The following is a 57,130-nucleotide window of genomic DNA, read 5'->3' on the forward strand; positions in this document are numbered from 1 at the left end:
CGAATATGCTACGCGTCCACTGTGCAACTCTGAACAAACACCAAACAACCCCCCACAGTGTGGGTGTGTGTGTTGTTTGATATGTTCATAGTGTTACGGCGGTCATGGCGGAGGGGAAACGCCCGGTCACATTCCGAACCCGGAAGCTAAGCCCTCCAGCGCCGATGGTACTGCACTCGGGAGGGTGTGGGAGAGTAGGACACCGCCGGACAACCTTTCAGTTGAGGCCAACCCCTAACAGGGGTTGGCCTCAACTGCATTCCACACCAACTCCCCCCAGAACTGCCTCCGCTATCCGTGAGAAAGGCCACCACCGGCACGGAAAACCCCGCCTCCGGAACCTCCCCTTCCGGGACCTCTCGCCTCAGGCTGAGAGCCCCGGGGTTGGGGCTGGTGGGTAGAAGAAGCGCCTATCCCGACACGGGATACCCCTACATCCGCGACGTCGGCGATAGGCAGCCGGACGGAGAGCGGCCCGGCCACCGCCCGCTCCGCCCTTCGCGGACCAGCAGCAGCCCGGCGACGTCGCGGCAACCCCACCCCGCCCCGCGCCGGGGACAGGCGGGCGACGTTCGGTGAATCGGCCCGTACGACGCCCGTGACCTCGTACCGTCGATGCGGGACTGACTCCCGGGGCCCCGCGCCGGGGTCCGTGACGACGTGACGTGGTGCACGCCTCGTCCACGATCGGAGCGGACCTGTCGGGGTACCTGCTGACCGTACGACCGGAACTGACCGTCGGGACCGGCGGAGGCAGGAGTGGCCATGAAGATCGGAATCATTGGGTCGGGGCACATCGGCGGGACCCTCACGCGGCGGCTGGGCGCCCTCGGGCACGACGTGACAGTCGCCAACTCGCGGGGGCCGGAGAGCCTCACCGAGCTGGCGCAGGAGAGCGGCGCGACCGCCGGCACCGTGGAGCAGGCCGTCCAGGACGCCGAGCTGGTCGTGGTGGCGATCCCGCTCTTCGCGGTACCCGCGCTGCCGGTGCAGCCGTTCGACGGCAAGATCGTGGTCGACGCCAACAACTACTACCCGCAGCGCGACGGCGACATCGCCGAGCTGCTCGACCGTAGCCTCAGCTCCAGCCGGTGGACCGCCGACCACCTCAAGGGCGCCCGGGTGGTGAAGACGTTCAACAACATCCAGGCGGCGCACCTGATGGACCACGGCAAGCCGGCCGACGCCGGTGACCGGATCGCGCTGCCGGTGGCCGGTGACGACGCCGACGCCAAGCAGCTCGTGATGCAGCTCGTCGACGCGCTCGGCTTCGACCCGGTCGACGCGGGCACCCTCGACGAGAGCTGGCGGCAGCAGCCCGACACCCCCGTGTACGGCACCGACCGGGACGCCGAGGGCGTCCGGCAGGGCCTCGCCGAAGCCCGCCCCTGACCTTGCCACGTCGGTGTGCCGCGGCCGGGTGGCACCACCGCCGCCACCCACCACCGCAGCGACCCCATGTGCCGGGAGCACCAGGTGCCCGAGCCGGCCCGGATGTCCGGCAGTCACCGCGTACCCGGGAGACAGCGAACCCCGCCGGCTGATCAGCCGGCGGGGCTCGGTCGTGTCCGGGGTTGGTGTCCCCGACCCGCTCGGGTGGGGCGTGGGGTCAGGGCTTGGGGCCGCAGACGAAGTTGGGCTCGGGGTCGTACGTCCAGCTGAACTTCTCCCGCTTGACGACCTTGCCGTCCTTCTTGATCACGCGGAAGGCGTCCTGGGTGAAGCCGGTGCTGCCGGCGGCGGCGATGCAACTCGGGCCGGGCTCCAGGTGGACCGTCTTCGGCGAGGTGATGTTGCGGCGCGGGCCGTACTCGGTCTTCACGCTGTCGTAGATCTTGGTGCTCCACATCGACACGGTGATCGTGTTCGAGGTGTACGTGGTGTCGATCAGGACCCCGTACGGCGTGTTGTTGCGGAACTTGAAGTCCAGGTCCGGCCAGAAGATCGTCGACTCGATCACCGCCGGGTAGCGGCTGAAGTAGAACGAGTGCGGCTTGTGCTCGACGTCCTGGAGTCCGGCGTAGTAACTGGCGTTGAAGAGCGTGGTGGTGAACTGGGAGACGCCGCCACCCACCCCGGGCACCAGCTTGCCGCCGAGGATCACCGGAGCGTCCTTGTAGCCCTGGGCGTAGCCGCGCTCGCCGGTGTGCCCGTTGAGCGAGAACGTCTCCCCGGGCTTGACGATGGTGCCGTCCACGTCCTTCGCCGCCTGGATGATGTTCTGGCTACGCGGCGAGGAGAGCCCACCGGGGAACTTCGTGGAGAAGGTGGAGACCCGCTCCTTGATGCCCAACTCGGCGAGCTTCGCCTCGGTCAGCTCCGGCTCGGCATCCGTGAGCTGCCCGGTGACCGTCCGGCCGTCCGGCTTCGGCAGCACCGCCAGCAGGTCCCGGCTCAGCGCCGCCGAGTCGAGCTGCTGGCCGGCCCGGCCCGGCACCACCTTCGGCTTACCGCCCGAGATGGTCAGCCCGGCGTCCTTGGGCGTCGACTCGATCGCGGCCAGCTTGCTGCCCAGCGCCGACCGGAGCCGCTTCACGTCGACCTTCGGCGTCAGCTTCCCCTCGTCGTCGGCCGAGAAGCGCAACGCGCGGGCGATCGCCGTGGGCGGGACGCTCACCGACCCCTTGCTGGAGGTGATCGTCACCGGTGCGGCGACGGCCGGCTTCGCCAGCTCGGCGATCATCCGGTCCACCTCCTCCCGGGTGGTCACCGGGTTCTTCTCCACCACCGGCACCGTCACCGGCTGCCCGGCCAGCCAACCCGCGCGGACCACCCGGGCGGACTGCTCCGGGTCCAGGGTCAGGCTCGGCTTCGGGTAGACGGGCTTCGGCGTGGTGCCGGTGAAGATGATCGCCGGCAGGGTCATGTCCCGGCCTTGTTCGCCGAGGATCTGCCGCAGCGCCGCGTCCAGCTTGGCGGCGTCGACAGTCACCACCGGGTCGACCGACCGGGAACCGAACAGCCGGTCCACCGGGTGCGCCTGCGCGTCGGTGGCGGCGGCGACGGTGGCGTCCACGTCCACCGCCAGGCCGACGTCAGCGGGCTTGATCTCCGCCCGGTTCTCGCCCACCACCACGGTCAGCGGCGCGTCGAGCGTCGCGGCCCGCTTCTCCAACTCGGCCCGCAGCTCCCTGGCCGCGTCGGACCGGCTGCGGCCACCCAGCTCGGTGCCGAGCACGTTGGTGCCGCGCGGCACGTCCCCGGCGTACGCCCAGGCGCCCGCGCCGACCACCCCGGCCAGCACCGCGGCGGTCACCCCGCCGGCGAGCAGCACCCGGCCGCGCCGCCACCACGGCCCCGGCCCGGCACCGGGACCTGCGGCCCCACCGGCCGGTGGGGGTTCGTCCTCGGACGGCCAGCTCACCGCGGTGACCTGCACCGTGGGGCGGTCGTCGGAGACCGGTTTGTCGCCGTACAGGGTCACAGCCACCTCGATCGGACGTACCACGTGGGGGGTTGCGGGCCCCCAGGGACACCTACGGTAGCCAACCGGACGGCCAGCCGACAGCGTGCGTCCGGCCATCCTCACCGCCGCGTGTCGCGGCCGGTCACACGGTGTATGGGCGTTCGTGGCACGGTGTCCGGATGACCACCCGGTGGCTGTGGTCGGCGGCACAGGGCCGTGGGCGACCGACGGTGGTCAGCGGATGCGGACGCCGACCGCCGGGGTCGGCGGGCCGTCGTCGCGTCCGTCGGTCACGGCGACCCGGAACTGGTAGTCGTGCCCCCGGGTCAGCAGCACCGCCGTGTGCCGGGCGTCCCGCACCGGGTACGGGTCGGCGCGCCACCGCTGTCCGGCGGTGGCGTCGCGCCACTGCACCCGGTAGACGAACCCCGGCCCGGCCGGTCGCCAGGTCAGGCGGGCCTCACCGGTGCCGACGGCGGTCACGACGAGCCCGGTGGGGGTGGGCAACTGCGGGGTGGCCCGTACCGGCACGCTGCGTGGGCCCGGGCCGGCCTGGTTCGTCGCGGCCACCGTGAACTCGTACTCGTGCCCGTTGCGTAGCCCCGGCACGACGGCCCGGGTGCCCCGGGTGGGGATCTCCTCGGTGGTGAAGTCGCGTTCCCCGGCGGTGACGTCGCGCCGGTGGACCCGGTGCCAGCCGTCCGGCACCGGCGAGAGCCAGGTCAGCTCGACGCTGCCGACACCGGCCTTGGCGCGCAGCTCCCGTGGGGCGTCGGCGGGTGCGGTGAACCGGGCGCGGGCCCGCACCGGCGTGGACCGGGTCCCCTCGCCGCCGCCGTTCACCGCGCTGGCCGTGAACTCGTACTCGTGGCCGTGTTCCAGGTGCCCGGCGAGATGCCCGGCGGTGGCCTCCACGGCGGGTGGGCCGTACTCCCGGTTGCCGGTGGTCAGGTCGCGCCGGTACACCCGGTAGGAGACGCCCGGCCCGAGGGTGCGCCAAGCCAGCCGGACGGTGCCGTCGGGCTGCCCGGCGGCGACCAGGCCCGACGGTGGCGCGGGTGGGGTGACCAGGGCGGTGACCCGGACCGGGGCCGAGGGTGGGCTGTCGCCGCCACCGCCGACCGCGACCACGGTGAACTCGTAACGGTGCGCGTGCCGCAGGAACGCGACGGTGGCGGTGGTGCCGGTGAAGGTGCCGACCGTGCCGCGTTCCCCGGTGCCCAGGTCGTGCCGGTACACCCGGTAGAGCTGGACGAAGGGCACCGGTTGCCAGCTCAGCGCGACGTCACCGGCGCGGCCCGGAACCGCCCGCAGGCCGCCCGGCAGTGGTGGGGGCGGCACCGTGGCGGTGACCCGGCCGGCCGGTGAGGGCGGGCCCTCGCCGCGCCGGCCCACGGTGCTCACCCGGAACTCGTAGTCGTGCCCGTTGACCATGAAATCGGCAGTGAAGCGGGGCTCGTCGACCGGTTCGCCGATCCGGACGAAGTGCGTCTGGCCGGCGGTGACGTCCCGCCGGTGCACCTGGTAGCGCAGCTCGTCGTCGGCGCGTGCCGGCGGCCAGTCCAGCTCGGCGGTGCCGACGCCGCCCGGACGGGCGGTCACCGCCACCGGCGGCGGGGGCAGCTCGGCCGGGTCGGGGCGGCGGCGAGGCCACGGCACCTCGACGAAACGCGGCCGGTAGAGGCCCGCGTCGGCGTAGGTGACCGCGTCGTCGACGTCGTTGACGTTGTAGGAGAACAGCAGCCGGTCGGGACGGGCCAGCTCCGGGTGCAGGTCGACGTCGTAGACCAGGTGGCCGGCTGCCGTCTCGGGGGCCCGGTGCAGGTAGTCGGGGCCGGTGAACGGGCCGGTCGGGGCATCGGCCGAGTAGGCCACCAGGTCGCCGCTGAACACCAGGTTGTTCTCCTGGGTGACCAACACGTACCGGCCGTCGACCCGCTGCACGCCGTAGGCGGTGCCGACGCCGCTGAGCAGCCGGGCCGAGGTGCGGTCGTCGGGGGACCAGTCGTCGCCGGTCCAGAACTCCCACCGGCCGGTCAGGTCGTCGCCGGCCACCCGGGCCAGGTGGGCGAACTTCGCCTCACCGGCGGCCTCGGTGCCGTACACGTAGGTGTGGTCGCCGTCGCGGAGCAGCTCGGAGCCCCAGGAGACCCGGGGGCCCAGGGGCAGCGGACGGACCCCGGTGGGGGTGAGCGCGGGCAGCGCGAAGGTGGCCAGGGCGGTGCCGAGCAGGGCGTGGTCCAGCGGGCTGACGCCGGTACGCCGGTAGCGGTGGACCAGTACCTGGAGGGTGTCGCCGGCGACGGTGGCGTCGCCGATCCAGGAGAACTCGCCGGGTGTCGTCGTGGGGATCAGGTCGCGTGGGTCGTCGGCGGTGCCGCCGTGCAGCGTGGTGGTGAGCTGGTCGCCCTGCTGCACCACTGCCGAGTTGTGCACGAACGGCGCGCTGCGGGGGCGGGAGCCGTCGGGGTGCACCGGGCCGAGGAAGGTGTCGGAGAACAGCCAGAGCAGCCGGCCGTCGGGCAGCCGTACCGAGGCCGTCCGGTCGGCGCCGTTCCACCGGCCGGAGATGTCGCCGTAGTCGTCGAAGGCGGCGGTCAGCCGGGCGGCGGTCGTCCCGCCGTCGGGTCGGGACGGCTGCGGCGTCGCGGTGGGTACGGCGGCGAGCAGCCCGACCAGCCAGACGACGAGCAGCCAACGGGCCGGCCGGCGTCCGCCGGCCGGCTCCCGGCCCGGGTCGACCTCCGCCACCAGAACCCCCGTCTACTGGTCACCGACCCGTAGGGTGTCACGATCAACGGCGGGGGCGGTAGCCGTCGGCCGGGTGGGCGTGGCCGGTGCGTCCGGTCCGCGACGGACCGTCAGCGCGCCGGTGACGAGGGCGGTGACCGCCGCCGTGGCCAGGGCGGCACCGGCGATACCGGCGACGGTGTGCGGCACCACCGTGGCGGTCGCGGCCAGGAAACCCGCCGTGGAGATCCACAGTGGTGCCGAGGGCCATCGCGCGGCCGCCGCGACGCGCGCGTTGATCAGCACGAAGACCAGCGCGTACAGCGCCCCGGTGGCGGCGAACAGCGGGGCGAGACCGCCGTGGCGGGTGTACTCCGGGCCGCCGGCCAACCCGAAGGCCAGGCCACCGGCCAGCGTCGCGGCGAGCACCAGCGCCGCGCCGGCCGCCCCGACCAGCAGCAGCGCGGCCCGCAGGGTGCCCCGGTCACCCCGGGCCAGCCGGGGCAGCGCGATCACCGTCACCACCTGGGGGGCCCACAACGCGCCCTTGGTGAGCACCGTGCCGACCGCGTACGTGCCGGAGGCGTCCGGGGGCAGGAACCGGCGGGCCAGCAGCAGGTCGGCGTACGACACGACGAGCATCGCCAGGGTCGCCCCGCTGGCGGTGAGCACCGTCCGGGTGGCCAGGGTCGGGGCGACCGGGTCGAGGCCCGCCCCCCGGTTGAGCCGGACCAGCAGCGCCAGCACCAGCACGGAGGTGACCGCCCCGGCCAGCAGCGCGCCGGTCAACCCGCCACCGAGCGCCAGCCCGGCGATCATGCCGCCGTACCGGCCGGCGGCGAGCAACGCCATCCCGCCGGCCAGCCGCAGGAAACGCTGGTCGCCCTGGAGTTCACCGAGCCACCGGCCGGCGGCCACCACGGCCACGGTCAGCACCCCGAGCAGCAGCACCGCCGGGCCGGTCAGCCGCAGCCCGACGGCGGCGACCGGCAACGTCACGGCCAGCAGCGCGGCGGTCACCGTCACGGTCAGCAGGGTGGGGCGGGTGGTGCCGGCCCGACCGTGCCGGGCCCGGTGCACGGCCACCGCGATCTGCAGGCCGGTGCCGGCCACGCCGCCGATCGCGCCGAGCGCCAGCAGGGTGGCCAGCGCGCTCAGCTCGGCCGGCGCGAGGTGCCGGGCACCGAGGACCGGCACCACGTACGCGAGCCCGTTGACGAAGACCCCGGCCAGGGTGACGGCCACCCCGGCGACGCCGATGCCGGCCGTCCGGCCCGGCCTGTCGACGACCCCGGGTCGCTTGTCGTGCGCGCCGTCCGATGCTGTGCCCATCACCGCTCCGTGTCGCCGGCCCCGCCGGTGCTCCGCTGCCCTGCCCGTGATCGTCCCGGGTCGTCGGCTCCGCCCGTCGCCAGCAGCGCAAGTACAGTGTCGCCACGCCGGCGCCGATCGCCGGGTCAGCCTAGTGAGGAGGTCAACCCCTGCGGGAGAGGCCGATCCTCGTCGCCACCGGGCTGGCCGTCACCGCGCTGGTGCTGGCCCCGCTGGCCGCGCCCGGGTACGTGCTCAGTTACGACATGGTCTTCGTGCCCCGGCAGCCGTGGCGGGCCGAACTGGTCGCCCCGGTCGACTCGCTGCCCCGGGCGGTGCCGCTGGACGCCCTGGTCTCGCTGGCCAGCCAGGCGGTGCCGGGGTGGCTGCTGCAACGGCTGGTGCTGGCCGGGGTGCTGCTGCTCGCCGCGATCGGGGCCGGTCGGCTGGTGCCCGCCCGGCGGCCGGTGGTCCGGGTGGTCGCCGCGGTCGGGTACGCGTGGACGCCGTACCTGGCGGAGCGGCTGCTGATCGGGCACTGGGGACTGCTGCTGGCGTACGGGGCGCTGCCCTGGCTGGTCGACGCCGCGATCCGGGTGCACCGGCCGGGTGGGCTACGCCGGTTGGTGCTGGTCGCACTGCCGGCCGTGGTCACCCCGACGGGTGGCCTGGTCGCCCTGGTCACGGTCGCCGTGCTGGTCGCCCGACGGGGTGCCGCCCGGACGACCGCGCTGGCCGTCGGCGCGTTGCTGCTGCTGAACCTGCCGTGGCTGGTGGTCGCCGGGTTCAGCGCGGCGGACGCCCGGACCGACCCGGCCGGGGTGGCCGCGTTCACGGCGCGGGCGGAGAACTGGAGCGGGGTGGTCGGCGCGTTGGCCGGCACCGGTGGGATCTGGAACGGGCAGACCGTCCCGGCGAGCCGCGCGTCGCCGTTGACGCCGGTGGCGACGGTGGTCCTGCTGGTGCTGGCGGGGTACGGCCTGCGGGAGTTGCGTGGCCGGTGGCCGGCCGGGGCGGCGTACCGGCTCGTCGGGTTGGCCGGGGCCGGTTTCCTGGCCGCCCTGGCCGGGGCCCTGCCGGGCGGGTCGGCCGGGCTGGGTTGGCTGGTGTCGACGGTGCCCGGGGCCGGGGTGCTGCGCGACGGGCAGAAGCTCCTGGTCCCGTACGCGCTGCTGCTGGCGCTGGCCGCCGCGCTGGGGGCGGAGCGGCTGGCCGACCGGGTCGCCGCCCGGGGTGCGCCGGGTGGGGCCGGTGCGGTGCTCGCCGCCGTGCTGCTGCTGCCCGTGGTGGTGCTGCCCGACCTGGCGTTCGGTGCGGCGGGCCGGCTGCGTCCGGTGGCGTACCCGGCGGACTGGGACGCGGTGGCCCGGCGGCTGGACGGCCGGTCGGGGGAGGTGCTGTCGCTGCCGTTCGGGGCCTACCGGGCGTACCCGTGGAACGACGGTCGGACGGTGCTGGACCCGTTGCCCCGCTACGTCGACGCCGACGTGCTGGTGGACGACACGCTGTGGGTGGGGGCGACGGCGGTGCGGGGGGAGAACCCGCGGGCCGCCGAGGTGGGCCGGGTGCTCGCCACCGGTGGCCCGGTCGCCGCGACCGGGGTGCGGTGGGTGGTGGTGCAGCGGACCGTCGGTGGCCGGCGGGTGGACCCGGCGACGCTGGCCGGGTTGCGCGAGGTGTACGCCGGGCCCGACCTGACCCTGTACGAGAATCCGGCCGGCCGGTGACCGGGCGGTCGCCGGCTGTCTCCGCTGCCTGCCGGGCCCGTCGTTGATCGTCCGCGCGGCTCTCCCGGCATTGGCTACTTGGTGGTAACGTCCCGCGCACGCAGCTCACGAGGAGGAATACAGCACCATGCGCAGTGCTCTCTCGTTGGTTCTGGTCGCGGTGGCCGCGATCGCTCTGGGTGCCTTCGGCACGGTGGCGTTGGCCACCAGCCTGACCGGCACGTCGGCGGCCGAGGCGGCGAAGGCCGAGCAGGCCGCCCGCACCGAGTCCGGCGGCGGCAACGGTGGTGCCAACCAGCCGCTGGTCTACGGCACCAGGTAGGACTGTTCCACCTGCCCGGCCGGTGATCCCGTCGGCACTGTCGACCCTGACTGTTCTGCCTGCTCCGACCGTTGCGCCGGTGTGTCCGCCGGCCCCGACCGCTCGACCGGCGTGCCCGCCGGACCGTTCGCGGCCCTCGTCACGAGGGCCGCGAATTTTTCGCCCGAGACCGGCCAGGTGAACCGGGCGGCGTGGGCGCGGGCCGCCGCGCCCATGGTGGCCCGGTGGTCGTCGTCGGTCAGCAGCCGCCGCACCTTGGCCACGAAGTCGTCGACGTCCTCGGCGAGCAGGCCGGTCTCGCCGTCGACCAGGGATTCCTCGACCCCGCCCGCGCCCCGGAAGGCGACCGTCGGGGTGCCGACCGCGCCGGCCTCGACGATGGTGAGCCCCCAACCCTCCTTGAGCGACGGGGTGAGCGCCACCCAGGCCGAGGCGAGCAGGTGGCGCTTGTCGGCGTCGGAGACGAAGCCGGTGAACCGGACCCGGTCGGTGAGGCCCAGTTCGGCGGTGGTGTGCCGCAGTTGCGCCTCCCACCAGCCCTGCCCGGCCACGGTCAGGGTGAGGCCGGGTAGTTCGTCGGCGAGCGCGGCGAGGGTGGCCAGCGCCACCTCGACCTGCTTGTGCGGGACCAGCCGGCCGAGGACCACCAGCGACGGTTCCGCCGAGCGGGGCACCGGGCCGACGGTCATGTCCGGGGTGCCGTTGTGCACGATGTCGACCCGGGCCGGGTCGATGCCGAGGGTGGCCAGCTCGTCGCGGGTGGCGGTGGAGACGGTGACGTACCGGCAGCGGCGGTAGACCCGGGGGGCGAGCCAGGACTCCACCCACCAGCCGAACCGGGCCAGGCCCGGGCCGAGCACCACCGGCCACTGCTCCCGGTGCACGTGGTGCACCAGCGCGATGACCGGCCGGCGGGCGTAGAGGGCGGAGAGGAAGGGCAGCCCGTTGCCGACGTCGACGATCAGGTCGGGTCGACCGCCCCGGCGGCGGCTCAGCGGGCCGAAGCCGAGCGCTCCGGCCAGGTACGCAAGCGCCGCCCGGAGGTAGACGGTGTGCCGGCCGCCGCGCCGCAGCACGCGTACGCCGTCGGGGGTGGTCTCCTCGGCGGTGCCGGCGGGATGGGTGGCGCAGAACAGGGTGGCCCGGTGGCCGCGGCGGACCAGTTCGCCGGCGATCCGCTCGACGTAGACCTCCGAGCCACCGCCCTCCGGATTGCGGGTGTCCCGCCAGTTGAGGAACAGAACGTGCCTGGTGGCGGCGGCAGCGGGTGCGTCCAACACTCAACTCCTACTGCCGAGTAGTCTTCGCGGTCGCGTCACACTATGGGCTGCGTCACGCACGTCGCAATGCCCGATCGGAGGCGAGATGCAGCAGTCGCCAAGCCGTCCGGGGGCGGCCGAGGGGCCGGACGACACATCGAGCACGGTGTGGCGTGTGCGCTTGGTGGCGGTGTGTCTGGCTTTGTCGGCACTGGCGTTCCTCCAGGACCCCGGGCTGATCGCCATCGACACCAAGGTCGACCTGGCGATCGATCCGGCCGGATGGCTGACCCGGGCCCTGCACGTCTGGGACCCGGACGGCACCTTCGGGCAGTTGCAGAATCAGGCGTACGGCTACCTCTGGCCGATGGGGCCGTTCTTCCTGCTCGGCAAGCTGCTCGCCGTACCGGCGTGGGTGGTGCAGCGGCTGTGGTGGGCGCTGCTGCTGACCGTGGCCTGCGTCGGCGTGGTCCGGCTCGCCGAGCGGCTGCACGTCGGCACCCCGTGGGCCCGGCTGCTCGCCGGGGCCGCCTTCGCGCTCTCCCCCCGGCTGCTCACCGAACTCGGCCCGATCTCGGTGGAGGCATGGCCCAGCGCGCTCGCCCCGTGGGTGCTCGTCCCGCTGGTCGGGCTGGTCGACGGGGTGCCGGTGCGGCGGGCGGTCACCCGGTCGGCCCTCGTGGTGGCCTGCGCCGGTGGGGTCAACGCGACAGCCGTGCTGGCCGTGGTGCCGCTGGCCGCGCTCTGGCTGCTCGGCCTGCACCCGTTCCGGCTCCGCATCAAGGCCCTCGCCGCCTGGGGGCTGGCGGTGGGCGCGGCGACCGCCTGGTGGCTGGTGCCGCTGCTGCTGCTCGGCCGGTACAGCCCGCCCTTCCTCGACTACATCGAGACCGCGCCGGTGACCACCACCCCCACCGACACCACCACCGTGCTGCGCGGCGCCTCGCACTGGCACGCCTACCTCACCGGCGCGTACGGGCCGCCGTGGACGGCGGGCTGGCGGCTCGCCACCGAACGTCCCCTGGTGGTCGCCACCCTGGTGGTGGCCGGGCTGGGCATCGCCGGGTTGGCCCGCCGGGGCATGCCGCACCGGCGGTTCCTGGTCACCGGCCTGCTGGTCGGGCTGGCCCTGGTCGGGCTGGGCCACCTCGGTCAGCTCGACGGCTTCGGTGCGCAGACCCAGCGCACCTTCCTCGACGCGGCCGGCGCGCCGCTGCGCAACGTGCACAAGTTCGACGTGGTGCTCCGGCTGCCCCTCATCCTCGGCCTGGCACACCTGGTCGGGCTGGTGCTGCGGGCCGCCCGCACCGGCGACCGGCCCGAACTGGCCGCCGTGCTGCCCCGGGCGTTGCAACCGGTCCGGCTGCGTGCCGGCCTGGTCACCGGCACCGCCCTGGTCGCGGTCGCCGCGGTGGCCACACCCGCGCTCGGCGGTGGGCTGGCCGCCCAGGGCAGCTTCACCGGGGTGCCCGGCTACTGGCGGGAGGCGTCGGACTGGCTGGACCGGGCCGTCGGCGACGACCGGGTGCTGGTGGTGCCCGCCGCCCGGTTCCCCCGCTACCTGTGGGGCAGCCCCAGCGACGAGATCACCCAGCCGTTGTCCGACCGGCCGTGGGCGGTGCGCAGCTCGGTGCCGCTCACCCCGCCCGGCACCATCCGGCTGCTGGACACCGTCGAGTCGGCGCTGGCCGACGGGGAGGGTTCCGCCGGCCTCGCCGACCTGCTCGCCCGCTCCGGGGTGAAGTACCTGCTGCTGCGCTCCGACCTGGACTACGGCCACAGCGGGGCCGTCCGGCCGGTGGTGGTCCGGCAGGCGCTGCTGCGTTCCCCCGGCATCGAGCCGGTGCGCGGGTTCGGCCCCGAGGTCGGCGGGGGCCGGCTGCCCGGCAACGTCGTCGACCGGGGACTGGACGTCGGGGTCCGGGCCCTGGAGGTGTACGAGGTCCGCCGCGACGTCGACCGGGTCGTCGCGTACGACGCCGCCGACCTGACCACTGTCGTCGGCGGCCCCGAGTCGCTGCTGCCGCTGGCCGCCGCCGGCCGGCTCTCCGCCGCGCCGACCGTGCTCGCCGGGGACCGCCCGGCCGGGCTGGACGCGTCGTCGGTGACGCTCACCGACGGGTTGCGCCGCCGGGAGGTGGCCTTCGGGCAGCAGCACGACAACGCCTCGGCCACCATGACCGCCCGGGACCGTCCCCAGCTCGACGCACCGGCCCGGGACTACCTGCCGCCGTGGGCCGACGGGCAGTCCACGGTGGTGCGCTACCTCGGCATCGGCGGGGTGTCCGCGTCCAGCTCGTGGTCGCAGGCGCAGCCGCTGGGCGGGGGACGCCCCGAACACCAGCCGTACGCGGCGGTCGACGGCGACCTGAGCACGTCCTGGCGGTCCGCGCCGGGGACCCGCGCGCCGGGGCAGTGGTTCGAGGTGGAGCTGGACCGGCCGCAGGTCGTCCGGCAACTGCGGATCACCTTCGACACCGGGGCCGACTCCCTGCCCACCAGGATCACCGTGACCGCCGGCCGGCAGCAGAGCACCGTGCAGACCGCCGGGCAGACCGTCGAGGTGACCCTGCCCGACGGCTACCCCACCCGGTTCGTCCGGGTCACCGTCGAGGAGGTCTTCGACGTGCGGGCCGGCTTCGGCGGGGTGGGCATCGCCGAACTCGTCATCCCCGGTGTCGAGGCCGCCCGGACCCTGGTGGTGCCGGACCCACCGGCCACCGACCGGCCGGCCGCGATGGTGTTCACCGCCGCCCCGGCCGCCCCGGCGTGCGTCTTCGACGAGGGCCGGCCGATCTGCGCCGGGGCGATGGCCCGCGCCTCCGAGGACAGCGACCGGATCGACCGCACCGTACGGTTGCCGGCCGGCGCGGACCACCGGGTCGCGCTGTGGGCCCGGCCCCGGCCCGGCGGAGCGCTCAACGCGCTGCTCGACCCCGGTGGGGCGGCGACGGTCACCACCGGGGTCACCCCGACCGTGGCCGCCTCGACCGTCGGCGTGTCCCACCCGAGCGCCCGTCCCGGCGCGGTGGCCGACGGGAACCCCGCGACCGTCTGGTACGCCGCCGACGCCGACCGGCAACCGTGGCTGCGGTTGACCTGGCCGAAGGCGCGCACCGTCACCGGCCTGCGGATCACCCTGCCGCCCGGTGCGGCGGCGGCCCGCCCCTGGCGGGTCACCGTGCTCGGTGACGAGGGGATGCGCGGCGGAGTGCTCGACGAGGGCGGCACGCTGCTGTTCGACAGGCCGATGCGCAGCGACGACCTGACCGTGCTGATCGCCGACGTGGTGCCGGTGGCGTCGTACGACCCGTACCGGCGGGTGACGCAGGACCTGCCGGTGGGGGTGGGTGAGCTGACCGTGCTGCCGGACGGCCCGGCCACCCCGGCGGACCCCGCGAAGCGGGTCACCCTGCCCTGCGGCACCGGCCCCACGGTGACCGTGGCCGGTGGTGGGCAGCGCCGGACCGCGCTGGTCGCCAGCCGGCGGGACCTGGTGGAACTGCGCGAGGTGCCGGCGGTGCTCTGTGGTCCGGCCGCGAAGACGCCGCTGCGGCTGGCCGCCGGGGAGAACCGGGTGGTGGCGGCGGGGACCCGGCTGACCGTACCGAGCCGGCTCGCGCTCACCCCGACCGGCGGGGCGTCGGCCCCGTCGGCCCCGGCCGGCGGCACCGGTACGAGCGGCACGGCCGGCACCGGGGCCGGCGACGCGACCGTCGGACCCCGGCAACCCGGGGCGACCCGGACGGTGCTGCGGGTCGACGGGTGGTCGGCCACCCACCGGGTGCTGCGGCTGGACAGCTACCCCGGCCAGCGGGTGCTGGCGTTGCGGGAGAACGCCAACGCCGGCTGGGTCGCCACCGCAGGCGGCCGGACGCTCACCCCGTTCGTGGTGGACGGCTGGCAGCAGGGCTGGCTCGTCCCGGCCGACGTCGCCGGTACGGTGACGCTGCGGTTCGCCCCCGACCGGGGGTACGTGCTGGCGCTCGGGGCCGGGGCGGTACTGCTGGCCGGGGTCGCCCTGCTGGCGGTGCTGCCGTCGCGGCGTACCCCGGGGGCGGTGGTGCTGCGGCGGCGGCGCGGGCGGGTGCTCGCCGCGCTCGTCGGCGGCGCGGCGTTGCTACTGTTCGGCGGGCCGGCGGCGGTCGGGGTGGCGCTGGCGGTGGTGGCCGTGGTGCTGGCCGGGCGGGCGTTGGAACCGCACCTGCACCCGCCGGACCGGCGGGGCATGCACCGGCTGCGCCGGGCCACCGTGCGCTGGCTGCCGGTGGCGTGTTTCGCGGTGGCCGGCTGGTGGGCGGCGACCCGGGGCGGGCACGCCGCCTGGCCGCCTCAGTTGGCCGCGGTCGCCACCGCCACCCTGCTCTGGCTCTCGCTGGTGCTGCGCCGACGCGGCCACCGGCCACCCCAGCGTTGGAAGGGGCGCTCCACCGCGTAGTAGCTGACCGCCGCGAGGACCAGCCCACCGGCGACGGTGAGGAGGAACGTACCGAGCGGGTCACCGGTGAACTCCGGCCGGCCGTCGAGCAGGTAGATCCCCTCCAGTACGAACGGGTGCCAGAGGAACAGCCCGTACGACACCCGGCCCAGCCACCGGCCGACGATGCTGTCGAAGACGCCCTTGGTGCGGGTCTGCGGCCCGAACGCCACCGGCACGATCAGCAGCACCGCGACCACCAGGTAGAGCACCAGCTTGGTGGCGAACTGGCCGGCGGTCGGCTCGGCCAGGTCCCGGGGACCGGTGACCGGGGTGGTGGCGACGGCCAACGCGCCCAGGGCGACCGTCCAGCAGGCCAGCGGGGCCCGGCCCAGGTCGTCCAGGAAGCGCCAGCGCCCGCCCCGGCCGGTGCGCAGCGCGACCTGCGCGCCGGCCAGGGCCATCCCGGCCCCGAACCAGCCGGCGTACGAGGGCAGCCACATGGTGTGCAGGCCGAGGCTGAGCACGCCCGCCCCCATCAACGCCACCCAGCCCCCGGTCACCACCGTCGCGGCCAGCGCGATCCGCAGCACCCCGTCCGGGTGGGCCGACGTCGGCGGGCCCGGTGTCGGCCGCCGGCCGGGCAGGAGGATCGCCAGCACCGGCAGCAGCAGGTAGAACGTGACCTCGGTGGCCAGGCTCCAGGTCTGGCTGAGCCCGTGCCGGAGCTGACCGTGCTGGTAGATCTGGGTCAGCGTGAGGTGCCGCAGCCAGTCGCCCGTCGACGCCGGCCGGTTCTGCGGCAGCACCAGCAGGCAGACCACCACCGCCACCCAGTAGGCGGGCAGGATCCGGGTCGCCCGTCGCCACAGGTAGCGGCCGGTGCCCGGGGGTCGCTGGCCCGTCGCCCGCGCGTGCGCGTACGGCCGGAACAGCAGGAACCCGGAGAGCACGAAGAAGACCGCGACGCCCACGTCCAGTCGGGACAGCCAGGCCCCGACGGCGGTGTCGCCGGTGTTACGCCCGGTGGCGAAGCCGACATGGTGCCCCACCACGGCAAGTGCCCCGATCACCCGGACGGCGTCGAGGGCGGGCAGCCGCCGCAGGACCTGATCGGGAATCGGGGCAGACATCAACCGTCCAGAGGGTCGCGGGGCTATGTGACTCGGGAGTAACGTGCGGCCAAGTTTTACATCCTCGATCTTCCGCCGGTAACCGGCTGACCGTCTTTGTTAGGGGAGGACCAGTGAAGACTCGCCTGGGTGCCGCGTTGTTCGGCATCGGCGTGCTGTCGCTCGCGGTCGCCGCGGGAACGGCGTACTACGTGGCGCCGTCGGTGACGAAGTTGCCGTACGACCTGACGTTCTGCAACGCGGACGGCAAGCCGGACGGCTGCCTGCGGGCGAGCGTCGCGGTCGCCGACAACGCCACCTTCATGCAGGTGCTCGACGGGAAGCCGACGATCCAGACCGGTCAGCTCAAGGCGACCACCGAGGTGGTGCCGCAGGCGTCGACGACCGAGAAGGAGATGACCGGCGACCTCAAGGGCGACGCGGTCGTCTGGGACGTCTACGGCACCGTCGTGCGGACCGACAACGGCTCCGACGTCAGCAAGTACGCGGCCGAGTTCGCCCTGGACCGGGTCACTGCCGCCGCCCGGGATTGGGACAAGCAGTACCTGGACACCGACGGTCCGGGCGGCACCGACGACTCGGTGACCTTCGCCGGGCAGACCTACAAGTTTCCGTTCCGTGCCGAGCGGCGGGACCACACCTTCTTCGACCGGGACCTGCGCCGGGGGCTGCCGATCGCGTTCGACGGCACCGAGCAGATCAACGGCACCGAGGCGTACCGGTACGTGCAGCAGATCCCGGAGACCGACCTGGTCACCCCGGAAGGCTCGCTGACCGCGTTGGCCGGCGCGCTGGCACCGGGGGCGACCACCGGCAAGGTCACCTACAGCAACACCCGGACGATCTGGATCGAGCCGGTCAGCGGCAACTTCGTCAAGGTACGTGAGCAGCAGCGGAAGAACTTCGTGCCCAATCAGGGCAGCCCGGTGACCCTGCTGGACGCGGACTTCGTCTACGACGAGGCGACCATCGCCAACAGTGTGAAGTCGGCCGGGGTGACCCGGGACAAGCTCCAGTTGATCGGCCGTACCCTGCCGATCGGGCTGGCCGTCCTCGGTGGCCTGCTGTTGCTGGTGGGCCTCTGGCTGGTCGTCGCCGGGCGGCGGCGCGCGACGCCGGCCGGCGGGCCGAAGGGGGCCGGTGTCGCCCCGGCGGCCGACGCCCCGACCCGCGACGGGAAGGCCGAGCCGGCGACCGTCGGGCGGTCGGGCGGCCCGCTCACCGACGAGATCCCACCCGCGTCGACGAACTGGCGGGGCGGGGGCGAGCCCGGCTCGCGCTGACCGCGCACGTCGGCACACCAGGGCGGGTCGGGTCTCCCGGCCCGCCCTCCGCGTCTCCGTGGTGACCGTACGCGTCCGTTACGGAATCGTAACTTGTCAATGGTTTACCAACTCGCAGTGAGGGATGACGTCGGATTTGACGGCATCTATCCGGTCGACTACCGGGGATCGGTTGCACCCAGCGTGAGTACGGCGACCGGCTCGGATGATCGACGGTTACCGGTCGGTAGGTGGGGTCTTGTGAGCCGCGCCTCAGTGGGTGCACCATCAGGCACGCATTCGTTACCCGTCGGTAACAGATCTTCCGGCCCGGTCGCGGCCCGACCGGCTCCCACGACCGGCACCAGCCTGAGGAGGAATCCGTGCAGAATCGGACCGACGAGCCGGGGCGTACCCGGTGGCGGCGTTTCGCCGCGATGATGGTGCCCGCGACGGCCGCCGTGGGCGCCATCCTGTTCGGCATGCAGAGCGGGGCCATCGCCTCCGACATCACCGTCTCCGGGCAGACCTTCAAGATCGGGGCCGAACGTCTGGAGGGCGACGGCTTCACCCAGTACGGCGGCATCGTCAAGGAGAAGAACGGCAAGGTCCACCCGGTCGCCCTCTCCGAGATCAGCAGCGCCCAGCTCTACAAGCTCTGCCAGTCCGTCCGCGCCGACCTGCCCGGCCTGCCGGTGGTGCTGACCATCAACGCCGGTGACGACAAGCCGGCCACCGCCAAGAACATGATGATCGCGATGGACAGCCTGGGCGGCAACGCCACCTTCACCAACATCCGCATCGGCCGGGACGCCACCGACCTCAACGCGTCGGCGCAGGCCGGTTCGTTCGGCCAGGACGCCCAGCACGTCACCATCACCGACCTGCGGCAGGTCTCCCGCTACACCACCGCGGCCACCTTCAACCTGACCGGCCTGCGACTCAAGGTGAACGTCGGGGAGGCCGCGAAGGGCAAGGAGTGCTTCGCGGACGACTGATCCGCACCGGGCCGGGACCCCTCCCGTCACCCCCCGCCGGACGGCAGGGGCCCGGCCCGCCCGACCCCGTACCCATCCGCCCAGGAGGAGCACGTGACACGCGCGCAACCGCCGTACGCCCCGACCGGCCCCGGTCGCGGGTGGCGGAGCTTCCGCCGGTGGCGACGCAGCCGGCCGTTCTGGGGCGGCCTGCTCACCGTGCTCGCCGGGGTGGAGATGTTCGCCTCCACCAGGATGACCCTCAACGGGCTGAGCTTCTCCTCCGGCGCGACCGGGCTCTACTCGCTGCTCATCCCGATCATCCTGGTCACCTGCGGGCTGCTGCTCTGGTTCAGCCCCGGTCAGCGGCTGTTCTACTCGATCGTCGCGGCGGTCACCACGGTCTACTCGCTGATGGGCCTCAACCTCGGCGGCTTCTTCCTCGGCCTGCTGCTCGGCCTGGTCGGCAGCGCCCTCGGCTTCGCCTGGACCCCGATCCGCCCCGCCGCGCCGGCCGCCGCCGACACCGCCGCGCCGCCCACCGCCGGACCGACCGCCGCCGGAGCCCACCCGGACGCCGACCCCGACGCCGACGACGGGTTCGACGCCGACGGCCGGCTCGGCTTCTTCGGCGGCCCCGGGGCGGACACCGCCGCACCGCGCGACCCGGCGCAGGACCCCGCCGGCAGGCGGGACCCACGCCACCTCGCGGTCGCGCTGCTGGTCCTCGGCCTCGCCGCCGGTGCACTGGTGGCCGCCGCGCCGAAGCCGGTACGGGCCGCGGCGCCGGGGCCGGTACGGGCCGCCGCGCCGCAGCCGGCACCGACGGCCTGCCCGCGACCGGCACCCACCGGGACCGCCGCCCCGCGCCCCACGGCGAGCCGGACCGCGACCCCGTCGGCCACCCCCGGCACGGCCAGCCCGTCGCCATCACCCTCGCCGGACGGCAACCTGCTCACCGACCTGCTGCACGGTCTCGGTGACCTGTTCACCGGGGGTGGAAAGACCGAGCCGGCCGCCAGCCCGTCGCCGGACGGCACCCCGTCGCCGGGCGCCGGGGCGACCCCGAAGGCCACCCCCACCGCCCGGCCGAAACCCACCGCCACCGGCTCCGGAACCCGCTGTGCCCCAGGCAGGCCCGCCCGCCCCGGCACCGTACGGCCGGGACGGCCGCTGCCGAGGATCGCCCCCGAGCCGGGGCAGCCCAGGGTGGCCCGGCAGCCGTCCAAGCTGACCGGCACCCGGGTCACCATGACCGGGCTGCGGTTCGAGGGCATCGTCGACCTGCCCACCTCCGACGGCACGTTGAAGGCGTTGAAGTTCAGCATGAGCCGGGCGGTCACCGCCGACTTCAGCCTGGTTGCGGACGGTCCGGCGGGGCGCCACCAGCGGTACGTCACCGACGAGCTGACGGTGCGGGGCGACGTCGCGTTCTACGCCACCCGGTTCGTCGGCAAGCTGCTCGGCATCACCGTCACGCTGACCCCGGACCTGCCGTTCCCCGACGGCATCCCGGTCACCTCGCCGATCCCGATCACCTTCACCGACCCGGCGATCGACCTGGCGTTCGTCGACTCCGACACGCTGACCGCCCGACCGGCACTGGCGTTGAGCCTCTCCTGACCCTGCTCCCACCCCCACGGTGTGTCGGGGGGCGGGCATCCGCCCGCCCCCCGACCACCCGTCACGCCCGCCGACCGGCGGTGCGGATCAGAGCCGGGCCAGGGCCCGGCGCAGCGGGTCGAGCCCGAGCGCACCCAGGTCGAGCGCCTGCCGGTGGAACTCCTTCAGGTCGAAGTCGGCGCCCTTGCGGGCCATCGCCTCCTCCCGGGCCTGCAGCCAGATCCGCTCGCCCACCTTGTACGACGGCGCCTGCCCCGGCCAGCCCAGATAGCGGTTCAGCTCGAAGCGCAGGTTCTCGTCCGGCACCCGGCAGTGCGCCCGCATGAACTCCCAGCCCAGCTCCGGCGTCCACCGCTCACCCGGGTGGAAGCCGAACGGGTTGTCCCGGGGGATCTCCAGCTCCAGGTGCATGCCGATGTCGAGGATCACCCGGGCCGCCCGGAACGCCTGCCCGTCGAGCATGCCGAGCTTGTCGCCCGGGTCCTCCAGGTAGCCCAGCTCGTCCATCAGCCGCTCGGAGTAGAGCGCCCAGCCCTCGCCGTGGCCGGAGACCCAGCACAGCAGCCGCTGCCAGCGGTTGAGCAGCTCCGCCCGGACGGCGGTCTGCGCGACCTGGAGGTGGTGGCCGGGGACGCCCTCGTGGTAGACGGTGGTCACCTCGCGCCAGGTGGAGAAGTCGGTGACGCCCTGGGGCACCGCCCACCACATCCGCCCCGGGCGGGAGAAGTCCTCGCTCGGCCCGGTGTAGTAGATCGCCCCGTCGCTGGTCGGGGCGAGGCAGCACTCGATCCGCCGGACCTGCTCGGGGATGTCGAAGTGGGTGCCGTGCAGCTCGTTGATCGCCTTGTCGGCCAGCGCCTGCATCCAGTCCCGGAACGCCTCCTTGCCCTGGATGGTGCGCGCCGGGTCGGCGTCGAGCACGGCCACCGCCTCGTCGATGGTGGCACCCGGGCCGGCGATCCGGCCCGACACCATCCGCATCTCGGCCTCCAACCGGGCCAGCTCCGCGAACCCCCAGGCGTACGTCTCGTCGAGGTCGACCTTCGCGCCGAGGAAGTACTGCGAGGCCAGCTCGTACCGTTCCCGGCCGACGGCCTGCTTGTCCCGCCCCAGCGGAACCAGTTCGGTACGCAGGAACTGGCCGAACTCGGCGGTCGCCGCGGTCGCCGCCGCCGCGCCCCGGCGCAGCTCGGCACCGAGCGTGCCGTCGGCGTCCAGCCGCTGCACCAGCCCGTGGAAGAAGTTGTCGCCGTGCGGGTCCGTCCAGGTGTCGCACTGCTTGGCCACCTCGGTCAGCTGCACCTTGGAGCTGACCCGGCCGGCGGCGGCGGCCTCACGCAGCGTGGTCTTGTAGCCCTCCAGGGTGGCGGCGAACCGGTTGAGCCGGGCGGCGACGGCGGCCCGGCCCTGCTCACCCTCGGTGGGCATCAGGTCGAAGACCATCCGGATCTCGTGCAGGCCGCTGGCGATGACGTTCACCTCGCTGGTGATCTCGCCCGCGTCGTGCCGGGCCAGCTCCAGCCCCAGGCGCTCCTGCATCGCCTCCTTGGCGGTCCGTTCCGCCTCGGACTCCGGCTCGGTTACGTCCAGGTCGGTGAGGGTGCGCCGGGTCAGTTCGGCCCGTGCCTCGTAACCGGCGGGCGAGAGGTCGTCGAGCTGGTCGTCGTAGCCGGCGATGCCGACGTAGGTGGCGCCGGTCGGGCTCAGCTGCGCCCAGTCGGCCACGTACCGGTTCGCGAGGTCATCGATTCGTCCCACGCTGCGACCCTACGTGACCGTCGGGGCCGGTTGTCGAGTGTGTTTGCCGGGCCCGGGGTGAACGGCACGCCGGAGCCGATGTTGCGGTATCCCCTGGGTTCGGATACCGCAACATCGCCCCAGAAGAGTTGATCATCCCGAGGCGCGGGCGCGGGTCCAGTCGAGCAGGCGGTCCGCCGGCCAGGTGTTGACCACCCGGTCGGCGGGGACGCCGCACAACGCGGCCCGCACGCAGCCGAACCGCTGCCAGTCGAGCTGCCCGGGGGCGTGCGCGTCGGTGTCGATGGCGAACCGGCAGCCGGCCTCCAGGGCCCGACGGATCAGCCGCTTCGGCGGGTCCTGCCGCTCCGGCCGGGAGTTGATCTCCACGGCCACGTCGTGTTCGGCGCAGGCGGCGAAGACCGCGTCCGCGTCGAAGTCGCTCTCGGCGCGGGTCCGCGCCCGGTGCCCCTTGTCACCCGGGCCGGTCACCCCGGCGGGCCGGGACGACACCATCCGCCCGGTGCAGTGGCCGAGGATGTCCAGGTGCGGGTTGGCGATCGCGGTGAGCATCCGGCGGGTCATCCGGGCCCGCTCGTCGCGCAGGCCGCTGTGCACCGAACCGACCACCACGTCGAGCCGGGCCAGCAGCTCCTCGTCCTGGTCGAGGGTGCCGTCGGCGAGGATGTCCACCTCGATCCCGGTGAGGATGCGGAACCCCTCGGGCAGCGCCGCGTTCACCGCCGCCACGTGGTCGAGTTGCCGGCGCAGCCGGTCGGCGGTGAGGCCACGGGCCACCGTCAGCCGGGGCGAGTGGTCGGTCAGCACCACGTACTCGTGGCCGAGTTCGACCGCGGCGAGCGCCATCTCCTCGATCGGTGACCCGCCGTCCGACCAGTCCGAGTGGGTGTGGCAGTCGCCGCGCAGCGCGGCCCGCAGCGCGCCGGCCGCCTCGTCCAGGTCGACGCCCTCGGTGGCGACCAGCCGGCGCAGGTAGACCGGTTCCTCGCCGGCCAACGACTCGGTGACGCAGCGGGCGGTCACATCGCCCACCCCGGGCAGGTCGGTGAGCGTGCCGGCCCGGGTCCGCTCGGCCACTTCCGCCGCCGGCAGCGCGGCCAGGGCGGTCGCCGCCGAGCGGAACGCGCGTACCCGGTAGGTGGCCTCGTTGGCCCGCTCCAGCAGGAACGCGATCCGGCGCAGGTCGGCGACGGGGTCTCTGGCGCTCATGGATGGCAACCTACGCGCCCGCGCCGCCGGTCGGGGGACGACCGGCGGCGCGGGGGTGTACGCGGGGGAGGCGGATCAGGAGTACGGCAGCTTCACCACCGACTGGTTGCCGGTGCCGAGGGTGGACGGGTTGACGCCGATCGCCGACCACACCTCCACCTTCACCGTGCCGCCGGACAGGTTGCCCAGCGTGCCGGTGGCCGACTGCAGGCCGGCGTTCTGCGTGTAGTGCTCGTAGCCGGGCACCGGGTCGGTGGCGAAGTACCGGTACGTCTCCACCCGGTCGAACGTGCCGTCCCCGGTCAGGTCGTAGGAGACCCGGGCCTGCACCCCGTTGCCGACCGACTGGCCGGCGTCGAGGAACAGGTCGAACCCGGTCTGGCCCCCGGTGTAGGCGAGGTTGAGCCGGGTCGCGGTGAACACCACCGGGTTGCTGGGGGTGCCGTCGTGGTTCGCGCCCCCGGAGCCGGGGACGGTGGTCGTCGCCGCGCTGCCGGCGGAACCGAGCCCGCCACCGGGCAGCAGGAACCGGGTCGGCGAGCCGGCCGGCGGGGTGGTCGGCGGCGGGGTCGGGCTGGTCGGGGTCGGCGACGGCCCGGTCGGGGTCGGGGTGGGGGTGGGCGACGTCGTCGGGGACGCGGTCGGCGTCGGGCTCGGGTTGGTGCCGCCGGCCGCGTTGCCGCCGCTCCAGGTGTACGCCCCGGTCGTGGCGGTCTTCCCGGCGGCCACGGTGAGGCTGGTGCCGTCGGAGAACCGCACGGTCAGCGGCGCGGCGGTGATGTTGCTGGCCACGTAGGTGCGTGCGCCGTTGCGGCTGAACACGGCGGCCAGCGGGTGGCTGGCGGTGACCGTGGTGTCGACCTGGCCGAGTGCGGCGAGGTTGCGGATCCAGTGGAAGGCGTGTGCCCGGCTCTCGCCCTCCTCCGGGGTGTAACCGGGGTTGGCGCGCAGCTTGGCCAGCGCCGCGTCCGGGTCACCGAGGGCGAGGAACTGCCAGAGGATGTCCTGCCACACGGTGGGTTCGCCGCCGTTGTTGCGGACCAGTTCGGCGTAGTTCGCCTTGTTGTACGCCGGCTGGTAGCCGAGGTAGAGGTGGCCGCCGGTGACGGGGAGCATGTTGATGCCCTGGATCATCTCCGGCTCGGCGCTGAACCAGGTCGCGTACGCTCCACCGTCGCCCCAGACCATGCCGACGGTGGAGTGCCCGAACGCCGCCGGGTAGTTCTCGTCGTCGACGTCGAACCAGTACTCACCGATGGCGGCGGCCTGGGTGGTGTAGATGAACACGCCCGCGTCGCGGACGGCGGTGTTGCCGGTGGCCTGACCCCACTGGATCAGGGCGTTGGCGAAGTTCATCCCCTCCGACGAGGACTCCTGGTTGTTGCCGGCGTTGAACGAGCCGTGCCCGGAGGCCCAGTCGTGCCCGGCGTAGATGTCGAAGTCCCGCAGGTAGGGGAAACGGGTGTCGGAGCGCTGGTAGTTGTTGGCGTCCCGGATGAGCAGGTCGACCATGCCGCCGTACTGGCTCTGGGCGGCCCATGCCGGGTCGAACTTGGCAAGCGTCGCCGCCGCCGCGATGAAGTACCCGTAGTGGAAGTGGTGGTCGTTGAGTTCCTGGTCGGACCCGTACGACGCCGGGTAGCCGATCAGGGTGCCCCAGTTGCGGTCGTAGTAGAAGACCTTCGCGGCCTTGCCCGGGGTGGCGGTGAACCAGTCGGTCAGGGTGCTGCGGATGGCGGCCAGCGCCGCGTTGCGGGTCTCGGTGTCACCGACCTGGTCGGCGATCTCGGCGATCCGGGCGGCCCGACCGAGGCCCTTGCCGGTCCAGTAGGTGTCCCCGCCGCGCTGGTCCATCGGGTTGCCCCGGACGGCGGCGAGCTGCTCCTTGAGCTGGGCCAGGTCGGTGCCGGAGCCGGTGGCCACGGCGGGGACCTCGGGCAGCACCCCGTGGAACTTCATCGCGGTGCGGAAGGAGGCCACCCCGGTGAGCACCTTCATCCGGCCGCGCGCCGACGGGTAGGTCTGGGTGAGCGGGGTGCTGCCGGCGAGCGCCTTCCACTGGTGCGGGTAGAGGCTCACCACCGTCTGCGTGGCGGTGCCCTCCCGGGCGGTGGTGGTGAACGAGTACGTGGTGGTCACCGCGCTGGTCGCCGGGTCGTAGGTGTAGCCGACCCGGGTGCCGGTGACGTGTGCGTGGGCGTACCGGCCGTAGCTCGTGGCGAGTGAGGCGCGGGCGGTGGCGTCGGCGGTGGGCGGCAGCAGGGCGATCGAGAAGTAGCCCTTGCCGGCCAGGCCGGAGGTGATCCGTCCGTTGGTGACGGTCCAGGTGGCGCCGGTCGGGGCGTACCCGACGTAGTCGTGGCCCCGGACGGTGAAGCCGATGGTGGCGCCGCTGTTGGACCAGACGGTGGCCGCGCCGCCGGTCGGGTTGATCTGGGCGTCGCCGCCGCTGGCCTGGAAGTAGGCGAACGGCAGCCCGTGACCGATGGTGGCGCGCAGGGTCCGGGCCCCGTCACTCCAGTACGGGGTGACCGTCCAGTCCGTCCAGTCGTCGACCTTCACCACGGGTGCGCCGAGCGCGGCCACGCCGACCCGGATGTCCTCGGTGTAGGTGTACTTGAACTCGCCCACCCCGGTCGCGGTGCCGCTGACGGTGGCGGCCGACGGTGCCGAGAAGCCGAGCCCGTCGGTGAACGTCTGGTAGGACACCGGGTGGGCGTGCAGCGGTTCGCTGTAGGAGCAGTTCGTCTTCTTCCACAGCAGCGACGACCACCAGTCGTTGGTGGGTACCGGCCCGGCGGGGGCGTTCGCGGTGGCGTACTGGCGGGGGTTGGTGGACATGGCGCCGCAGCCGGCGGGCAGCGGGCCGACCGGGTCGGTGGTGTAGCTGCCGGCGCCGACGGTGGCGGCCTCGGCGGGGGAGTCGGCGGTGGTGAGGGTGAGGCCGCCGACGAGGACGGTCAGGGCGGTGGTGGCGGCGAGCACCCAGGGGGCGCGGCGGCGGGGGACGGGAGGTGTCATCGTGCCTCCTCCGCGCGGGGCGGGTGGGCCAACTGCGCGCGGTTCGTCGGAATTGGAGGGTTTCATGGGTTGAGAGAGCGCTCTCTCCGCATCGGACGTTAACCGACGAGTAATACCTACGTCAATGCGTACGGCCGATGACGCCGCCGCCGACCCCCGGTCAGCCTGCCCCGGAGGAGCCGCGCGGCGCGCGCGGGCAGCCGTGCTCACGCTCCCAGGCGGTCACCGCCGCCACCGGCGACCGGTTGCCCTTGCCCCGCCAGGAGTCCAGGTACTTCGCCGGCCACACCACGCCCCGCCGGATCCACCAGTCGTCGTGCCCGGTGCACTTCGGCGACAACCCGAAGTGCAGGTGACAGACGTTGTTCGCGTTCCCGGTCCGGCCCACCTCGCCGAGCTGCTGCCCGGAACGCACCCGGACCCCGGCCTCGACCCCCGGGCTGACCACGCTCAGGTGCGACCCGTAGTACCGCACCCCGTCGTCACCCAGCAACGACACCGACAGGCCGCCGTTGTACGGCCCCAACGGCCCCTTCTTACGGAACCGGTCCACCCGGCTCACCTCCAGGACCGTCCCGTCGGTGACCGCCACCACCGGCTCACCACAGTCGGCGAAGATGTCGGTGCCCGGATACCCCGAGTGCGTCGGATGGTAGGCGACGTTGCCCGCCCGCACCGGAAAGACCCGGCGCAGGGCCGCCGCATCCGGCGTGGCCGACGGCGTCACGCTCGGAGCCGGGCTGCCCGACGGGCTGCCGGCCGGGGCCGTCGGGGTCGCCGGCTGGTCGCCCGTCGCCACCGCCGACGGGCCGTCCCAGACCGGGCCCGCGACCGGCTCGTCCGTGCCGCACCCCGCCAGCACCGCCGCCACGAGCAGCAGCACGGGGTACGCCGGACGGGTGCGCCGTGGGTCGGGACGCAGCAGGGACATTCGGACATCCTGACAGACGGCTACCGTGGAGGTCGCACCGCCGGCGGCATCCGGCCGACGACGGCCCCCGGAACGGCCCGCCGACCCGATCCCGGCCGACGACGGTGCGACGGGTTCCGGCCGGCCGGAGGGGGAGCAGTGACCATGACCGACCACCAGCCCGGACGCGTCCCGTACGCCGCCTCGGGGCTCTTCCCCGCCGGTCCGCCCCGCCGGCCGACCTGGCGGGAACCACACCCCGTCACCGGCGCGGCGGTGGCCGCAGGTGGTGCCCTCGCCGCCGCCTGGCTGGTGCTCTTCGGGCTGCTCGGCCACGACGTCGGCAGCTACGCCTGGTGGACGGTGATCGCCGGCGCGCTCGCCTGGCTCGTCGCGTTCGCCCTGGTTCGCTTCGGCGACCGGGGGGCCGGTGCGGGTGTGGCCATCGTCACCGCCGGTGGCTGGAGCATCGCATTCGCGGTGGTCGTGGTGCGGTGGGCGGTCAGCGCGGACTGGCCGATGTGGTGACGCTGCGTCGTCGTGCGGCTTCGTTTGCTGCACCATCTTGACGTACCCGCTGTGACTGAGGACGCTCTTCGGTATGGCCTGGAACACCCCGCGGCTCGACTCCGAGCGGAGCCGTCGCCGCCTCCAGATTCTCGCCGAGCTGGCGGGCGCCCGCTCGGTACGCCAGCGGGAACGGCCGCAGCGGGAACGCACCGAACGGCTGCGTCAGCTCATCGCGACCCGTCGCCGCGTCGCCGGCTGACGAACTTTCCCCGGATTGCCGGCCCTTCGGGGCGTTGAGCGGTCGGCTGCCGACCCGACCGGTTAACGTGCACGCGTAACGAGTCGGCTGTGCCGAGGCTTTTTGGGGGAACCATGTCGTACTTCGCTGCCGCCGTGGTGCGCGACGAGGGCGGCTGGAACGCCGCCGAGGTGAACCTGCGCGGGGCCACCGACATCGACGAGGTCGCCGACCGGCTGCGCGATGTCGAACCCGACGCCGACGTGTCGCTGCTCTTCGTCGAGGCCGACGACGCGTACCTGGTGGTGCTGCGCCTCGACGAGGGGGAGGACCTGCGGGTCTTCGGCTCCGACTCGGCGTACGCCGAGGAGTCCCGGCTGGGCGCGCTGCTCGTCGGCGACCTCAAGACGTCGGTCACCGGCCTCGACGACGTCGACGAGCCGCCGTCGGCCACCGCCGGTGGCGGCGACGAGGACAGCGAGCAGCCGGTCGTCGACCCGGAGGCCGACCCGGTCGGCGACGCCGACCTCCTCGCCGACCTGGGCATCTCCGCCCAGCGCCTGCTCAAGCTCTGCGCCCACGAGGGCATGCTCCCGGCCGACGTGACCGCCGAGGTGTGCCAGGTGCTCGGCTGCGCCGACGAGGTCGAAGAGCTGCGTGAGGTCTGACCCTCCGCACGTCGGCGACGCCACGGCGGGGTCGCCCGGTGCCGGCGGTGGCCCGGCGTCGCCAGGTGCCGCCGGGCCGGTCGACGCCACCGATCCCGCCCTGGACACCGTACGGCCGGGGCAGCCGACGCCCGGCGCGGCCGGGCGGGTCGGTCCCGGGGCGACCGAGGGACTGGCCGCACCGGATTCCGCCGGTCGCCGGCAGCGGCACGAACGGTGGATGCGGCGCGCGTTGGAGATCGCCGTCACCGGCCCCGACCTGCCCCCCGCCGACGCTTCCGCCGGGCCCGACGGGGTGGTGGGGGACGTGCCGGTGGGGGCGGTGGTCTACGGCCCGGACGGCACCGAACTGGCCGTCGGACGCAACGAACGGGAACTGACCGGGGACCCGACCGCACACGCCGAGGTGCTCGCGCTGCGCCGGGCCGCCGCGCGGACGGGCCGGTGGCGGCTGGACGACTGCACCCTGGTGGTCACCCTGGAGCCGTGCACGATGTGCGCGGGCGCGCTGGTGCTGGCCCGGATCTCGACCGTCGTCTTCGGTGCCTGGGAGCCCAAGACCGGGGCGGCCGGCTCGCTCTGGGACGTCCTGCGCGACCGCCGGCTCAACCACCGCCCCGAGGTGTATGCCGGGGTCCTGGAGACCGAGAACGCCGCCGTCCTGCGCGCCTTCTTCCGCTGACCCTGGGGCCGGGCCGACGGGCCGGGGGCGACGGGGCCGGGTCGGGTCGGGTCGGGGGCGACGGGGCCGATGTTGCGGTGTCCCGGGGCGTGGAGAGCGCAACATCGGCCCCCTTGCGAGCCGTCGGGTGACGGGTCAGGAGGTGGCGACGGTGTCCAAGGCGATCTCGACCATCTGGCCGAAGGTCTGCTCACGCTCCTGCGCGGTGGTCTTCGCGCCGGTCTTGATGTGGTCGCTGACCGTCAGCAGGGTCAGGGCGCGGGCCTTGAACCGGGCGGCGATCGTGTAGAGCGCGGCCGACTCCATCTCCACCGCCAGCACGCCGTAGTCGGCGAGGGTGTCGTACAGGTCGGGCCGGTCGGTGTAGAAGGCGTCGGCGGCGAGGATCGGGCCGACGTGCATGGTGATGCCGCGCCGCTCGGCCACCTCGACCGAGGTACGCAGCAACCCGAAGTCGGCCACCGGGGCGTAGTCGATCAGCCCGTCGAAGCGCATCCGGTTCATGTTCGAGTCGGTCGACGACCCGATCGCCGCGATCACGTCGCGGAGATGCAGGTCCTCGGTGAGCGCGCCGCAGGAACCGACCCGGACCAGCGTCTTCACGCCGTACTCGTTGATCAGCTCGTGGGCGTAGATGGACGCGGACGGCATGCCCATGCCGGAGCCCTGGACGGAGACGTCCACGCCGTTCCACCGCCCGGTGAAGCCCAGCATGCCCCGCACCGTCGAGTAGCAGGTGGCACCCTCGAGGTAGGTCTCCGCGATCCACTTGGCCCGCAGCGGGTCGCCCGGCATCAGGACCCGCTCGGCGATCTCGCCCGGCTTCGCGCCGATGTGCGTACTCATGGCAAAGATCCTGCCAGGCCGGCCCGGGGGATACCGGTGCGGCATCCGAACCGGTGTTCCTGTACCCTCGTCGGCGGTGGCGTGTCCGAGTGGCCTAAGGAGCACGCCTCGAAAGCGTGTGAGGGTTTACGCCCTCCGCGGGTTCAAATCCCGCCGCCACCGCCAGCAAGCAGGCGAAACGCCCGGCAACTCTCCGTGAGTCGCCGGGCGTTTCTCCGTCGTGGTCTCAGTTCTGGTCTCAGTTGCCCTCACGACGCCTTGCTGAGTACCCCTGCCGCGCCGTCGTCCGGGTCGTCGTCGGCCTTCGGCGCGGGCTGCCAGAGCAGACCACCGACCCGCTTGGCAACGTCGCGGCGGACCTGCCCCGTGAGGTGCTGGTATCGCCGGGCCATGCCGGAGTCCGACCACCCCATGATGCCCATCACGGCACGCTCGGCCACGCCGAGAATCAGCAGCACGGTTGCCGCCGTGTGTCTGGCATCGTGCAGCCGCCCGTCGCGCAGCCCGGCGCGCGTCAGCAGCCGCTTCCATTCGGTGTAGTCGGTGCGCGGATTCACCGGGCCGCCTATCGGCGTGGTGAACAGGTAGCCGGTATCCGTCCAGATCTGCGCGGCGGTTTCGCGCTCGGCCTCCTGTTCTTTCCGGTGCTGGCGTAGCAGGGCAATCAGGGGATCGGGAAGTCCGATACTGCGCCGTCCGGCCCGTGATTTCGTATCGGCGGTTTCCGCGCGCAGCGGTTGCCGGTCCGGGCAGTGACCGCCGAACTTCCGGCCGCACGGCTTCGTGCAACCGTGCTTCCATTTGGGGCGCTGCCGGGCGCGGCGAACCGTGAGCGTCCCACCGTCGAGGTCCAAGTCACCCCATCTCAGGCCCAGCACCTCACCCTGCCGCAGTCCGAGTGCCAGCGCGATTGCCCACCGCGCGCTGTTTCTCCGCTCGCTCGCGGCGAGCAACAGCCGCTGCACTTCCTCCACCGAATACGGTTCGACCTCTTCGTCTTCGAGACGGGGCGGTTTCGCCAGGCTGGCGGGATTGCGCACCAAGTGTTGCCGGCGCACCGCCTCGTTCAGCGCGGTTCGTAGGGTGCGGTGCGCCTGGTGGGCGGTGGCGGCGGCGCTGCCGGCGGACTGCATCTTGCGGGTCAGCTTCTCCACGTGCTCGGGTTGCAGCTTCTCTAGGCGGTGCGCGCCAAGCCCGGGAATCAGGTGCCGGTACACGGCGACCCGGTAGCCGGCGATCGTGTTGTCACGAACGGCCGGCGCGGCGATGTTCTCCACCCAGTGGGTGAGCCAGGTCTTGACCGTCCACGACTGCCCCGCCTTGCGGACGGTGCCCTTGTCGCGGTCGCGTTCCAGCTCGCGCACCTTGCGGATGACGATGGCCTCGGTCTTGCCGCGAACGTGGCGGCGGTCGGAACTGCCGTCGTCCTTGATCCCGACGGTCACACGTCCGTGCCAGTAGCCATCGCTGCCCTGGTAGATGCTCGATGCGCCGTTGGGCTTGCGTTTTCCCATCAGTTCCCCGTTCTTTCAGGCAGCGTTTTCCAGCGAGGTCTCGTCGGCGAGCAGGTTCTGTACGTACTCGTCGAGGCAGAAGGCAGGCACGCGCCGGAGGCGGCCGATCGTGACTGTGCGGATCTGGCCGGTCTTGACGAGCGCGTACATCGTGGTGCGGCCGATGCCGAGACGGCGCGCGGCCTCTTCGATGGTCAGAACAATGCGGGTGTCGGAGGTCGTCACTTTGCTCCCTCGGGTGGCATCGAGGTGGGCTGGTCGATCTGGCGTTGCGACAGGAAGGCGGAGGGCGACCCGCTGAGAGCGCTGTAGAGGCAATATCTCGGGCGGGTTGGTGTGGGGCACGGGGTCGGGCTGTCTGTGTGGTTCTCAGGTGGTATGTCTGGGTGGAAGGTTGTGGGTACGTGGTGGGTCGGTAAGGATCGATGCATGGTTTGGCCTGAGCCGCGTCCGCAGGATGTGCTTGACGTTGCTGCTGCTCGGTTTCGGCCGTTGGCTGGCGAGCCGAGTCCGTTCGGTGAGCATCCGCGTGGAGATGCCTACAACGCGGAGCTTTCGTTGGATCGGTTTGGGTCAGAGCGGGAGTTGGCCGATCGGGTGTTGGAGCGGCTTGCCCCGTGGTTCGAGATTCGTCGTGAGGTGACGGGGCGGCATTGCTCGGGTAGGTCGTTGCGGATTGACGCGATGTTGCGGCCTCGTGATGCCGGCTCGTGGCGTGATCCGGATGTGGCGTTTGGTGTGGAGTTCAAGTTGCCTGGTGGCGATTCCGGTGTCGGTCCCTACACGGGTTGGGTGGCTCAGGCGGTGAGTTACACCCACACGGATTGGGTGGGGTATGGGCGGCGGCTGGTGCTGGTGTGTCCTGGGGCGGCGTCGTGGCTGGACAGCGCGTCAGGGCGAGACCCGGACCGTGGTGAGGTGATGATCGCGAAGCGGTTGTGTGGGCAGTTGGGGGTTGGTGAGTTGGTGCTGCGGTGGGCGACCGGGTTGACGATTCTGGTGAACAACGGGTTGGTGTGGTCGGAGCGGCGGGGGTTGGGGGTGGGTCGCAACTGGCGGTTGGCGGTGCCGTCCGGGCATCGCTGAGTGGTGCTCAGGGGCCGTGGGTCGGTGGCGGAGCGCGTTGGTTGCGGGGAGGGCTAAACCATCCCTGCATCGCGGCATCTCGGCAGACGTGGCGTTGAGCTGGGGAAACGGTTGCCGAGATGACTTCGGGAGGCTCTGAGTCATCTCGGCAACCGGTGTGGTTCTCGGCATCTGGTTGCCGAGTTGCCGAGATTGAAGTGCCTTGCTGTCTTGTTTCTCGGCAGGGTGTTTTCGCAGGTGGGCTGCTGGTGGTGCCGGGATGCCGAGTTGCCGAGACGCAGGGATGGTTTAGCCAGGGTTAGTTGTCGCGGCGTTCGACCCAGTAGACGCCTCGGTTGCCGCGTTCGTGGGTGCCGGTGCGGATGACGTGGTTGCCGCGCCAGCGTCCGGCTTGGCCGGTGAGCATTCGACCGAGTTGTAAAGGGTTGGGGAGGCGTCCGGTGGGGGTGGTGATGAACTGGCCGTCCCAGGGGTCGTGTTCGTCGCTGCCGAGGTGCATGGGTTCGGCGTCGCGGCGGAGGTCGGCGGCGGTGAAGGGCTTGTCGTGGTGGCGGTCGTGCCAGCAGGCGAGGAACGTGCCCCAGCGTTGTTCGTCTTCGTCGATGCCTCGGACGTCGGCGGCGTTGGTGAGGAACCCGTCGATGTCGTGGTGGGCGAGGAATCCGCCGAGGTGTTGCGCCCAGGGGGTGAACTGCCGCATGGCGAGGCCGGCGGCCCGGGGTGCTCCTTGGCGGGTCCAGTCGAGCACGAGCACGAGCAGGTGCCACAGGACGGTGAGTTGGTTGGCGGGGTCGGTGATCCACTGGTCGAGGTGGGGAATGCCGAATCCGGCTTGGTCGCGGAGTTCGGGGCGGGGCATGTCGGGGTCGAGGTGAACGCGGACGGTGCGGCTCGCCATGTCGCCGCCGACTTGCAGGTTGTTGCCGGTGGCCATCCAGAGCCGGTCGTTGACGCTGGCGAGGTTGCGGGATGCGCCCAACTGCCGGTCGGACCACGTTCCGGCGGTGACGAGTAGGGCGAGTGTGGGCGAGTCGATGACGGTTCCTTCGGCGAGGTTGTCCCAGATGACCACGCCGACCTGTTCGGCGAACACGGCGGTGATGGACTTGCGGAGTTCTTCTTCGGCGTAGGCCCAGGGCATGACGCGTTGGCCGTAGAGCATGCCGGGGCCGGCGGTGAGGATGCTTTTACCCGATGAGGGCATGGTCGCGTCGATGAGCGCGAATGGGGTCAGGGATCGGGTGAAGTGCCGCAGGATCGGGGTGGCCAGCAGGGCGATGTAGTTGGCGCGGTCGGCGGCGGTGGCCCAGGGGAAGTCGCGTAGGAATCGGCCGAGCAGGAACCGACGCGCGGCGGTGACCTGCTCCGTGGTGGGCTGGTCGGGCACGGGCGGTAGGGCGACCTTGGAGGCGAGGTAGAACCCGGTCGCGGGGTCGTAACCGGGGGTTTGCAACAGGGTGCCGTCACGGCGTAGCACCGGGGCACCGATGATCCCGCGCAACGCGGGCACCCGGGGCCAGGTCTTCCCGGCCAGCACGGACGACAGGATGTCGCGGGGCGGGGTGGTCTCTTCCTCGTAGGTTTGCGGGTTGCCCTGCTCGTCCTTGCGGGACTTGACCCGGTAGACGTAGGCGTGCTCGGCGAGCAGCCCGGCCAGGCCAGCGGGGTTGATCGTGCTCGCTGACACCGGGAGCGGGGAGTCTTCGTCGGTGGCGGCGGCGACTCCACCGGAGACGGCTTCCATATGAACTAGGGACCCGCCGGAGACGTAGGTGTCGGGCAACAGCCCGTCGACCAGGGCGGCTTTGAGCACGCGGATAGTTTCGGGGCCGGTGCCGATTTGCAACCGTTCGGTCATGCCGCCGCCTTTCCTGCGGTGTTCAGTGGTCGGGGTTCCCGTGCCCCGATGCGCAGCCCGGATGCGATCGTGCGCGCTATCTCCCTGGCTGACAGCCCGGCCGACAGGGCTGCGGGTTCGAGGACGGCGTACACGTCGGCGTCGGTGAGCGCGCCCCCGGCGGCGAGCTGGCCGAGTGCTACGGCGGATGCGAACAGCACGTGGTTGCGCTGCCCGTCGGGTGCGGCGGTGATGTGGGCGACTTGGTTGCGGATCGCGGCGGCGACGTACCGGCCGTGCCGGTCCGGCGGCAACGCCACCGGGGCAGGCCGGTACGCCGACCGCGCGGTGGGTGCCAACAGGTCGGCCAGCCATGCGGGCAGCGGGGCGGGGTCGACATCGAGGGTGATCGTGTAGGGGCGGCCGTTGACGGTGGACCCGGCGGCCACCACGTACCCGCCGTGCGACTTCGTGTCGACCTTCCAGCCGAGCCCACCACGCTCCCCGACGGTGTTGCCGAGTCTCTGGCCGGTGGTGGGGTGGCGGTAGAACAGGTGGCTTCCGCCCCGGCCGGTGCGCTGCGTGTACGTCGGGTCGACGGTGCCGTAGTGCCGTTCGGCCAGGGTGATGAGAACGTCCGCCCCGTCACGTGCCCCGGCCCATTCGGCGGGTGGGGTGTCGGCGGGGTGCTTGGGCACGTCCAGGTCGACCACCACCAGACCGGACGGCCCGCACGCGATACCGATGCCGTAGGGCTGGCGCGTCCAGGCACGGCGGACGCGGTCCGGGTCGGTAGTGGCCCGTTCTTCCCACCCGACGTGACGGCCGGCGGCCCGGCAGCGCGGGTCGGTGCGGTCGCACCGGTCGGCGGTGCACCGGTTCGGGAACGCGGGCCGCTTCGCGTGGTCATCGTCAGGCCGGGTGTCGGGGCGTAGCGGGAAGACGTGCCAGCCACGCGCCGCACAGGCGAGCGCAGCGGCCAGCAGCACCGCAGAGTCGAGCATGAGAAGTTCCTTCCGGGCAGAGGCGGTCCGGTGGCCAGCACCACGCGGGCACTGGCCACCGGGCGGTGAGGGCGCGAAGCGCGCCGGTCAGGCCGTTGGGGTTAGGTGAAGCACGCGCCGTTGTCGCAGAGCGCGTCGTCAGCGGGGTCGAAGCCGGGAAGCATGTCCTGCGCAGCGGTCACGGCCAGCGCAAGAGGCCGGTTGAATCGGGTCAGCCACACGGGGTCTTTGCCGAGCGCGGTCCGCCGGGCGTTGAGCAGGTTTTCCAGGTCGCACGCCCGGCGGAACAGCTCCGGTCGGTCCCGGCGCGTCTCGGCCCACGTTGCGGGCCGCCGGAACGGGCAGAACCAGCAGGCGCTTTTCGGGGGTACCGGGAGGCCGGCGGCGGTGATGATGCGGGCGCAGTCGTGCCGCCGCAGCGGCGGCGCGTGGTCAAGCAGCGGGTAGACGGTGCGTTCGTAGGGTTCCGAGCGGCGGTTGTTGACCCGTTCGATCTCGTCCAGACTGATGCCCACCCCGACCGTCGCCGGTTTGTCGGCACTCGCGCCGTGGGCTTTGAGCCAGCGACCGATGACCTTGATTTTGAAGTCGGCTGTACACGAGCGAGTGCCGGGCGCTCCGTTGGACATCCGCACGGGGATCGGCAGCGACCGCGATCCCTCACGGGTCAGCCGGCCGTACAGGGTTTCGGTGGTGCCGTCACGGCGGACCCGGTCGAGTTCGTCAAGTTGGATGCCGTGCAGCGCCGCGTAGGGCTTGGCGTACTGCTCCAGGTAGACCAGGGTCGCGGGGTCTTCGGAATCGTTACCGACGTTGGCGAACAGGAACACCGGGAAGTCAATCCGCCCGGTAGCGGCCAGCACCAGCGCGGCGGTCGACTGCACCCCACCGCCGTAGGAGAACACCCTCACGCCGCACCCCCGGAGATTCGGTCGGGAAACCGCAGCACGGTCGCGCCGTCGTCGCTCGTGGGCCGTGCTGGCGGGATCGTGCGGCGGGTGGGGATGATGTTCAGGCGTAGGTAGAGCTGGGCGCGGCCCGCGTCGGCACCGGTCAGCATCCGGCGCTGGCCCTGGTAGGCGAGGTGGCCGGCGGCGGTCAGAGCGCGGGTGGCGGCGTCGAGTTCGGCCGGAGTGCCGGCCAACCAGATTTCTAGGCCGGTCAGGGATGGGTCGTGTCGGGACGGGCGGTCCGCCCACCGCCCACCGCCGGTCACGCTGCCCCCGCCGCAATGGTGGTGAGTAGTCCGTCTTCGGTCAGCCAGCCGATCAGGAGTTCCGCGTATCCGATGAACTGGCGGCGGACCTGGGGCCGGCAGTCACAGTCGTTGCCGTGGGCGGCGTCGTGGAGGCGGTCGCCGTAGTGCAGGGCGGTGCCCTGGTCGACCATGGCGGGGTGGGTGTCGGTCGGTGGTGGGGTGGGTTGGTTGATGATGCTGAGCAGCACATCGGCGTGGCAGGGTTGGTCGAGCGGGCACCAACAGGCCAGGTCGCGGCCGGTGAGGTCCCGTCGTGCGGCGGTGATCAGATCGGGGCGCAGGATTAGCCACTGCCGGTACCGGTCGATAGCCGTGGCCCTGTCGGCGGCGGTGGCGGCGGTGGGCTGGTAGGGGTTGCCGTAGCGGGTGGGACGTCCGACGTAGACGGCCCCGGCGGGCATCCGCCATCCGGCGGTCCGGCGGCGCTGAATCCGGCGGGCCGCCGGTCGGGTGAGCTGGGTCATCGGGTGGCCTTCCATGGGTGGGGGCGGCCGGCGACGGCGGCCCGGGTGACGGTGTGCCGGAGATCGGTGAGCAGCCCGTGAAGCTGCCGCCGGGCGCGCAGCTCGACCGGGGCCAGGGCGACGCGTACGCGGATCTCGGCGTGGTCGCGGCCGGCGGCGGTGCGGACCCTGACGAGGACGGCGCGACCGTGGCCGGGCAGGTCGACCACGGTCTCTTCCGACCGGTGCTCACCGAGGTTGCAGCGGTGGCCACGGGCGCACCATCCGGTGTGATCGGGGCGGCGGGTCATGGGTGGCCGTCGCGGTACTCGGCGCGGATGTGGTCGATGAGTCGGCGGCCGGTGCGCACGCGGATACCGGTGCCGTCGCAGCGTGGGCAGTCGCGTCGGGTACCGATGGCGGTGCGGTGGGAGCGGCGTCCGTGGCAGCGTCGGCAGCGCCCCCACGGGGACACGGCACACAGGATCAGGTACCACGCTGCGTAACCGAACGGGAGAAGGCTAGCGAGCAGGACGATGGTGGTCACGAAATGCCTCCACAGGCCGGATCAAGGGCGTAGAGAGCTGTCGCCGCTAGTTGTTAGGGCGCTGGCCACGAAAGGGATGTGCCGCTAGCGGGGGTGCTAGGTCTAGCGGGGGCCACCGCTAGACCTAGCACCCGATCGCTGTCCGCCTTAGGCGGCTTTGTCGCCTCGCCGCTTGTGACGCTCCGCAACCGCATCAGCGATGTCGGCCCGGTCGATGCCCCGCCGGTTCGCACCCTTGCCGGTGGCCGGGTCGGTGCCCCACACCTGCCCCGTGGTGACCCCGTACGGCTTGAGCGCGGCGGTCAACTGGTCGCGGGTGAGGTCGCCGTAGGCGTCGGGGTTGAGGTCGGCGAGGCGTTCGGTCAGCGTCTCGGCCCACACCTTCGGCTCCGTTGCCGGGACGACGGTGAGGATGTCGTCGAGCAGGGTGTCCCGGCGTGCCGCCGGGGTGGCCGGGGTCTGCCCGATGGCGTGGCCGGTGAGCGTCCCGGCGGCTTCCCGCAGGGTGCGTGCCCGGTCGGTGATCTTCTCGGCGGTGGGACCGTCGACGTAGAAGGTGCGGACGATCTGCGCGTCGTCTGCTGCGCCGACGAGGTAGCCGACGCCCTTGTCCTTCTTGGCGAACATGGTCGCCCGGATGCCGTTCTTGTACGCCGACGTGCCCAGGATCATGTCGTTCTCGATCTGCCCCATGACCCGCAGGCAGAACCGCGTACCCGCATTCGCGGACACCCCGGTCGGCAGACTCTTCGCGTCCGGCCGCTGCGTGGCCACGACGAGGATCACGCCCAGGGCGCGACCGAGCTTGATGACCTTCTCGGCCAGCTCCCCGGCTTCCTTGCCAAACTCCGGGTGCGAGAACAACTCCTGCACCTCGTCCAGGGCGACCACGAGCCAGTGCAGACCGAGCTTCTTGCGCCGGGCCAGTTCGGGGGTGACCTTGTTGTCCGGGCACACCGCCTTGGGCAGGCCCTTGATGACAGCGGCGCGGCGCTGGCATTCCTTGCGCAGCTCCCGCAACGCCAACAAGCCCTCTTCGGCGGTGTCGTCGTCCTGCCCGGACGCGTACCGGGCCGACACCTTCTCCAAGGGGTCGAGGCCGCCGGTGCCCTTGAAGTCGAAGCACCACAGTTCCGCATACGGATCCAGGGCGGCGGCCAGCATCGGCACCTGAGTGGCGGCGGTCTTGCCGTAACCCGGGATCGACCCGATGAGCAGGTTCGTGTAGGGCAGCTCGAAGGAGATGACCCGTCCGCGCGGGTCGGTGCCGAACGGCACCGGCCTGCCCAGGTCGAACCCGCCGGACGCCTTGAGTAGCGGCCAGGGCTTCGGCGGGGTGGCGGCCATGTCCTGATCGCCCACCCACAGCAGCAGCCGGCCCGGGTGCACCTCCGGTTGCCCTTCCGGCCACACGCAGCCGAGAGGGCGGGTGAGGCCGGCGGCGAGCCGGTCACGCCGCTCGATCACATCCCCGGCGGTGACCCCGGGCGGCAGGTCGATGTCGGCCCGCCAGCCGGGGCCGTCGCGGGTGATCGGCGCGGTGAACGCGATAGCTCGCTGTCCCTGCTTGGCGATGGCCTGAGTGATGCCGGCGATACCCAGCACGGCCAGGGCGCGCACCACCACGTCGGAGGTGAGGCGGGCGACGCGGGGGATGACCACGGCGGTGTCGAGCAGCGGCTTGTCGGCCGGCTGCCCCAACAACCCGCACAGGGTGACCAGCATGGCGAGCACCGCCCACCGCGCCCACAACGGGGCCAGAGCCACGGCGACGCCACCGGCCAGGCTGACGGCGAGGGTGAAGGTGGCGACGATGCCGCGCCAGCGGACGCGCCGGTCACGCTGCTTGGACAGCTTGAGGTACAGCTCGCCGTCGCGGGTCTGCGAGGTGGCCTGCCGCAGGTGCTCGCCTTCCCAGTCGAACATCCACCGGGTGCCCCCGGACACCAACCGCGCCGCGCCGGCCGGGGCGCGCAGGGCGAGTTTCCCGGCGTACTTCGGTAGCCGGGTGAGGTGGTAGCCGGTGGTGTGCAGCAGATGCCCGACTGCCCACCGCATCACGTCGACCAGCTCCGTGCGGGAGCGCAGCCAGGCGGGCAGGATCGGCCGACGCTGCCCCGCACGGGCAGCGTCGAGGCTGAACCGCGGGGAGCGCTGCGTGTCCGGGGAGTCGACCAACAGCGGCCCACCGTCGTCGCTGTCCTCGTCGTGGTGGTCGGGGGTGGTGGTGCGGGCGGTGCGGGCGGCGTCGAGGTCGACCACGTCGGCGTCCGGGCCGCCCGGGTGGTGCAGGTCGCGTTCGGCGGCCTGCCAGTCGAAACGAGGGTCATCGTGGGGGGACGTCATGATGGGGCTTCCTCCAACAGGTCCGTTGGTTCGGATCGGGTGAGGGCCGGCGGCGCGGCACGGTTTGCGAGGCCAGGGCCGTGCCGCCGGGCAAGGGCGGGGTTGGGGGTCACCGGCGGTCGCGGGGCGCGGCGCGGCCGTTGAGTTGCCGCCGCGCCCGGTCGACCTCCGGACGGTCGTGCAGGGCCTTGCGCTGCCGCTCAGCCTCTTGCCGGGCGGTCGTGCTGCCGGTGGCGGTGGCGGCGGCGTCGAGGTCGCGCCACCGCTCGTAGGCGTCGGCGAACCGGTCGCCGCTCACCGGGTGTTCCGCTTCTCGGCGGCGGCCCGGTTGCGGTCGTCGGCCTGGCGCTGCGCCTCGGCCATCTGGGCGAGGCGTGCTTCCCGGCGGCGGGTGACGATGCGGTCGTGGTGTTCGCGCAACTGTCGATCGGACATACTGAGGGTTCCTCCCGAGATCCCACACGGGGTTGAGGGGCAGGGGCCGGCGGCACAGCGGGTTGTCTAGGCCGTGTGCTGTGCCGCCGGGCGGGGTCAGTTGTCGGTCGCGCCGCAGCAGCGGCAGGTCCGACCCTGGTTGATCGGGGCGCAGGCGCATCCGCAGGACAGGCAGCCCCGACCGGGGACGCCACCGGAGTTGGCGTGCAGGCAGCCGCACCGGCCGCAGCGGGCGGCCATCAGCGGCGGGCCTTGCGGCCGATCACGGTCGCGCCGTTGCCGATGGCGGACTGTCCGGTGACCGTGATTCGGCCGGTCGTGATCGACTCGTCGCCTGATCCGGCCTCGAAGTTGTGGTGACCCTTTGTGCAGATGGCCAGCGTCCCGGTGTCGTCGACCGACACGCTGTTGAAGCCGTTGCCGCACGTCGAGCAGGATGAGAGCGTCACGGTGGTTCCTCCCGGGTTCGGGCGGCCAGGCGGTCTGGCGGCCTCCGCGCGGGCACCCCTGCGGGGCGGGGTGGGTGCCCGACGGGGGCGGTCAGCCGACGGCGGTCAGGAACGCGGTAACAGCGGTGCCGACCAGACCGGCGAGCAGCAGATCGACGGCGGTGCGGACCCGCCGGTACTTGCGCACCGCCGTGCGGGACAGCCACACAAGGTGATGCGCCCGTTCGGCGGCGGCGGCCAGCGGCGGCGCAGTGGCCTCGGTCATCAGGTCCCCCGGCGTGGTGGTGGCGTAGCGGACCAGACCGCGACCACCGCCCAGGGACGGCCGGACCGCACCCGCGAGCAGACCCACCGCCGTTCCGACCGCCGCGACCGTGGCCACTCCGGCGGCCAGCGCGGGGCCGGGCAGGTCGGCGCGGGCCAGGATCGCCACGCCGACCGTGACGGCCGCACCCGCGACCGCCATCAACGTGGACGCCTTGCTGTCGGCGCGTGCCAGTTCGGCGCGGACCTCGGTGATCCGGTCGGTGAACCAGACCGGGTCGGATACTGGCACCATCAGGTGCCCTCCTCTCACGTCAGGGGTTGGGTGACCGGACCGGCGGCACAGCACTGGTTTCCAGGCCGTTGGGCTGTGCCGCCGGGCGGGGTCAGGACTGGTCGGCCTTGTCCTGCTGGGCGGACGATGCCTTGCGCCGCTTGATGGCCTTGTCGCTGAACCACGACGGGTTGGCCTTCTGCGCCCGCCGCTCCAGGTCATCGGCCTGCCGGTCGGTGATGGTGTTCGGGACGGTGCTCTTCTTGCCGAACATGGGTTCTCCCGGGTCAGGCGGCAGCAGGGACGGGGGTGCCGTTGACCGGCGTCGGTGCTGCGTGTGGGGCGGATGGTGAACCGGTCACGGGACGGGGCCGGTGGCGCTTGACGGTGCTCACGCTGACCTGGGCGAGGTGGGCGATCCGCTCGTGAGTGGCGTTCGGCTCGGTGGTGTGCGCGGCGATGACCCGCTCAGCGACGGTCAACGACCGGGCCACGGGCCGTGCCGGGCGGACCGGTTCACGAACCGGCGTGGCCGATGCCGGGGTGACGGGTTCGGCGTGGTCCCCCGGGTCGACCGGAACCTCTGCCGGTTCCTCCGGCGTCGGGTTGGCCGGCGACGGCGTGGTGACCTTCTTGGCCGGGTGGTCCTTATCGGCCTGGCGGCGGGCGGCGGCGCGGGCGGCCCGTTCCGCGTTGTAACCCTCCCACGCTTTACGGGGGTCGCGTTCGTTGTGTTCGATCGACCAGCGGGCCGCCATCAGGGAGCGGATGGGGAACATGCGGCGGCGCTTCGGGGAGAACTCCACCCCCGCGTCGTCGATGAGGCTCGCGTCTTCGGCCAGGAGTTGCACGTGTTGGGCGCGGCGGGTGTGCAGACCCCACAGCCACGGGGACAGCAGGGACAGCAACGCGAACGCCACCGCCGCCGCCGTAGGGGCGGCCCCGTTGGCGAAGTGGGCGTAGTTGATGGCGGCGACCACGGCGGCGATCAGCCACGCCGCCCGACGCAGACTCGCGGCGGTGGCGTGGGCTTTGAGCATGAGCGCGTCGTGGGCGTGCCACTGGACGTAGACGGCGATGGACTCCAGGGCGGCGGAGAACGCCACCGCGAACGCCACCCGAGACGGACCGTTCCACGCGGCCGGGGCGATCTGGTCGTAGGCGTAGGCGGCCTGCGCGTACGCCGCGCCACCGTTGATCAGCAGGAGCGGCAACACCGGGCGTAGCTTCGCGCCGAACTCCGCCCGTGCCCGGCGGCGACGCTCCCGCGTCTCGGCCCGCTCGACACGCCGGACGGCGTCGCGGCGACGGCGTTCCTGCTCATCGGCCACGGCCTGGCGGCGGGCGTGTTCGGCGTTGGCTTCCCGCTGCTCCCGGTCGAGCAGCGCCATCAACCGGGCACGCTCGACATCGGCTTGTGCGGACTCACGGCGGGCCGCCGCACGGGCGGCCAGGATCGCCGGATCTTCCGGCGTACGACGAAACATCGCAGGTGTCCTTTCCTAGTCAGTGGTTGCAGCCGGAGCAGTGCAGGCCGGGGCAGCACACCCCGCAGCGGCGCAACAACAGCGCCAGCCCCGGCAGCGGACACGCGGAGCGGGTTGCCCGGGTGGTCATGCGGCCACCGCCGGCAGGAACTCGGCCGGGGTGGCGGTGGTCGGCTCGCAGCAGTGCAGCCGCACCCGCACGCCCCGCCAGTGGCCGTGCACGTTGGTCAGCACCTTCGGCACGTCATCGCGCTGGTAGGGCTGGCTGTGCCACTGCTCGACCGGCAGGCGCATGTACCGCGCCCACCGGCGCAAGTCGACGTGGGTCGGCAAGTCCAGTTCCAGCCCGAACGAGCCCGACACCTCCACCTTGGCCGGTAGCGGCAGCGCGTTGCGGGCCATCGCGTCAGCGACGGTGAACAGGACAACGGGAAGGCTCGGCGGGGTCTTCACCGTGGGCACCCCCTACGCGGCCTGGCTCGACGCGGCACGCGCGGCCAGCAGCGCGCGGGCCTCCCGCAGCACCCGCTTACGCGCCCGCCGTACCCGCTGCCAGTCCAAGTCGGACGGGGACGGATCGGCGCACAGAATCGCGATCTGCGCGTCGAGCAACAGCACCTCGGCGTCGATCAGCGGCATCTCCCGCTCGATCTCCGCGAGCTCATCGACGCTCGGCCCGTCCGGGTCGGCGTCGGTCAGGTCGTAGCTGTTCACTTGCGGTTCCTTCCGGAACGACGGGCACCCGACGCCGGGCGGCGGCGGGCGGTGGATGGCTGCCGGCAGGAGCGGCAGCGGGTCTCATCAGGGGCGAGGGGGGCGAGGGAGCCGCACCCGTTGCAGTCGCGCCACACGGCGTTGCTCTTGGTCGTAATCCGCACGGCGGCGGCGATGTTCACGGTCATGACGGCTCACCTCTCCCCAGCTCGAATCAGGTCGGACGAACAGACGGAGCGCGGCCAGATCGGCGCGCTCCGAAGCGATGAACAGGGCGTGCCGTGCTGGCACGCCGGGCGACCCTCGGTTGGGCAAGCGAGCGGACACGTCTTGCGGCCGGACACGTCACGGCCGACGCCCGCAGCCACCCCTAGGTCGCATGCATCGGGACCAATCGGGGAGACGGATCTCCCTGCGTCCCGGACCGCTGTGCAGTTGTCAAACACCGAGCGCCACGGCGGTCCAGCAGGTTCACGAGCGGTGCAGCCGAAGCCGCCTCCGCCGGCTGTGGATTCGCCAGCTTGTCCTACCTGGCTAGCCAGGTGCGAACACGGATGACGCTAGGGCGTCTTGGCTAGCCAAGTCAAGGCGCGGCGCGGAACTTTCCTAACTTGGCTAGCCAGCGTTAGGCTGACGGAGTGAGTGAGAACCTTGACTTCCTCGGCGAACTCGATCCCGACGACCCGAAACAGGCGTCGCAGCAGATCGCGAACAAGCTGCGGGCCGCGATCCTCACGCGGCGGCTGGCCCCGGGCGACAAACTCCCGTCGCAACCCGACCTCGCAGCCCGCTACGGCGTAGCGAGAGAAACCGTCAAGCGAGCCCTTGAGCTGCTACGCGCCGAGCGGTTGATCATTTCTCGGCAAGGAAGCGGCGCGTTCGTGCGAGCGCAGACGCAGCGAGCGGTGGAGCTCCGGCCGCACATCGAAGCCGCATTTGAGAGGCCACACGTCACCATCGACTTCGCCGGGTTCTCAGGCGAGACGCTGCGAGACGCGCTCGCTGAGGCGCTCGACAAGGTGCGGGTTGGGAGGCTCGCGCCGGAGACGATCGCGGTGCGGGTGCTGATCTCTGACATGACAGTGCCCATGGCGCTGCCCGCTCGGGCTGAGACTCAGGCGGACGATCCAGCGGTGCGAGAGCGAGCCGAGCGCATCACGCGCCGGGCAGCAGACGGCATCATCGACCAGGTGGCCGAGCTGGGCGACCTCGGCCTGATTCGCTCAACCACGGTAGAGGTGCGGATGCACCGAGCATCGCCCTTGTTCAAGCTCTACATCTTGAACGGGGAAGAGGCCTTCTACGGCTTCTATCCTGTCGTCGAGCGCACCGTCTCGATCAAGGGCGAGCCCATGGCAATCTACGACCTGATGGGCAAGGACGTGCCGCTGTTTCACTACGCGGTGACTGACGATGATGCCTCGCACGGCACGCAGTTCGTGGAAGCGTCCCGCCAATGGTTCGACTCCGTATGGTCGACCATCGCCTACCGGTACGACGGATGAGCGCAGACCTCGGCCGCGTGCTCAGCGAGGTCGGTGCCGTGCTGCTCGATTTCGACGGCCCGATCTGCAGCATCTTCGCCGGCTACCCGGCGCCGCGGGTTGCCGCCGGGTTAGTCGACGTACTGCGGCTGCAGGGCGTCGAAGTGCCGCCGGATGTAGCCAGCGAACCGGACCCACTTGAGGTGCTACGCAGAACCGGGGCGGCCGGCGACCAGGGCGTCACGCAAGCCGTGGAGGATGCACTCTGTCTTGCTGAGCGCCGGGCCGCCGAGACGGCTGAACCTACCCCCTACGGCCGGGAGGTCATCGTGGCCGCGCGGCAGACGGGGATGCCGGTGGCGGTCGTCAGCAACAACTCAGCGATCGCGGTCACCTCGTACCTGGTTAGGCAACGGCTTGCTGGACACGTGTCATCAGTGGTCGGCCGGGCATACGCCGAGCCCACCCGCATGAAGCCCAACCCGGAACCGATCTTGCAAGCCGTAAGCGCGCTCGGCGAACTGCCGGGCCGTTGCGTTTTGGTCGGCGACTCAGTGTCAGACATTGTGGGGGCGGCAGCTGCCGGGGTGCGGGTGATTGGTTATGCGAATCGGCCGCCCAAGGCCCAGTCCCTTTGGGCCGCAGGGGCAGACACGGTGATCACCAGTATGGGGGAGATAGCGGCCGTATTGACGGAGCGCAGTGGCAACTAACCGCCTATGCACCCGCGCTTCGCTCTATTGGGTTAAGCCGTAATGTGGCGCAACAGCAGAGGTAAAGTTACCCACCGCCTTCCGTCCTGCGCTTGGCGCTGATCAACGCCCTCGCCGCAACGCTAAGCCGCGGTTCTCTCAGGCTGAGCTGGCGCCTCGTCGTCATTCCAGGGCAGGCACGCCAATAGGTCTAGCTGCCGATACTTTTCACGCGGCTTGCCTAGGCTGTACGTACTGGGAAAGCAGTTGAGCGTTTCGATCGGCAGGTAATTGAAGCTTTGAGGAGGTACAAGAGCCGGGGAAATGTCCCGCAGCGTGAGGGGGCGCACGAAGGCCTTAGGATTCTTGACGACGAGCGCAACCGCTTTAGCTGAAGCGCGATAATACGCTTCATAGTCCGCGTGCGCGATTCCGCCCACCTCGCCAGCCCGTTGCCAGACCTCTTCAGGCGTCCCCTCAATCGTGCTCTTAATAGAAAACATCCCCACGACACGCTGTACTGGCGCCGTCGCGTAGATCAAAACGATCTCAACATCGTCGGCGAGTCGACGCTTGCGAAACTCGACCTTTTTGCTTCCGAGAAGAATCCGCTTCGCGTACTGGGGATGCAGTGACATGAGAGCTACTCGGCTAGCTGGCTTCGCACCCACTCCAACCCCTCCTCGTGCGACACCTCGGTGATGGACTGCGGCCAGCCCCTTACTACCTTGCGCTCGTTGAGCTCGCCCACCTGCCAGGCGGGCTCAATGAACCTATCTTGCCGGAAGAGTATCGCTAGTGGGGGTCCAGTTCTACACATGGTGGCAATATCACTCGGCGTGTAGACCGTGCGCCTACCGACGAAGGTGAGAATCTCCCCTGGATCCTGAGACCTCAGCGTGTCTTCCACTACCCCGACTGCATCCACCGCGCTGGTGTCGCGTGACCGGTAGAACAGCAAAGCGTCACCGGGCTGCAGCTTGCGAATTCCACTCTTAGTGAGGTAGGCCTTACGTAGCGCATTGCCCCAGGGGTGCGGCCGCTGAGACATCCCGGGCAACGTCGGCTGGACCGCGGTGTAGACCTTCGACAGCGGCGAGTCTGGGAACAGTTGTTCATGCCACTTTGGCTCGATTGGAACTAGAAACGCTCTTGAGGCGCGAATGGCTGGGGGGCCGAAGCGTCGGTGGTACTCCAAGTCGCTCAATTCTTCGGCGTTCGCCGGGATGAACGACTTGGCGAGAACGAATTCGCCGCGGGAAGTCCGGTGTTCTGTCTGCGCAAAGCCGAAATCCTCGAAGAGGCTGATAAGCAATGAGTGCTGATCAAATACCTCGACATAGGTGGTGGCCGCATGGGTGTGTCTAGCAATCTTGAAGATTGCCTTAAGGAGCAGCTCGCCGTACTTCGCGCCTGAGTAGTCCTCGCCGACCTTGAATGTAGTTATCTTTAGTACTGGCTGGACGAAGTCGTAGTCGCAGTCGGGTTCGTCTTTGAGTAGTCCCAAGGCTGCGTAGTCTTCGCCATGCCGAATGATCAAGCAGGTCCTGTTGTCGGAGTCGGCCTGCACCTTAGCAAGCCACTCATCGAACCCATCGTAACTACTGCGAAGTGACGTGAATATGGGCTGATCTGGATTCAGGGTATATGCGGCGATGCGTTCAACCTGCGGCGGGGGTTCAAATTCTCTTGGTAGCAGGCTTTCAAGTAGCGCGACGGCTTCGGCGATCGAGAGCACCGCGTCTGCGAGGCCGGCTCGTCGTGCGCGCTTTGTGAGGCCAAGGTCTTCGGTGATTAGGTAATTGGCGGCGTGAGCATGCAAGGCGGCGAGAAGGCGCAGATCTCTGTGATTATTGCTGCCTTCGGGGCTGGCGCCTGCTTTGGCTATTAGCGTTTCGGTAATTGGGCTCTCTTCGAGCGTCGAGTACTTGCCGAACTCCGCGATCTGTTGAGCTAGTCGGGTGGCGTCTTTGCCTTCGGCTAGGTCGTCCACCGTTGCGGGGTGAACGAACAGCCGATGGCCGTTCTCCGCCACGAGGCGCACAAGCCGGGCCGCCGGTATGAGCTTGGGCTCCGTTGCGCCAGAGTATGGCTCCACCGCGATGAATACATTGGTGTCGATGAGGAGGCGTAGCCTGGGCTGAGGGTCGCTGCCGCTTGGTAAGGATCCTCCGGCCACCATACGTTCATGATCCCAGCCAGGACGCGTCTAGGGAAGATCGATACATCTGTCAGCTAGCCGACGGATCCACGACGCTTGACGGCCGACCAGGGATGCTGGCCGACGTGTCTCCTGGCCGGCGGTGCCGGTGCCGCTTGAGACCGTGGCGTCTGTGCGAACCCAGTGCCGCTGGGAGGATCAGATGGGCCGATAGTTGTGGGGGATCATGAGCGATCGGCCGAGCAAAGGTGCGCACGCCTTCTCTAGTATCCTTCGATATGGATCTGAGCGAGGCACTCCGGGGCGTTCAGCAAAAGGCCTATATCCACTCCGGAGGGAGGGATCAACCCGCGCAGCACCACCTGCGGGCTGCCCGGCGGGAGCTGCCCGCGCTCGTACCGCCCGGTATGAAGGTGCTCGCCAGTGGCGCAGGCCAGAGTCTTCCCGTGGTGCCGTGGATCGCGATCCTCGACAGCAACGTGACCACGACGGCCCAGGAAGGACTCTACGTTGTCTACCTGTTTCGGCAGGATCTGTCGCGGGTTTACCTAAGCATGAATCAGGGCGCAACCCAGCATCAGCGGAACGCCGGGCACAGGGGCTTAACGGGCGTTGCACAAGATCGGGCAGCTCTGGCTGAACTCCGCGCCGAGGCCATCCTGCTACGCAAGTACCTGAGTGATGACGCGTTGCACGATCTGGCGGAGGTTATCGAGCTCGGTGCGCCGCGGAACCGGTTCCTGCCGTGTGGCTACGAAGAGGGCAACGTCGCAGCGATTGAGTATGACCCGGCACACTTGCCGGACGAGATGTCGCTTCGCGCACATCTTGATCGATTCCTCGCACTTTACGCAATGTGCGTCGAGATCAAAGGTGAGATCCTTGCGACGAAACCTGGTTTGATCAATACTACGGCCGGCTCGGAAAAGGCCAAGCCAAAATTTAAGCCCAAGCCGCCCGCGTTCCGTCCAAAAACGTCTGCTGAATATCGCGCGCAGATGAAAGAGTATGTTCAAGAGCGGAAGCCGCGCCACGAAGCTTTGTTGAACGACTTTGCCAAGGCAGTCAAAGCTGCCGGACTTATTCCAGCGAACAACGCGCATCCCTGTGACCTCACTGTCACTGGCGCAGCGAACCATTGGCTAGTCGAAGTTAAGACTGTAGGCGCGAATGCAGAGCACGCCGCCCGGGACGCAATCGGCCAGCTTTTCTCCTACAGACACTTCTGCTACCGCGAGAACGGCCGCAACGACCCGGCCTTGGTTGCTCTGTTCTCGGAACCGGTGGGCGACGCGCTAGTCGACCTTATGGTTTCCCTTGGTATCGAAGCTATCTGGCGCCATGGAGCCCAGTGGTTCGGGCGGACTCCTAGTGGCGCTCCGAGTCTCCTGGCAGAATCGATGCTCTCGTTAGCCGACATTTAGGAACGAGAACCCTAAGGGTGTTTGAATACGTCGGACCGCGCCTCGCTGCCGTATATCGAGCCCTAGGCTGGCATTGGCATGAGAAGTTCGGGAAGTCCGGGAGGCAGGATCAAGGCGTGGCGGCCCGGCTCTTCGCAGCGCGAGCTGCTCGGGCTCTGGCCACCTTCGCGGGTGATTGAAAGACTTCGGCAAGCACTTCGGTCATGAGCGCCAAGACAAGGTCGGCGTCTTCCGGGGATACGGGATCGACGAAGTCGCCGTGCGCCATCTCGTTTCCGAGGTGGCGCACTTCGTGAGCCGCCTCTTTGATATGTTCTCTGATCAGCTCTTGGTTGCGCATCTCGTCGATCTTCGCCGCCAGCCCGCCGTGTTCAATGCCCTTCTCCTTGGCGGTAGCCTCAATTACTGAGCGCGCAAGCAGGACGGCTGCCCTTAGGTCATGGCTATCGGCGCATCGATATGCCTCCGATGCCGCCCCTCCAATGTGTTCAGGGACGTCTGGAAAGCCCTTTGAAAGGGAACCGGCCGGGGTCCACCGCAAGAATTCTCGATGGTCGCCGAGGAAAGACAGGATGTCGCTAACCTCATTGCTATCCGGATAGCTGCCGGTTTCGATGGAGGCAATCATCAGTCCCGAACAGCCGTCACACCTGTAACAGGCCATGGTTGTCGCCATCACCGTCTCTGTGTCCATGAACCAGGTCGCCGCTCGCGATCCGTCCACATATGCCATGTGTGCGTATCGCTGGCACCAAGCACAGTAAGCTCCTGTCACCCGAGGAAGCCTACGTCCAAACCCGGGCGCTACCTACCCTGCCTGAGCCTGGCGACTCAACGCCGCGGCAGCTCGCAAGCTCGACACCAAGGATGGAGCGAGTCGCAGAGGCACCGGCTTACCTCGGCAGGTGACGGGGCCACGGCGGACGACTGATCCTAACGCCAGGCAACGAGGAGGCGGAGGAGGCGAGATCGGCCTCGCGTTGCAGCGAAGGCGAGGTCGAGCCTGCCCGGCCGTCGAATCTAGGGAGTCCTCAGCGGAGTAGTCACGCTCCTGCCTCGCGGTCGACGGAGTTCCCGGAATGGTCTCGTTTGTGGTCTCGTTCGTCGACGTTCGCGGCCGTCCGGGGGAGGGGTGCACACGTGTGTCACCTGCTGATGGATCCGGTTGATCCGGGCCGAACGCGTGGTCGCAGACCTCGAAAGCGTGTGAGGGTTTACGCCCTCCGCGGGTTCAAATCCCGCCGCCACCGCTCGTGAACAGCGAGAACGCCCGGTCGATCCGCGAGGATCGCACCGGGCGTTCCGTGTTTGCCGGGCCGGGCCGACCCCTGGTCGGGGCCGGCCCGCGACCGGGTCAGGAGGTGCCGGCGTTCCGGTGGCTCAGCCGGTAGGTGGCGGTGTTGCCGTCGGTGTCCAGCAGCACGGTGACCGGGCCGGGAGGCAGCGCGCAGGTGACGGTGCCCTGGGCGGCGCGGTCCGTCCCGCACGTCGACCGGCCCGTTCCGTCGAAGACGGTCAGCCGGGCCCGGCCGGTGCCGGCGGTGCGCGCCCAGGTGAGGGTCTGCCGGGCGTCGTGCTGGTCGGCCGGGACGGTGAAGCAGGCCGCGAGGCGGTCCGGGCCGGTGGTCACGGTGGTGTCCGTGGTGTCCCGGGGCAGCGTCGGGCAGGCCGGCGCGTCGGTCCGGGCGAAGCCCACCGTGTACGCCAGCTGCGTGACCCAGGTCTGCCCGGTGAGCAGCGCCGAGTGCGGTGCCGGGCCGTCCAGTTCGCAGCCGTGCCAGGTGTACCACCAGAGGCTGCACTCCGACTCGCCGTCCGCGTCCACGATGTCGACGTTCAACGCGGCGTCGACAGGCAGCAGCGCGGCGATCGACGCCCCGGACGGGGTGGCCAGGGTCAGGCAGTTGACCTGGCCGGAGGTGTCGATCCGGCCCCGGTGCGGCGCGTCGGCCCAGCCGGCGTCGGAGACGGGTGTGCACCCGGTCGGCCGCAGCGGCAGCAGGGACACCGCGAACTCGGTGGTGCTGGTGGCGTCCACGCTGGCCAGCAGGGTGTGCCGGCCGGCGGGCAGCGGGCAGCGGACCTGGGCGCAGACCGTCCGGCCTGCGGTGTCGAGGACCCGGGCGAACGTGGTCACGTTGTCGCCGTGCAGGGCGGTCACCCGGTAGACCCCGGCGGCCGGGACGTCCAGGATCCGGCACGCGACCGGGGCCGGGGCACCGGTGGGCGCGGCGCCGTAGCTGCCGGGCCGGACCGTGGGGCAGCCCACCGGGTCGGAGATCCGCCGGATACCCAACGGGTACGTCTCGACGCTGTTGCCGCTCCACTCCCGGTACGAGATCACCCGGTAGTCGCCGTCGGCCGGGAGCACGCAGCCGACCTGGTCGGACGACTCGGTGCAGATCCGGTTGCCACCCGTGTCCTGGGTCCAGCGTGCACCGGACACGATGACCCGTTCACCGGCCCGGCCGGTGAAGGGATGGCAGTTGGTCTGTACCCGGGCGACCTGACTCACCTGGAGGGCCGGTTGGTCCCAGGGGGTGTAGCCGGTGGCCGGCGCGCACCCGTCGGCCCGGTCGAGCGGGTTCAGTGCCACCTCGTATCGGTGGGTCCGGTCGGCGTAGCGGGGGCTGCTGACCAGCAGGGTGTACCGGCCGGCGGCCGGCACGGCACAGACCGGTATGCCCTCCCGGGCGCAGACCTCAGCGCCCGTCGCGTCCAGCACCTGCCAGTCGAAGCTGGTGGCGTCGAGGCTGACGGCGCGGACGAGCAGCGGCCGGGCCGCGTCGGTGCTGAAGATGTGGCAGGTCGTCTCGCCGGCCGGGGTCGCACCGCTGTTCACGGCACTGCCCGGGTCGCCGTACGGGGCGAGCGGCAGGCTCTGGCAGCCCGCCGGGTCGGACAGCCGCCGCGCCTTGACCAGGTGGGTGCCCTCTTTGCCGTACTGTTCCCAGCTCAGCAGCCGGTAGGGGCCCGGCCGGTCGAGCCGGCAGTCACCGCCGCCGTAGCTCAACTCGCAGAGCGTCAGCCGCTGCCCGTCGAGGATCAGCCCCCGGATGTCGCGCGGACCGCCCGGGTCGGCGAACCGCACCAGCGCGCCGCGCGGCTGGTCGAACAGGTGACACCGGGCGGCCGCCCCGGCCGGCAGCGTCACCGTGCTCCCCGGTGACCCGAAGTCGAACAGGTCCACCGGCAACTGCCCGCAGCTCGACGGGGTACGCGTCGACTCGGCCGCGATCGTGTAGTCGCCCCGTCCGGTGGGGTACGGCAGTTGCAGGGTGATCCGGTACGCCCCGGCGGCACCGACCCGGCAGCGGTTCGCGTCCACGCCGAGCCGGCAGAGTTCCCGGCCGGTGGCATCGGTGACCCGGCCGCCGACGGAGTCCCGCCCGGTGCCCCGACCGAGCTGGATCAGCAGCAGGTCGTCGTCGGCGGTGGTGGTGACGGTCCAGACGTCCTGCGCCTGGTCGACGATCGCGGTGCAGGTGACGACCGTGCCGAGGGTCAGACCGCCGCTGCAACGGGAGCGGGGTGGCTTGGGCTGCCGGACGATGGTGGTGGAGCGGGTGCGCGGCTGTTCGGTGCTCAGCCCGGCGTCCTGCGCACCGGGGGCCGGGGTCGTCGCCAGGTGCGGCGGGGTCTGCTCCGCTGCGGGGACCGGCACGTCCCGGGCCGGTGTGTCTAGGCCGGATGCGGCGGCCGGCGTCTCCCGGGCCGTGGCGGGCGGTGACGGAAGGTCCGATGTGGCGGGTGCCGGCGAGTGGGTCGCCCCGCTGCCGGATGAACCGACCGCCGCAGCCGGGGCCGGTGCCCCGCCCGTGGCGATCGGGCCGGCGGCCAGGGTCGAGACGAGCAGGGTGACGAGCGTGAGGCGCGGCAGTGACTTCCCGGCCCGGATTACCGGGCGGGACATGACGGTGCGTGACATCTATCCCCCGTGACGTGCCACGCCGACTGCGTGGCCAGGAGATGTTCTCATCGGGACCGGTCACGGACAATACGTCGTGGTCGGAGTTCAGCAGGGGCCGTAGCCCTCGTCGAAGAGGCGGCGGGCCCAGTCGGCGTACCCGGCGATGATCTCCCGGACGGCGGTGCCGTCGTGCAGAAAGAGGTAACCCCGGTCGCCGTCGCGGGCCAACAGCCCGTCGAACCGGTACGTCCGCTGTGGAGCGTGCAGCCGGACCGCCGACGGGTAGCGGCTCAGCACCTCCTCGACGGGGGTACCGACGGTGATCCCCTCCGGGGTGCTCATCGGATCGTCGAGCCAGAGCAGCACCAGCCGGTCGTCGACGAAGATCGGGCTGGCCGTCCCGTGCCCGGCCAGCGTCATGCCGCAGGTGTCGGCGTCGGAGCGCAGCACCCCGCGCCGGGTCAGCTCCGTCTCGCTGGCACCGAACTCGGCCCCGGCCAGGCCGTGCAGCCCGACCACCTGGCTGACGCCGATCGGCCGCGCCGGGGTGTCGGGCCCCGACGGACGGGTGCCGCTGCCCGACGCCGAGGCAGCCACCAGTAACGCCGCAAGCACGGCAAATTGTCGCAATTTCATGGAATCCCCCAGTCCCCAACGGGACCGGGGCGTTCAGGTTGCTGGTCAGCCGCGAATTCCTGCTCCTCCCACTCCTCGGCCAGCTCGTCCCAGTAGTCGGCGGTCAGGCCGCGCCGGCCGTGGGTCAGCCAGCCGTCCGTGTTCCGCTCCAGGTGCAGGCCCAGCTCGGCGAACGGGTCCAGCCACCGGCCGGGCTCCACGCCGAGCCGGGCCAGCGCCGCGTTGATCGGCCACTCCCCGCGCGGCAGCGTGAAGGCGGAGTCGAAGCGGGGACCCCAGCTCAACCGGCCGCCGAGCCACACCGCCGACGCCTGGTGGCCGATCCCGCCGGCGAACTCCGCCTCCAGGTACGCCACCGGACCCCGCCGCGACCAGCGGTCCAGCAACCCGCCCAGGGCCGGTGAGAAGACCAGCTCGAACGGCTGCTCGGCGGTCGGCTCCCCGGGGTGGTAGTCCGGCAGCGCGCCGGTCAGCTCCTCGACCAACTGCGGGGTCACCGGCAGCAGCGCGAAATCCTGCCGCAGCGCCGCCAGCACCGCGTGATCCAGGTCGGCGGTCTGCTCACGGAGCAGCTCGACATCCGCGACGACCGCGCTGAGCTGGTAACTCATCCCACCCCCCGCCGTCCACACCCTGTGGATAGCACATGTGTACGACGGGTTCAGGGCCGTCGCGAGTGCCCGCACCGTACCGGGGTTCGCGGTGGGAGGCATGCCGGTGTTGCTGCTGCCCTGCCCGACGGGCCGGGCGGCTACTCGTCGTCTTCCGCAGGTGGGCGGGGTGGGCGGTGGTGGCGTGCCCACTCGTCCACCTCGTCCGCGTCCCAGACCGTGGTGCCGATCAGGCGGGCGAGCGGTTCGGGGAAGCCGGGCCGGCGGGTGATCTGTAGAACCCGTTGCCGCGACACGTTGAACAGGGCGGCCAGTTCGCCCGGTCCGTACAAGCGCGGTCGCTTCACCGTTCGACCGTAAGCACGGCATTGGCTTGACTATCGCTCCTTGCTGATTGACAAGTGTATGCCAGTTGCGGTGAGGTAGAGATGGCCTCCGGCCCGGTGGAGGAGCCTCCCGGCGGGTCGGGGTGCCGCGAAGTTCGGACCCACATCGGAGGCGACATGCAGAGACACGCGCCGCTCAGACCTCTCTGGATCTGCACCGCCGATGCGCTGCCCTGGCCCTGCGGGAGGGCTCGGCTCGACCTGATCGCCGAGTACGCGGGGGAGCGGGTCAACCTCGCGGTCGACCTTGCCGAGTTGTTCCGCGAAGCAATGGCCGACCTCACCCGGATCTGCCCCGAGCCGCCCGACCCGATCGGCACGTACCAGCGCTTCCTGGGCTGGGTGAAGACGACCCCCAGGGCCTGACCCCTCCTGGCCGCCCTGTCCTGGCACAGCTTCGGGAAGCGACGAAAGGTCGGCTCCGGATCAGGGCCGACCCTCGCGTTGGTGCTGCTCAGACGAGCGGAGGATGAACGGTATGCGTCCCGCGCATACGTCGTCAGTCGTGTTCGGCGGCGATTTCCCGCAGCAGCCCGGCGAGCAGCTCCGGGTGGGAGAGCATCGGATGGTGCCCGGTGGCCAGCTCCACCGTCCGCCCCGCCCTGGCCGCCTGGGCGCGCTGCACCTCCGGCGGGGTGGCCCGGTCCCCGGTGCAGACCACCGCCGTCGACGGGGTCGACCGCCAGCCCGCGTGGCGGACCGGGGTGGTGAGCGCGGCGGCATTCTGCCGGACCAGCCGGGTCATGGCGCCCTCCACCGCCGCCTCGTCACAGTCGTGCAGGAACAGCGGCGGGACCAGTTCGGGCCGGGCCGCGAACGTGCCGTCGGGGAAGAACTCCAGGTGGGGCGCGGGTCCGCTGGGCCCGAGATCGGCCAGGGACTCACCCACGTCGGGCAGGAACGAGCTGACGTAGACGAGGTGCCGGACGTCCCCGGCGTCGGCCGCCGCAGTGGCGACCATCCCGCCGTAGGAGTGGGCGACGACGATCGCCGGCCCGGCGTCGCGCAGGACCCGACGGGTCTCCTCGACGTCGTCGTCCAGCCCCGCCGGTCGGCGCGTGTCCGGCAGCTCGCCGCAGCTCGGTAGCCGTACCGCGACGCTCGCCGTCCCGGCGGCCGCGAGCAGCGCGTCGACCCGGGACCACCACCACGCCCCGTCGCGTACGCACGCCCCGTGCACGAAGACGATCCGCATCGCTGCCTCCTCACCGGGCGGCACCCCACCACCCCACCTGCGCCGACCCTAGAGACCGGGGCGGGGTACGGTACGCCCGTTCTGCCACGGGCATAGCGCAGCGGGACCGGGTGCTACCGGCGGACGCGGACGCTCGGCCGGGCGTCGGAGGAAACAACGAAGGGTCGGCTCCCGACCGGGGCCGACCCTCGCGTTGGTGCTGCTCAGACGAGCGGAGGATACGAGATTCGAACTCGTGAGGGTTTTATCCCAACACGCTTTCCAAGTCTGTTGTCCCACGTTCGCCCAGCGCACAGACCGTACCGAGCCCCAGCGCCCGCGCGGGGCGGAACCTGGCCGGACAACTCTGAACGTGGGCGAACGAGACGACAACTGAGACGGCGAGACCAGAGGTGAAACCGAGCCCGGCCGATCTATACATCCTGTATCAGGCTGCCCTCATAGCGCGGAGACATATCTCGCTTCTTGACGGTGGGCCACCGAACCCCAAGCTCCGCGAGTTCGGAGGCGGTGTAGAGGCCGGTCCCAGTGATCCTGGTCAGCAAGGATTCCTGTTCCGGCTCCAGTTCGACGAGCCGTGTCAATACCGTGAGGAGATCGACCAGGTCCCTGGTCCACTCATTAGGCCATGATTCAACGTGGACAAAGTCCAAAGGACTTGTCTTTTTGCCGCCCGGATTCCTCTTGCGGTAGTTGAACCATGACCAGAGGACGTTCACGCCCCCGACATCGTAGTTCCAAACAGCGGGCAATACTGGCCCCCAACGCCCCTCGCCGAGGCAGAGGATAAGGCGTTCCTCGTCATAAATCATCGCCTCTGGCATTTGGGACACCGGCTCCAGGCTAAGGGGCTGCCGGGAGTCTCCGGCGAGGAACCGTACGTTTCCCTTCGGTCGCCCCTCGTTTTCGTCCCAGAACCGGGCACCATAGGTGTGGAGCCAGATAACTTGCTTACCGAGAGAGA

General features: G+C 71.4%; 51 protein-coding genes, 1 tRNA gene, 1 rRNA gene and 1 pseudogene (1 of these 54 cut by a window edge). 18 read left to right on the forward strand and 36 right to left on the reverse strand.

Features of this window, described 5'->3' with window-relative positions:
* Positions 1–94: 94 nt before the first annotated feature.
* A 5S ribosomal RNA gene (rrf, locus tag JQX11_RS22465) occupies positions 95–211 on the forward strand.
* 554 nt (positions 212–765) lie between these two features.
* Positions 766–1,392 carry an NADPH-dependent F420 reductase gene (locus JQX11_RS22470; RefSeq protein WP_204926965.1) on the forward strand — a complete coding sequence of 209 codons (627 nt, stop codon included), beginning with the start codon at positions 766–768 and terminating at the stop codon, positions 1,390–1,392.
* A gap of 217 nt (positions 1,393–1,609) precedes the next feature.
* Here the strand turns inward: JQX11_RS22470 and JQX11_RS22475 are convergent, their stop codons facing one another.
* The 3 genes from JQX11_RS22475 to JQX11_RS22485 form a co-directional block, all read right to left on the reverse strand.
* Positions 1,610–3,430, reverse strand: a complete 1,821-nt coding sequence (locus JQX11_RS22475) for a VanW family protein (protein WP_204926966.1) — start codon at positions 3,428–3,430, stop codon at positions 1,610–1,612.
* A 210-nt stretch (positions 3,431–3,640) separates the two neighbouring features.
* Positions 3,641–6,157, reverse strand: a complete 2,517-nt coding sequence (locus JQX11_RS22480) for a DUF5005 domain-containing protein (RefSeq protein ID WP_204926967.1) — start codon at positions 6,155–6,157, stop codon at positions 3,641–3,643.
* Positions 6,158–6,169: 12 nt separating this feature from the next.
* Positions 6,170–7,468, reverse strand: coding sequence for a polysaccharide biosynthesis protein (locus tag JQX11_RS22485; protein WP_204926968.1), 1,299 nt, complete (start codon positions 7,466–7,468; stop codon positions 6,170–6,172).
* 197 nt (positions 7,469–7,665) lie between these two features.
* Here JQX11_RS22485 and JQX11_RS22490 point away from each other — a divergent pair, with 197 nt between their 5' ends.
* Together JQX11_RS22490 and JQX11_RS22495 are read left to right on the forward strand one after the other, a co-directional pair.
* Positions 7,666–9,174 carry an MmpA family trehalose lipid delivery protein gene (locus JQX11_RS22490; RefSeq protein WP_504739414.1) on the forward strand — a complete coding sequence of 503 codons (1,509 nt, stop codon included), beginning with the start codon at positions 7,666–7,668 and terminating at the stop codon, positions 9,172–9,174.
* Between the two features lie 127 nt (positions 9,175–9,301).
* The gene (locus JQX11_RS22495; RefSeq protein WP_145922205.1) at positions 9,302–9,496 is read left to right on the forward strand and encodes a hypothetical protein; all 195 of its coding nucleotides are present in this window, start codon (positions 9,302–9,304) and stop codon (positions 9,494–9,496) included.
* A 131-nt stretch (positions 9,497–9,627) separates the two neighbouring features.
* Here JQX11_RS22495 and JQX11_RS22500 read toward each other — a convergent pair.
* Positions 9,628–10,773: pseudogene (locus JQX11_RS22500) on the reverse strand (glycosyltransferase family 4 protein); the annotation flags it as partial.
* 157 nt (positions 10,774–10,930) lie between these two features.
* Between JQX11_RS22500 and JQX11_RS22505 the strand changes: the two are divergent.
* Positions 10,931–15,193: an alpha-(1->3)-arabinofuranosyltransferase gene (locus JQX11_RS22505; RefSeq protein WP_204926970.1), complete on the forward strand. Its 4,263-nt coding sequence runs from the start codon at positions 10,931–10,933 to the stop codon at positions 15,191–15,193.
* Here the strand turns inward: JQX11_RS22505 and JQX11_RS22510 are convergent.
* Positions 15,088–16,305: an acyltransferase family protein gene (locus JQX11_RS22510; RefSeq protein WP_204926971.1), complete on the reverse strand. Its 1,218-nt coding sequence runs from the start codon at positions 16,303–16,305 to the stop codon at positions 15,088–15,090. The genes JQX11_RS22505 and JQX11_RS22510 overlap by 106 nt on opposite strands.
* 113 nt (positions 16,306–16,418) lie before the next feature.
* On the opposite strand from JQX11_RS22510, the gene pgfA reads away from it, so the two are divergent.
* From pgfA to JQX11_RS22525, 3 genes are all read left to right on the forward strand, one after another.
* A complete protein-coding gene (gene pgfA, locus JQX11_RS22515; protein WP_204926972.1) occupies positions 16,419–17,588 on the forward strand; it encodes a cell envelope lipid trafficking protein PgfA in 1,170 nt (389 codons plus the stop codon).
* A 362-nt stretch (positions 17,589–17,950) separates the two neighbouring features.
* Entirely contained in the window at positions 17,951–18,565 is a 615-nt protein-coding gene (locus JQX11_RS22520) for a DUF6230 family protein (protein WP_204926973.1), read from the forward strand.
* A gap of 93 nt (positions 18,566–18,658) precedes the next feature.
* On the forward strand, positions 18,659–20,167 hold the full coding sequence (locus JQX11_RS22525; protein ID WP_204926974.1) for a DUF6114 domain-containing protein: 1,509 nt from the start codon (positions 18,659–18,661) through the stop codon (positions 20,165–20,167).
* Positions 20,168–20,254: 87 nt separating this feature from the next.
* Here JQX11_RS22525 and JQX11_RS22530 read toward each other — a convergent pair whose 3' ends face one another.
* From JQX11_RS22530 to JQX11_RS22545, 4 genes are all read right to left on the reverse strand, one after another.
* Positions 20,255–21,925 (reverse strand): DUF885 domain-containing protein, encoded by a 1,671-nt coding sequence (locus JQX11_RS22530; RefSeq protein WP_204926975.1) that lies wholly within the window; start codon positions 21,923–21,925, stop codon positions 20,255–20,257.
* A gap of 132 nt (positions 21,926–22,057) precedes the next feature.
* Positions 22,058–23,134 (reverse strand): PHP domain-containing protein, encoded by a 1,077-nt coding sequence (locus tag JQX11_RS22535; RefSeq protein WP_204926976.1) that lies wholly within the window; start codon positions 23,132–23,134, stop codon positions 22,058–22,060.
* Positions 23,135–23,209: 75 nt separating this feature from the next.
* Positions 23,210–26,155 carry a glycosyl hydrolase gene (locus tag JQX11_RS22540; RefSeq protein WP_204926977.1) on the reverse strand — a complete coding sequence of 982 codons (2,946 nt, stop codon included), beginning with the start codon at positions 26,153–26,155 and terminating at the stop codon, positions 23,210–23,212.
* A 160-nt stretch (positions 26,156–26,315) separates the two neighbouring features.
* On the reverse strand, positions 26,316–27,086 hold the full coding sequence (locus tag JQX11_RS22545) for a M23 family metallopeptidase (protein ID WP_204926978.1): 771 nt from the start codon (positions 27,084–27,086) through the stop codon (positions 26,316–26,318).
* A 144-nt stretch (positions 27,087–27,230) separates the two neighbouring features.
* Between JQX11_RS22545 and JQX11_RS22550 the strand changes: the two genes are divergently transcribed.
* The 4 genes from JQX11_RS22550 (at position 27,231) to JQX11_RS22565 (ending at position 29,163) form a co-directional block, all read left to right on the forward strand.
* Positions 27,231–27,593 (forward strand): hypothetical protein, encoded by a 363-nt coding sequence (locus JQX11_RS22550; RefSeq protein WP_204926979.1) that lies wholly within the window; start codon positions 27,231–27,233, stop codon positions 27,591–27,593.
* Between the two features lie 73 nt (positions 27,594–27,666).
* On the forward strand, positions 27,667–27,834 hold the full coding sequence (locus JQX11_RS22555; protein WP_204926980.1) for a hypothetical protein: 168 nt from the start codon (positions 27,667–27,669) through the stop codon (positions 27,832–27,834).
* Between the two features lie 113 nt (positions 27,835–27,947).
* Positions 27,948–28,481, forward strand: a complete 534-nt coding sequence (locus tag JQX11_RS22560) for a tRNA adenosine deaminase-associated protein (RefSeq protein ID WP_204926981.1) — start codon at positions 27,948–27,950, stop codon at positions 28,479–28,481.
* Between the two features lie 220 nt (positions 28,482–28,701).
* Complete coding sequence (locus JQX11_RS22565) at positions 28,702–29,163, forward strand: nucleoside deaminase (protein WP_204927142.1); 462 nt, start codon at positions 28,702–28,704, stop codon at positions 29,161–29,163.
* Positions 29,164–29,298: 135 nt separating this feature from the next.
* Here the strand turns inward: JQX11_RS22565 and deoD are convergent, their stop codons facing one another.
* Positions 29,299–30,009, reverse strand: a complete 711-nt coding sequence (gene deoD / locus JQX11_RS22570; protein ID WP_204926982.1) for a purine-nucleoside phosphorylase — start codon at positions 30,007–30,009, stop codon at positions 29,299–29,301.
* Positions 30,010–30,084: 75 nt separating this feature from the next.
* Between deoD and JQX11_RS22575 the strand changes: the two genes are divergently transcribed.
* Positions 30,085–30,174, forward strand: a tRNA-Ser gene (locus JQX11_RS22575).
* 83 nt (positions 30,175–30,257) lie between these two features.
* Here the strand turns inward: JQX11_RS22575 and JQX11_RS22580 are convergent.
* Together JQX11_RS22580 and JQX11_RS22585 are read right to left on the reverse strand one after the other, a co-directional pair.
* Positions 30,258–31,523: a tyrosine-type recombinase/integrase gene (locus JQX11_RS22580; protein WP_204926983.1), complete on the reverse strand. Its 1,266-nt coding sequence runs from the start codon at positions 31,521–31,523 to the stop codon at positions 30,258–30,260.
* Positions 31,524–31,538: 15 nt separating this feature from the next.
* Positions 31,539–31,748, reverse strand: a complete 210-nt coding sequence (locus JQX11_RS22585; protein ID WP_204926984.1) for a helix-turn-helix domain-containing protein — start codon at positions 31,746–31,748, stop codon at positions 31,539–31,541.
* 204 nt (positions 31,749–31,952) lie between these two features.
* Here JQX11_RS22585 and JQX11_RS22590 point away from each other — a divergent pair, with 204 nt between their 5' ends.
* Entirely contained in the window at positions 31,953–32,609 is a 657-nt protein-coding gene (locus JQX11_RS22590; protein WP_204926985.1) for a hypothetical protein, read from the forward strand.
* Positions 32,610–32,907: 298 nt separating this feature from the next.
* Here JQX11_RS22590 and JQX11_RS22595 read toward each other — a convergent pair whose 3' ends face one another.
* From JQX11_RS22595 to JQX11_RS22665, 15 genes are all read right to left on the reverse strand, one after another.
* The gene (locus JQX11_RS22595; RefSeq protein WP_204926986.1) at positions 32,908–34,467 is read right to left on the reverse strand and encodes a hypothetical protein; all 1,560 of its coding nucleotides are present in this window, start codon (positions 34,465–34,467) and stop codon (positions 32,908–32,910) included.
* Positions 34,464–35,450, reverse strand: coding sequence for a bifunctional DNA primase/polymerase (locus JQX11_RS22600; RefSeq protein WP_204926987.1), 987 nt, complete (start codon positions 35,448–35,450; stop codon positions 34,464–34,466). Before JQX11_RS22600 ends, JQX11_RS22595 begins: the two co-directional genes overlap by 4 nt.
* Positions 35,451–35,551: 101 nt before the next feature.
* Positions 35,552–36,361: an adenine nucleotide alpha hydrolase family protein gene (locus tag JQX11_RS22605; RefSeq protein WP_204926988.1), complete on the reverse strand. Its 810-nt coding sequence runs from the start codon at positions 36,359–36,361 to the stop codon at positions 35,552–35,554.
* Positions 36,358–36,600 (reverse strand): hypothetical protein, encoded by a 243-nt coding sequence (locus JQX11_RS22610; RefSeq protein ID WP_204927143.1) that lies wholly within the window; start codon positions 36,598–36,600, stop codon positions 36,358–36,360. The genes JQX11_RS22605 and JQX11_RS22610 overlap by 4 nt, the downstream gene beginning before the upstream one ends.
* A gap of 62 nt (positions 36,601–36,662) precedes the next feature.
* Positions 36,663–37,172: a DUF4326 domain-containing protein gene (locus tag JQX11_RS22615; protein ID WP_204926989.1), complete on the reverse strand. Its 510-nt coding sequence runs from the start codon at positions 37,170–37,172 to the stop codon at positions 36,663–36,665.
* Positions 37,169–37,462 (reverse strand): hypothetical protein, encoded by a 294-nt coding sequence (locus JQX11_RS22620; protein WP_204926990.1) that lies wholly within the window; start codon positions 37,460–37,462, stop codon positions 37,169–37,171. Before JQX11_RS22620 ends, JQX11_RS22615 begins: the two co-directional genes overlap by 4 nt.
* A 383-nt stretch (positions 37,463–37,845) precedes the next feature.
* Complete coding sequence (locus JQX11_RS22625) at positions 37,846–40,044, reverse strand: P-loop NTPase family protein (RefSeq protein ID WP_204926991.1); 2,199 nt, start codon at positions 40,042–40,044, stop codon at positions 37,846–37,848.
* Between the two features lie 109 nt (positions 40,045–40,153).
* Positions 40,154–40,342 (reverse strand): hypothetical protein, encoded by a 189-nt coding sequence (locus JQX11_RS22630; RefSeq protein ID WP_204926992.1) that lies wholly within the window; start codon positions 40,340–40,342, stop codon positions 40,154–40,156.
* Positions 40,339–40,479 (reverse strand): hypothetical protein, encoded by a 141-nt coding sequence (locus tag JQX11_RS22635; protein ID WP_204926993.1) that lies wholly within the window; start codon positions 40,477–40,479, stop codon positions 40,339–40,341. Before JQX11_RS22635 ends, JQX11_RS22630 begins: the two co-directional genes overlap by 4 nt.
* Before the next feature lie 239 nt (positions 40,480–40,718).
* Positions 40,719–40,928, reverse strand: coding sequence for a hypothetical protein (locus tag JQX11_RS22640; RefSeq protein WP_204926994.1), 210 nt, complete (start codon positions 40,926–40,928; stop codon positions 40,719–40,721).
* Positions 40,929–41,019: 91 nt separating this feature from the next.
* The gene (locus tag JQX11_RS22645; RefSeq protein WP_204926995.1) at positions 41,020–41,487 is read right to left on the reverse strand and encodes a Pycsar system effector family protein; all 468 of its coding nucleotides are present in this window, start codon (positions 41,485–41,487) and stop codon (positions 41,020–41,022) included.
* Between the two features lie 91 nt (positions 41,488–41,578).
* The gene (locus JQX11_RS22650) at positions 41,579–41,740 is read right to left on the reverse strand and encodes a hypothetical protein (protein ID WP_204926996.1); all 162 of its coding nucleotides are present in this window, start codon (positions 41,738–41,740) and stop codon (positions 41,579–41,581) included.
* A gap of 13 nt (positions 41,741–41,753) precedes the next feature.
* On the reverse strand, positions 41,754–42,953 hold the full coding sequence (locus JQX11_RS22655) for a hypothetical protein (protein WP_204926997.1): 1,200 nt from the start codon (positions 42,951–42,953) through the stop codon (positions 41,754–41,756).
* A 126-nt stretch (positions 42,954–43,079) separates the two neighbouring features.
* Positions 43,080–43,406, reverse strand: a complete 327-nt coding sequence (locus JQX11_RS22660; protein ID WP_307826309.1) for a hypothetical protein — start codon at positions 43,404–43,406, stop codon at positions 43,080–43,082.
* 12 nt (positions 43,407–43,418) lie between these two features.
* Entirely contained in the window at positions 43,419–43,667 is a 249-nt protein-coding gene (locus JQX11_RS22665; RefSeq protein WP_307826310.1) for a DUF6284 family protein, read from the reverse strand.
* 638 nt (positions 43,668–44,305) lie between these two features.
* Here JQX11_RS22665 and JQX11_RS22670 point away from each other — a divergent pair.
* Complete coding sequence (locus tag JQX11_RS22670; RefSeq protein WP_204926998.1) at positions 44,306–45,172, forward strand: GntR family transcriptional regulator; 867 nt, start codon at positions 44,306–44,308, stop codon at positions 45,170–45,172.
* Entirely contained in the window at positions 45,169–45,864 is a 696-nt protein-coding gene (locus JQX11_RS22675; protein WP_204926999.1) for an HAD family hydrolase, read from the forward strand. Before JQX11_RS22670 ends, JQX11_RS22675 begins: the two co-directional genes overlap by 4 nt.
* A 122-nt stretch (positions 45,865–45,986) precedes the next feature.
* Here the strand turns inward: JQX11_RS22675 and JQX11_RS22680 are convergent, their stop codons facing one another.
* A complete protein-coding gene (locus JQX11_RS22680; RefSeq protein ID WP_204927000.1) occupies positions 45,987–46,481 on the reverse strand; it encodes an ASCH domain-containing protein in 495 nt (164 codons plus the stop codon).
* Positions 46,482–46,486: 5 nt separating this feature from the next.
* A complete protein-coding gene (locus JQX11_RS22685) occupies positions 46,487–48,025 on the reverse strand; it encodes a GNAT family N-acetyltransferase (RefSeq protein WP_204927001.1) in 1,539 nt (512 codons plus the stop codon).
* A 257-nt stretch (positions 48,026–48,282) separates the two neighbouring features.
* Between JQX11_RS22685 and JQX11_RS22690 the strand changes: the two genes are divergently transcribed.
* Positions 48,283–49,428 carry an MrcB family domain-containing protein gene (locus JQX11_RS22690; protein WP_204927002.1) on the forward strand — a complete coding sequence of 382 codons (1,146 nt, stop codon included), beginning with the start codon at positions 48,283–48,285 and terminating at the stop codon, positions 49,426–49,428.
* A gap of 109 nt (positions 49,429–49,537) precedes the next feature.
* On the opposite strand, the gene JQX11_RS22695 is transcribed toward JQX11_RS22690, so the two are convergent.
* The 5 genes from JQX11_RS22695 to JQX11_RS22715 form a co-directional block, all read right to left on the reverse strand.
* Positions 49,538–50,161 (reverse strand): DUF4145 domain-containing protein, encoded by a 624-nt coding sequence (locus JQX11_RS22695; protein ID WP_204927003.1) that lies wholly within the window; start codon positions 50,159–50,161, stop codon positions 49,538–49,540.
* A 621-nt stretch (positions 50,162–50,782) separates the two neighbouring features.
* Entirely contained in the window at positions 50,783–53,356 is a 2,574-nt protein-coding gene (locus JQX11_RS22700; RefSeq protein WP_204927004.1) for a hypothetical protein, read from the reverse strand.
* 87 nt (positions 53,357–53,443) lie between these two features.
* A complete protein-coding gene (locus JQX11_RS22705) occupies positions 53,444–53,938 on the reverse strand; it encodes a hypothetical protein (protein WP_372444628.1) in 495 nt (164 codons plus the stop codon).
* A gap of 32 nt (positions 53,939–53,970) precedes the next feature.
* Positions 53,971–54,585, reverse strand: a complete 615-nt coding sequence (locus tag JQX11_RS22710; RefSeq protein WP_204927006.1) for a hypothetical protein — start codon at positions 54,583–54,585, stop codon at positions 53,971–53,973.
* 140 nt (positions 54,586–54,725) lie between these two features.
* Positions 54,726–54,932 carry a helix-turn-helix transcriptional regulator gene (locus JQX11_RS22715; RefSeq protein WP_088646531.1) on the reverse strand — a complete coding sequence of 69 codons (207 nt, stop codon included), beginning with the start codon at positions 54,930–54,932 and terminating at the stop codon, positions 54,726–54,728.
* Between the two features lie 156 nt (positions 54,933–55,088).
* On the opposite strand from JQX11_RS22715, the gene JQX11_RS22720 reads away from it, so the two are divergent.
* On the forward strand, positions 55,089–55,337 hold the full coding sequence (locus JQX11_RS22720) for a flavin reductase (RefSeq protein WP_204927007.1): 249 nt from the start codon (positions 55,089–55,091) through the stop codon (positions 55,335–55,337).
* A gap of 133 nt (positions 55,338–55,470) precedes the next feature.
* Here the strand turns inward: JQX11_RS22720 and JQX11_RS22725 are convergent, their stop codons facing one another.
* Together JQX11_RS22725 and JQX11_RS22730 are read right to left on the reverse strand one after the other, a co-directional pair.
* Positions 55,471–56,166 carry an alpha/beta fold hydrolase gene (locus tag JQX11_RS22725; RefSeq protein WP_204927008.1) on the reverse strand — a complete coding sequence of 232 codons (696 nt, stop codon included), beginning with the start codon at positions 56,164–56,166 and terminating at the stop codon, positions 55,471–55,473.
* A 413-nt stretch (positions 56,167–56,579) separates the two neighbouring features.
* Positions 56,580–57,130, reverse strand: partial view of a type ISP restriction/modification enzyme gene (locus tag JQX11_RS22730; protein WP_204927009.1) — the 3' end only. The gene runs 2,779 nt beyond the window's last position; 551 of the gene's 3,330 nt are visible here — the last part of the coding sequence; the start codon falls outside the window, past its right edge — the gene reads right to left on this strand; it ends in the stop codon at positions 56,580–56,582.

This window comes from Micromonospora humida, from assembly GCF_016901255.1.
Taxonomy (GTDB): domain Bacteria; phylum Actinomycetota; class Actinomycetes; order Mycobacteriales; family Micromonosporaceae; genus Micromonospora; species Micromonospora wenchangensis.

Coding starts and splice junctions, on each gene's coding strand:
- JQX11_RS22470 (WP_204926965.1), top strand. CDS start 766: ATGAAGATCGGAATCATTGGGTCGGGGCACATCGGCGGGACCCTCACG.
- JQX11_RS22485 (WP_204926968.1), bottom strand. CDS start 7,468: ATGGGCACAGCATCGGACGGCGCGCACGACAAGCGACCCGGGGTCGTC.
- JQX11_RS22495 (WP_145922205.1), top strand. CDS start 9,302: ATGCGCAGTGCTCTCTCGTTGGTTCTGGTCGCGGTGGCCGCGATCGCT.
- JQX11_RS22510 (WP_204926971.1), bottom strand. CDS start 16,305: ATGTCTGCCCCGATTCCCGATCAGGTCCTGCGGCGGCTGCCCGCCCTC.
- JQX11_RS22535 (WP_204926976.1), bottom strand. CDS start 23,134: ATGAGCGCCAGAGACCCCGTCGCCGACCTGCGCCGGATCGCGTTCCTG.
- JQX11_RS22540 (WP_204926977.1), bottom strand. CDS start 26,155: ATGACACCTCCCGTCCCCCGCCGCCGCGCCCCCTGGGTGCTCGCCGCC.
- JQX11_RS22545 (WP_204926978.1), bottom strand. CDS start 27,086: ATGTCCCTGCTGCGTCCCGACCCACGGCGCACCCGTCCGGCGTACCCC.
- JQX11_RS22550 (WP_204926979.1), top strand. CDS start 27,231: ATGACCGACCACCAGCCCGGACGCGTCCCGTACGCCGCCTCGGGGCTC.
- JQX11_RS22555 (WP_204926980.1), top strand. CDS start 27,667: ATGGCCTGGAACACCCCGCGGCTCGACTCCGAGCGGAGCCGTCGCCGC.
- JQX11_RS22560 (WP_204926981.1), top strand. CDS start 27,948: ATGTCGTACTTCGCTGCCGCCGTGGTGCGCGACGAGGGCGGCTGGAAC.
- JQX11_RS22565 (WP_204927142.1), top strand. CDS start 28,702: ATGCGGCGCGCGTTGGAGATCGCCGTCACCGGCCCCGACCTGCCCCCC.
- deoD (WP_204926982.1), bottom strand. CDS start 30,009: ATGAGTACGCACATCGGCGCGAAGCCGGGCGAGATCGCCGAGCGGGTC.
- JQX11_RS22580 (WP_204926983.1), bottom strand. CDS start 31,523: ATGGGAAAACGCAAGCCCAACGGCGCATCGAGCATCTACCAGGGCAGC.
- JQX11_RS22590 (WP_204926985.1), top strand. CDS start 31,953: ATGGTTTGGCCTGAGCCGCGTCCGCAGGATGTGCTTGACGTTGCTGCT.
- JQX11_RS22595 (WP_204926986.1), bottom strand. CDS start 34,467: ATGACCGAACGGTTGCAAATCGGCACCGGCCCCGAAACTATCCGCGTG.
- JQX11_RS22600 (WP_204926987.1), bottom strand. CDS start 35,450: ATGCTCGACTCTGCGGTGCTGCTGGCCGCTGCGCTCGCCTGTGCGGCG.
- JQX11_RS22615 (WP_204926989.1), bottom strand. CDS start 37,172: ATGACCCAGCTCACCCGACCGGCGGCCCGCCGGATTCAGCGCCGCCGG.
- JQX11_RS22620 (WP_204926990.1), bottom strand. CDS start 37,462: ATGACCCGCCGCCCCGATCACACCGGATGGTGCGCCCGTGGCCACCGC.
- JQX11_RS22625 (WP_204926991.1), bottom strand. CDS start 40,044: ATGACGTCCCCCCACGATGACCCTCGTTTCGACTGGCAGGCCGCCGAA.
- JQX11_RS22635 (WP_204926993.1), bottom strand. CDS start 40,479: ATGTCCGATCGACAGTTGCGCGAACACCACGACCGCATCGTCACCCGC.
- JQX11_RS22645 (WP_204926995.1), bottom strand. CDS start 41,487: ATGGTGCCAGTATCCGACCCGGTCTGGTTCACCGACCGGATCACCGAG.
- JQX11_RS22650 (WP_204926996.1), bottom strand. CDS start 41,740: ATGTTCGGCAAGAAGAGCACCGTCCCGAACACCATCACCGACCGGCAG.
- JQX11_RS22655 (WP_204926997.1), bottom strand. CDS start 42,953: ATGTTTCGTCGTACGCCGGAAGATCCGGCGATCCTGGCCGCCCGTGCG.
- JQX11_RS22675 (WP_204926999.1), top strand. CDS start 45,169: ATGAGCGCAGACCTCGGCCGCGTGCTCAGCGAGGTCGGTGCCGTGCTG.
- JQX11_RS22680 (WP_204927000.1), bottom strand. CDS start 46,481: ATGTCACTGCATCCCCAGTACGCGAAGCGGATTCTTCTCGGAAGCAAA.
- JQX11_RS22685 (WP_204927001.1), bottom strand. CDS start 48,025: ATGGTGGCCGGAGGATCCTTACCAAGCGGCAGCGACCCTCAGCCCAGG.
- JQX11_RS22690 (WP_204927002.1), top strand. CDS start 48,283: ATGGATCTGAGCGAGGCACTCCGGGGCGTTCAGCAAAAGGCCTATATC.
- JQX11_RS22695 (WP_204927003.1), bottom strand. CDS start 50,161: ATGGCATATGTGGACGGATCGCGAGCGGCGACCTGGTTCATGGACACA.
- JQX11_RS22700 (WP_204927004.1), bottom strand. CDS start 53,356: ATGTCACGCACCGTCATGTCCCGCCCGGTAATCCGGGCCGGGAAGTCA.
- JQX11_RS22710 (WP_204927006.1), bottom strand. CDS start 54,585: ATGAGTTACCAGCTCAGCGCGGTCGTCGCGGATGTCGAGCTGCTCCGT.
- JQX11_RS22720 (WP_204927007.1), top strand. CDS start 55,089: ATGCAGAGACACGCGCCGCTCAGACCTCTCTGGATCTGCACCGCCGAT.
- JQX11_RS22725 (WP_204927008.1), bottom strand. CDS start 56,166: ATGCGGATCGTCTTCGTGCACGGGGCGTGCGTACGCGACGGGGCGTGG.